This is a genomic window from Pseudohaliea sp. (assembly GCF_054552115.1).
Genome location: NZ_JBTOLW010000022.1, coordinates 1 through 55870 on the forward strand (window position 1 = coordinate 1; position 55870 = coordinate 55870).

Annotated in this window: 53 protein-coding genes and 1 pseudogene (1 of these 54 cut by a window edge); 27 read left to right on the forward strand and 27 right to left on the reverse strand. The window is 69.6% G+C overall.

From position 1 onward, the window contains the following. Positions 1-226: 226 nt before the first annotated feature. Together ACX93N_RS11185 and ACX93N_RS11190 are read right to left on the reverse strand one after the other, a co-directional pair. A complete protein-coding gene (locus ACX93N_RS11185) occupies positions 227-2677 on the reverse strand; it encodes an Ig-like domain-containing protein (protein WP_459428503.1) in 2451 nt (816 codons plus the stop codon). 196 nt (positions 2678-2873) lie between these two features. Then, positions 2874-4136 carry an Nramp family divalent metal transporter gene (locus ACX93N_RS11190; RefSeq protein ID WP_459428504.1) on the reverse strand — a complete coding sequence of 421 codons (1263 nt, stop codon included), beginning with the start codon at positions 4134-4136 and terminating at the stop codon, positions 2874-2876. 98 nt (positions 4137-4234) lie between these two features. On the opposite strand from ACX93N_RS11190, the gene ACX93N_RS11195 reads away from it, so the two are divergent. Genes ACX93N_RS11195 through ACX93N_RS11210 form a run of 4 tightly spaced genes read left to right on the forward strand, consistent with a single transcriptional unit; the run spans position 4235 to position 6733 of the window. Further along, positions 4235-5077: a glycosyltransferase gene (locus ACX93N_RS11195; RefSeq protein WP_459428505.1), complete on the forward strand. Its 843-nt coding sequence runs from the start codon at positions 4235-4237 to the stop codon at positions 5075-5077. 43 nt (positions 5078-5120) lie between these two features. Continuing rightward, positions 5121-5867, forward strand: a complete 747-nt coding sequence (locus ACX93N_RS11200; protein WP_459428506.1) for a hypothetical protein — start codon at positions 5121-5123, stop codon at positions 5865-5867. Beyond that, entirely contained in the window at positions 5864-6328 is a 465-nt protein-coding gene (locus tag ACX93N_RS11205) for a GNAT family N-acetyltransferase (protein WP_459428507.1), read from the forward strand. The genes ACX93N_RS11200 and ACX93N_RS11205 overlap by 4 nt, the downstream gene beginning before the upstream one ends. Before the next feature lie 3 nt (positions 6329-6331). Continuing rightward, a complete protein-coding gene (locus tag ACX93N_RS11210) occupies positions 6332-6733 on the forward strand; it encodes a hypothetical protein (protein ID WP_459428508.1) in 402 nt (133 codons plus the stop codon). Here the strand turns inward: ACX93N_RS11210 and ACX93N_RS11215 are convergent. From ACX93N_RS11215 to metG, 7 genes are all read right to left on the reverse strand, one after another. After that, positions 6726-7439, reverse strand: a complete 714-nt coding sequence (locus ACX93N_RS11215; protein ID WP_459428509.1) for an electron transport complex subunit E — start codon at positions 7437-7439, stop codon at positions 6726-6728. The two genes, ACX93N_RS11210 and ACX93N_RS11215, sit on opposite strands and share 8 nt — an antisense overlap. After that, the gene (gene rsxG / locus ACX93N_RS11220) at positions 7436-8104 is read right to left on the reverse strand and encodes an electron transport complex subunit RsxG (protein WP_459428563.1); all 669 of its coding nucleotides are present in this window, start codon (positions 8102-8104) and stop codon (positions 7436-7438) included. Before rsxG ends, ACX93N_RS11215 begins: the two co-directional genes overlap by 4 nt. 2 nt (positions 8105-8106) lie before the next feature. Then, on the reverse strand, positions 8107-9135 hold the full coding sequence (rsxD, locus tag ACX93N_RS11225) for an electron transport complex subunit RsxD (protein ID WP_459428510.1): 1029 nt from the start codon (positions 9133-9135) through the stop codon (positions 8107-8109). After that, on the reverse strand, positions 9136-10935 hold the full coding sequence (gene rsxC, locus ACX93N_RS11230) for an electron transport complex subunit RsxC (protein WP_459428511.1): 1800 nt from the start codon (positions 10933-10935) through the stop codon (positions 9136-9138). After that, positions 10932-11549, reverse strand: coding sequence for an electron transport complex subunit RsxB (gene rsxB, locus ACX93N_RS11235; RefSeq protein WP_459428512.1), 618 nt, complete (start codon positions 11547-11549; stop codon positions 10932-10934). Before rsxB ends, rsxC begins: the two co-directional genes overlap by 4 nt. Further along, positions 11549-12127: an electron transport complex subunit RsxA gene (rsxA, locus tag ACX93N_RS11240; protein ID WP_459428513.1), complete on the reverse strand. Its 579-nt coding sequence runs from the start codon at positions 12125-12127 to the stop codon at positions 11549-11551. Before rsxA ends, rsxB begins: the two co-directional genes overlap by 1 nt. A gap of 225 nt (positions 12128-12352) precedes the next feature. Then, on the reverse strand, positions 12353-14446 hold the full coding sequence (gene metG / locus ACX93N_RS11245; RefSeq protein ID WP_459428514.1) for a methionine--tRNA ligase: 2094 nt from the start codon (positions 14444-14446) through the stop codon (positions 12353-12355). 186 nt (positions 14447-14632) lie between these two features. Here metG and apbC point away from each other — a divergent pair. Then, positions 14633-15430 (forward strand): annotated as a pseudogene (apbC, locus tag ACX93N_RS11250) (iron-sulfur cluster carrier protein ApbC); the annotation flags it as partial. A 44-nt stretch (positions 15431-15474) separates the two neighbouring features. Continuing rightward, the gene (dcd, locus tag ACX93N_RS11255) at positions 15475-16041 is read left to right on the forward strand and encodes a dCTP deaminase (protein ID WP_459428515.1); all 567 of its coding nucleotides are present in this window, start codon (positions 15475-15477) and stop codon (positions 16039-16041) included. 1 nt (position 16042) lies between these two features. Here dcd and purN read toward each other — a convergent pair whose 3' ends face one another. Then, positions 16043-16696, reverse strand: coding sequence for a phosphoribosylglycinamide formyltransferase (gene purN, locus ACX93N_RS11260; protein WP_459428516.1), 654 nt, complete (start codon positions 16694-16696; stop codon positions 16043-16045). Beyond that, positions 16693-17730 (reverse strand): phosphoribosylformylglycinamidine cyclo-ligase, encoded by a 1038-nt coding sequence (purM, locus tag ACX93N_RS11265; protein ID WP_459428517.1) that lies wholly within the window; start codon positions 17728-17730, stop codon positions 16693-16695. The genes purN and purM overlap by 4 nt, the downstream gene beginning before the upstream one ends. Before the next feature lie 153 nt (positions 17731-17883). Here purM and ACX93N_RS11270 point away from each other — a divergent pair, with 153 nt between their 5' ends. Both ACX93N_RS11270 and hda read left to right on the forward strand, forming a co-directional pair. Then, a complete protein-coding gene (locus ACX93N_RS11270) occupies positions 17884-18933 on the forward strand; it encodes a DUF2066 domain-containing protein (protein ID WP_459428518.1) in 1050 nt (349 codons plus the stop codon). Further along, complete coding sequence (gene hda, locus ACX93N_RS11275; RefSeq protein WP_459428519.1) at positions 18921-19610, forward strand: DnaA regulatory inactivator Hda; 690 nt, start codon at positions 18921-18923, stop codon at positions 19608-19610. The genes ACX93N_RS11270 and hda overlap by 13 nt, the downstream gene beginning before the upstream one ends. A 1-nt stretch (position 19611) precedes the next feature. Here hda and ACX93N_RS11280 read toward each other — a convergent pair whose 3' ends face one another. After that, positions 19612-20094: an Lrp/AsnC family transcriptional regulator gene (locus ACX93N_RS11280; RefSeq protein ID WP_459428520.1), complete on the reverse strand. Its 483-nt coding sequence runs from the start codon at positions 20092-20094 to the stop codon at positions 19612-19614. 130 nt (positions 20095-20224) lie between these two features. Between ACX93N_RS11280 and ACX93N_RS11285 the strand changes: the two genes are divergently transcribed. The 5 genes from ACX93N_RS11285 (at position 20225) to ACX93N_RS11305 (ending at position 27940) form a co-directional block, all read left to right on the forward strand. After that, a complete protein-coding gene (locus ACX93N_RS11285) occupies positions 20225-23734 on the forward strand; it encodes an indolepyruvate ferredoxin oxidoreductase family protein (RefSeq protein ID WP_459428521.1) in 3510 nt (1169 codons plus the stop codon). Between the two features lie 66 nt (positions 23735-23800). Beyond that, positions 23801-24862, forward strand: coding sequence for a Glu/Leu/Phe/Val family dehydrogenase (locus ACX93N_RS11290; RefSeq protein WP_459428522.1), 1062 nt, complete (start codon positions 23801-23803; stop codon positions 24860-24862). A 108-nt stretch (positions 24863-24970) separates the two neighbouring features. Next, entirely contained in the window at positions 24971-25408 is a 438-nt protein-coding gene (locus ACX93N_RS11295; RefSeq protein ID WP_459428523.1) for a MarR family winged helix-turn-helix transcriptional regulator, read from the forward strand. After that, entirely contained in the window at positions 25401-26459 is a 1059-nt protein-coding gene (locus ACX93N_RS11300) for an efflux RND transporter periplasmic adaptor subunit (RefSeq protein WP_459428524.1), read from the forward strand. Before ACX93N_RS11295 ends, ACX93N_RS11300 begins: the two co-directional genes overlap by 8 nt. After that, a complete protein-coding gene (locus ACX93N_RS11305) occupies positions 26456-27940 on the forward strand; it encodes a DHA2 family efflux MFS transporter permease subunit (RefSeq protein WP_459428525.1) in 1485 nt (494 codons plus the stop codon). Before ACX93N_RS11300 ends, ACX93N_RS11305 begins: the two co-directional genes overlap by 4 nt. Before the next feature lie 62 nt (positions 27941-28002). On the opposite strand, the gene ACX93N_RS11310 is transcribed toward ACX93N_RS11305, so the two are convergent. The 5 genes from ACX93N_RS11310 to ACX93N_RS11330 all read right to left on the reverse strand — a co-directional run bounded on the left by ACX93N_RS11310 (position 28003) and on the right by ACX93N_RS11330 (position 32443). Further along, the gene (locus ACX93N_RS11310; RefSeq protein ID WP_459428526.1) at positions 28003-28422 is read right to left on the reverse strand and encodes an Hpt domain-containing protein; all 420 of its coding nucleotides are present in this window, start codon (positions 28420-28422) and stop codon (positions 28003-28005) included. 16 nt (positions 28423-28438) lie between these two features. Beyond that, on the reverse strand, positions 28439-29800 hold the full coding sequence (locus ACX93N_RS11315; protein WP_459428527.1) for a sigma-54-dependent transcriptional regulator: 1362 nt from the start codon (positions 29798-29800) through the stop codon (positions 28439-28441). A 184-nt stretch (positions 29801-29984) separates the two neighbouring features. Continuing rightward, entirely contained in the window at positions 29985-30893 is a 909-nt protein-coding gene (locus ACX93N_RS11320) for a hydrogen peroxide-inducible genes activator (RefSeq protein WP_459428528.1), read from the reverse strand. A gap of 59 nt (positions 30894-30952) precedes the next feature. Beyond that, entirely contained in the window at positions 30953-31738 is a 786-nt protein-coding gene (locus tag ACX93N_RS11325) for a queuosine precursor transporter (RefSeq protein ID WP_459428529.1), read from the reverse strand. Between the two features lie 3 nt (positions 31739-31741). Then, complete coding sequence (locus tag ACX93N_RS11330; protein ID WP_459428530.1) at positions 31742-32443, reverse strand: SDR family NAD(P)-dependent oxidoreductase; 702 nt, start codon at positions 32441-32443, stop codon at positions 31742-31744. Positions 32444-32605: 162 nt separating this feature from the next. Between ACX93N_RS11330 and ACX93N_RS11335 the strand changes: the two genes are divergently transcribed. Next, on the forward strand, positions 32606-33097 hold the full coding sequence (locus ACX93N_RS11335; protein ID WP_459428531.1) for a 6-pyruvoyl trahydropterin synthase family protein: 492 nt from the start codon (positions 32606-32608) through the stop codon (positions 33095-33097). Positions 33098-33100: 3 nt separating this feature from the next. Here the strand turns inward: ACX93N_RS11335 and ACX93N_RS11340 are convergent, their stop codons facing one another. Next, positions 33101-35134: a M3 family metallopeptidase gene (locus ACX93N_RS11340; protein ID WP_459428532.1), complete on the reverse strand. Its 2034-nt coding sequence runs from the start codon at positions 35132-35134 to the stop codon at positions 33101-33103. Positions 35135-35223: 89 nt separating this feature from the next. Here ACX93N_RS11340 and ACX93N_RS11345 point away from each other — a divergent pair, with 89 nt between their 5' ends. Together ACX93N_RS11345 and ACX93N_RS11350 are read left to right on the forward strand one after the other, a co-directional pair. Continuing rightward, positions 35224-37281, forward strand: a complete 2058-nt coding sequence (locus tag ACX93N_RS11345; RefSeq protein WP_459428533.1) for a S9 family peptidase — start codon at positions 35224-35226, stop codon at positions 37279-37281. Positions 37282-37284: 3 nt separating this feature from the next. Further along, complete coding sequence (locus tag ACX93N_RS11350; RefSeq protein WP_459428534.1) at positions 37285-38271, forward strand: quinone oxidoreductase family protein; 987 nt, start codon at positions 37285-37287, stop codon at positions 38269-38271. Between the two features lie 350 nt (positions 38272-38621). Here ACX93N_RS11350 and ACX93N_RS11355 read toward each other — a convergent pair whose 3' ends face one another. Continuing rightward, on the reverse strand, positions 38622-39065 hold the full coding sequence (locus tag ACX93N_RS11355; protein ID WP_459428535.1) for a TlpA family protein disulfide reductase: 444 nt from the start codon (positions 39063-39065) through the stop codon (positions 38622-38624). Beyond that, complete coding sequence (locus ACX93N_RS11360; RefSeq protein ID WP_459428536.1) at positions 39062-40285, reverse strand: YihY family inner membrane protein; 1224 nt, start codon at positions 40283-40285, stop codon at positions 39062-39064. Before ACX93N_RS11360 ends, ACX93N_RS11355 begins: the two co-directional genes overlap by 4 nt. A gap of 131 nt (positions 40286-40416) precedes the next feature. Here ACX93N_RS11360 and arsC point away from each other — a divergent pair, with 131 nt between their 5' ends. The 4 genes from arsC to sppA are packed head-to-tail and all read left to right on the forward strand — an operon-like array spanning position 40417 to position 43598. After that, positions 40417-40767, forward strand: coding sequence for an arsenate reductase (glutaredoxin) (arsC, locus tag ACX93N_RS11365; RefSeq protein ID WP_459428537.1), 351 nt, complete (start codon positions 40417-40419; stop codon positions 40765-40767). Beyond that, complete coding sequence (wrbA, locus tag ACX93N_RS11370; protein WP_459428538.1) at positions 40764-41381, forward strand: NAD(P)H:quinone oxidoreductase; 618 nt, start codon at positions 40764-40766, stop codon at positions 41379-41381. Before arsC ends, wrbA begins: the two co-directional genes overlap by 4 nt. Then, the gene (locus ACX93N_RS11375) at positions 41378-41767 is read left to right on the forward strand and encodes a DUF2069 domain-containing protein (RefSeq protein WP_459428539.1); all 390 of its coding nucleotides are present in this window, start codon (positions 41378-41380) and stop codon (positions 41765-41767) included. Before wrbA ends, ACX93N_RS11375 begins: the two co-directional genes overlap by 4 nt. Continuing rightward, positions 41760-43598: a signal peptide peptidase SppA gene (sppA, locus tag ACX93N_RS11380; RefSeq protein ID WP_459428540.1), complete on the forward strand. Its 1839-nt coding sequence runs from the start codon at positions 41760-41762 to the stop codon at positions 43596-43598. The genes ACX93N_RS11375 and sppA overlap by 8 nt, the downstream gene beginning before the upstream one ends. Before the next feature lie 27 nt (positions 43599-43625). On the opposite strand, the gene ACX93N_RS11385 is transcribed toward sppA, so the two are convergent. Further along, positions 43626-44483 (reverse strand): mechanosensitive ion channel family protein, encoded by an 858-nt coding sequence (locus ACX93N_RS11385; RefSeq protein WP_459428541.1) that lies wholly within the window; start codon positions 44481-44483, stop codon positions 43626-43628. An 85-nt stretch (positions 44484-44568) separates the two neighbouring features. Between ACX93N_RS11385 and ACX93N_RS11390 the strand changes: the two genes are divergently transcribed. Continuing rightward, entirely contained in the window at positions 44569-45426 is an 858-nt protein-coding gene (locus tag ACX93N_RS11390) for an HpcH/HpaI aldolase/citrate lyase family protein (protein ID WP_459428542.1), read from the forward strand. 15 nt (positions 45427-45441) lie between these two features. Here the strand turns inward: ACX93N_RS11390 and ACX93N_RS11395 are convergent, their stop codons facing one another. From ACX93N_RS11395 to ACX93N_RS11415, 5 genes are all read right to left on the reverse strand, one after another. Next, on the reverse strand, positions 45442-46026 hold the full coding sequence (locus tag ACX93N_RS11395; RefSeq protein WP_459428543.1) for a PqiC family protein: 585 nt from the start codon (positions 46024-46026) through the stop codon (positions 45442-45444). Positions 46027-46028: 2 nt separating this feature from the next. Further along, positions 46029-46997: an MlaD family protein gene (locus ACX93N_RS11400; RefSeq protein WP_459428544.1), complete on the reverse strand. Its 969-nt coding sequence runs from the start codon at positions 46995-46997 to the stop codon at positions 46029-46031. Beyond that, a complete protein-coding gene (locus ACX93N_RS11405; protein ID WP_459428545.1) occupies positions 46990-47766 on the reverse strand; it encodes an ABC transporter ATP-binding protein in 777 nt (258 codons plus the stop codon). The genes ACX93N_RS11400 and ACX93N_RS11405 overlap by 8 nt, the downstream gene beginning before the upstream one ends. A gap of 1 nt (position 47767) precedes the next feature. Continuing rightward, positions 47768-48892 (reverse strand): MlaE family ABC transporter permease, encoded by a 1125-nt coding sequence (locus tag ACX93N_RS11410; RefSeq protein WP_459428546.1) that lies wholly within the window; start codon positions 48890-48892, stop codon positions 47768-47770. A gap of 141 nt (positions 48893-49033) precedes the next feature. After that, complete coding sequence (locus ACX93N_RS11415) at positions 49034-49612, reverse strand: DUF3806 domain-containing protein (protein ID WP_459428547.1); 579 nt, start codon at positions 49610-49612, stop codon at positions 49034-49036. A 328-nt stretch (positions 49613-49940) separates the two neighbouring features. Here ACX93N_RS11415 and dapA point away from each other — a divergent pair, with 328 nt between their 5' ends. From dapA to ACX93N_RS11430, 3 genes are read left to right on the forward strand one after another with little or no spacing between them, the layout of a single operon-like run. After that, positions 49941-50813: a 4-hydroxy-tetrahydrodipicolinate synthase gene (gene dapA / locus ACX93N_RS11420; RefSeq protein ID WP_459428548.1), complete on the forward strand. Its 873-nt coding sequence runs from the start codon at positions 49941-49943 to the stop codon at positions 50811-50813. Next, the gene (gene bamC / locus ACX93N_RS11425; RefSeq protein ID WP_459428549.1) at positions 50810-51856 is read left to right on the forward strand and encodes an outer membrane protein assembly factor BamC; all 1047 of its coding nucleotides are present in this window, start codon (positions 50810-50812) and stop codon (positions 51854-51856) included. Before dapA ends, bamC begins: the two co-directional genes overlap by 4 nt. A gap of 10 nt (positions 51857-51866) precedes the next feature. Then, the gene (locus tag ACX93N_RS11430; protein WP_459428550.1) at positions 51867-52631 is read left to right on the forward strand and encodes an MBL fold metallo-hydrolase; all 765 of its coding nucleotides are present in this window, start codon (positions 51867-51869) and stop codon (positions 52629-52631) included. 144 nt (positions 52632-52775) lie between these two features. On the opposite strand, the gene ACX93N_RS11435 is transcribed toward ACX93N_RS11430, so the two are convergent. After that, a complete protein-coding gene (locus ACX93N_RS11435; protein ID WP_459428551.1) occupies positions 52776-53261 on the reverse strand; it encodes a leucine-rich repeat domain-containing protein in 486 nt (161 codons plus the stop codon). 87 nt (positions 53262-53348) lie between these two features. On the opposite strand from ACX93N_RS11435, the gene ACX93N_RS11440 reads away from it, so the two are divergent. The 3 genes in view from ACX93N_RS11440 to ACX93N_RS11450 are tightly spaced (at most 6 nt apart) and all read left to right on the forward strand, a layout consistent with a single transcriptional unit that may run on beyond the window. Continuing rightward, entirely contained in the window at positions 53349-54428 is a 1080-nt protein-coding gene (locus ACX93N_RS11440) for a hypothetical protein (RefSeq protein ID WP_459428552.1), read from the forward strand. Continuing rightward, positions 54425-55219, forward strand: a complete 795-nt coding sequence (locus ACX93N_RS11445; protein ID WP_459428553.1) for a class I SAM-dependent methyltransferase — start codon at positions 54425-54427, stop codon at positions 55217-55219. The genes ACX93N_RS11440 and ACX93N_RS11445 overlap by 4 nt, the downstream gene beginning before the upstream one ends. Before the next feature lie 6 nt (positions 55220-55225). Further along, positions 55226-55870, forward strand: the 5' portion of a protein-coding gene (locus ACX93N_RS11450) for an SDR family NAD(P)-dependent oxidoreductase (protein ID WP_459428554.1). 156 nt of this gene lie beyond the right edge of the window; only the first 645 of its 801 coding nucleotides appear in the window; its start codon is at positions 55226-55228; its stop codon lies off the right edge, out of view.

Consider the following 55870-nt stretch of genomic DNA (forward strand, 5'->3'; position numbering starts at 1 on the left):
GGGGGGGGCCACCCTCAGGAAGCCGCCCCTACCGCCTCTGCCTTGAAGGCACGTGAGGCGTCAGGGGCGAGTGGGGGAGTCTTCTCTCACAAAGCGTGTATCGGGGAGCGACTGGGGGCACTCTCCAGCAGCCGTCCCGGTGATAGGCAAAGAAAGAAAAAGCCCCCGCGGGACCACCCGGCGGGGGCTTTTTCCTTTCCTTGCCGGCCAGCCGGCCGGCGACCCGCTAGAGCTCTTCTGCGCAGCCCGCGGTGGGGTCGTTCGGATCCTGCAGCTCCGAGCAGGTCGTCTGGCAGGCAAAGGTCGTGATCGGTGCCGGGTTGCTGGCATCCGGGTCCGTGGCGCTCATCGTGATGCGGCCCCCGCCTGCGGCGCCGGTGCCGTTGACCCGCAGCCGCGTCGTGAAGGCGCCGCGCGCGGTGTTCAGGTCGGGCACGGTTATGTCCAGTTCGTCGGTATCCTCGGGGAACACGATCCTGCAGTCGCCGTCTGCGCGGAAATTCAGCGTCGTGCCCGCGCCGGGGGCGTTGTTGTAGCGGTCGGCGATGTAGATCTCGTAGGTTGAACCCTCCTGCAGGGTATCGGTGGCACGGCGCGGGTCGTCCGGCGTTCGCGCGGCCAGCGCCTGCAGGTTCTGGGCGGCCGCCGTCAGCACGAGCACGGTGGACGTGCGCACATTCACGAGGTCGCGGCTGCAGAAGATGCCATCGCCCTCCGGCGGGCAGAGGCTGCCGTTGTAGACGCCCTCTCCGGTGTTCGGGTCCACATTCAGGCTGTAGACGCCGTCCTGGTTGAAGTCCACGAACTCTTCCTCGGCGCCGGCCAGCTCGCAGTTCTCTACCGTACTGGGCGGGCCGCACTGCGGGCCTTCAACCGGTGTGTAGACGCCGTCCTCGTTCTTGTCGATGAAGGCTTCGGGCAGGTTCTCGAAATCCTCGCCCTCGTCGTAGAGGCCGTTGCCGTTCGCATCGACGAAACTCTCTTCGCCAACGGCAGTGACGAGGATGGCGGACCGCAGGCCACGGATGGCGCCGAGGTCGTCCGGGCAGGGCCCGAAGGAACCGGTGTGCGACGAGCAGAGGTAGGTGCCATCGTCGTCCGTCGTCTGTACGCGATCCCGGTTGAAGATAGGGAAGCGCGGCGCCTGGCTGGTCCAGAGCACGCTGCAGGTGCCGCGCAGCGGCGCTTCCGCACCGATGACTGACTGGTAGCGGGCGCCGTTGCTGACCCCGGTCAGGCAGGAGGAGTCGATGGTGCCGTACTCGGTGGTGAACACCGCGCTGGTGCCGTCGGCGACCGGGTTGTTGAACTTGTCTGCCATGCGGATCGTCAGCGTGACGTTGACGCCGTCGATGTCGCGCGCCCGCGGGGCATGGAAGAACTCGGAGGAGAGACTGATGGAGTTCTGGTCGGGCAGGCCCGTGCTGATGACAATCTGGTTAGACGTGGCCTCCTGTGGACGCGTGTTGCCGTCGGCGCCCGTGGACTCGAAGCTGGCGATGACCAGGGTCGAGGTCGCCACGTTGCCCGCGCGCACCTCGACGTCCACGAGGCCATTGGCATCGGTCACGCCGGTGCTGTTGAGCAGGGTGGTACCGCCGAGCGCGTTGGTCAGCGAAAACTCGACGTTGATGCCGGCAAGCGGCACCCGGTCCGGGTTGTCGAGGTAGCCGGCCTCGCCGGGCCCCGGTTCGCCCTCAGCGAGAATAACCGGCGCCTCCAGGACCTCGAACGTCAGCGTGGCGACTTCGGGACGCCCCGGTCCACCGGTGCCGCGCAGGGCGATGATCGTGCGGCCGGCGCCTTCTTCGCCTTCGGTGGGATCGGCGCTGTAGAAGCCGATGAAGTTGGCGGAGCGGCCGGCGATGGTCAGGCTGCCCGTGGCCGTCGCGTCGCTGCCGACCAGTTCCGCGGTCAGTTCGTCGCCACCTTCACAGCTGCCGGCGAGGTATTCCGCGTTGGCGAGGCCATCCACGGTCTCGACGACGAGCGTGGCCGTGCCCTCGCCGGTGTCGCCGAGGGGGCGGAAGAAGGCCTGGCCACTCAGGGAGCAGGCGCTGGTGAGGCGGATCTGCTCGGTGGCAGCCGCGGTCTGCCCGGCCTCGTCGACCACGGCGAGGCGCAGGGCGGCGGAACCGCCGAAGGCGAGGTCGTTGGCGCTCAGGCCGATCTGCCCGTTGACGAAGGTGTTGCCGTCAAAAAAGCCGAGGTTGAGGCCGGCGAAGTCCGTCTGCACGCCGACGCTGCGGGTGACGGTGCCACCGGGGCTTTCGACGGTGACGGTCACCGTGTCGGCGCCGACCGCCGTGCCCGCCTCGAGCTGGAAGGTCGCGACGCCGTCGGCGTTGGTCAGGGCCTGGCCGTTTTCCGGCGTAATCACCGTGAACTCGGCCGAGGCTGCGACAACGGCACCGCTCACCGGGTCGCCCCCGGGCGTGTCCTCGAGCACGGTGGCACGGAGTGTTGCGGGCCGCGTGGTCGTGATCGAGGACGTGGGGTTGCCATTGGCGTCAACCACTTCCAGCTGCAGCGTGTAGCCGGTGGTATCGCCGTCGGGGTCACTGGGGAGAAACCCGCCGCCGCCGCCACCACCACCGCCGCAGGCGGTCAGCAGGACCAGCATGGAGCCCAATGCCGCGAGGCGGCGACCGAGAATGGCGACCCAGTGACTCATCATCTTCCCCTATCCCTGTACCGGTGGCCCGCGCGCGGTCTTATCACTGTGCGTAACTTTATCCCGCGCCGCTGAGTTGTGCTACTTCGCATCCCACCATAGCACGCTTTCGGTGATGAAAGTTCATAAATAACAGAATGATAGGAAAATTTTGTAACTTTTTACACAAAGTCGTGCGGCGGCGTTTCGGCGCCCCGGTTCAGAGCAGGCCGGCGACGCTGGCGAGCTTGACGAGGCCCAGCCCCGTTGCCACTGCCACGACGATCACGCCGAGGAGATTGCCGAGCGGCCCGTTACGGTACGGGCCGAGCAGGTCCTTCCGGTTCATGAGGTAAAGCAGCGCCACGGCCACAAAGGGCAGGAGCAGTCCGTTGGCCGCCTGGGCAAAGAGGATCGCGACGAGCGGACGCGTGCCGAGGGCAGCGAAGAGGGTGCCGCTGGCCAGTATCGCAAGGCACACGGCCCGGAAGGGCGTATCGCGCAGTCCGCCGCGCCAGCCGAGGGCACCGCAGACAGCGTAAGCCGCTGCCAGCGGCGCGGTGAGCGCGCTGGTGAGGCCGCCCGCGAAGAGGCCGGCGGCGAACACCGGGCCCGCGGCGGCCCCGAGCACGGGTTCCAGCTGCGCCGCCATGGCGAAGGCGTCGAAGGCCTCCCCGCTACCGAAAAAGGCGACCGCCGCGGTGCTCAGGATCGCTAGGGTGATGAGGCCGCCGAGGCCGATGGAGAGGATGCTGTCGCGCCGCGCGGCGGGCAGCGCCTCGTCGAGGGGAATGGCGGCCGGCCACTTTTCGCGCGCGGCGTTGGCGTGCAGGAAGAGGTTGTAAGGCACCACGGTGGTGCCGATGAGTGCGATCACCGTCAGCGCCGAGCCCTCGGGAAGCCCGGGATTGGTCAGCGCTTCGATGATGGTTTCCGGCCCCGGCGCTGCGACCACGGCGCAGGCGAGGAATACAGCGCTCATGAGCAGGACGAGCCCGATGAGGACCCGCTCCAGCAGTCGATAGTGACCGCTGCCCAGCAGCAGCGCCGCAGCGAGACCGATGGCGATGGCCCAGGGGCCGGTGCCGCTCCCGGTGACGCCGGCGACGGCGACCGCCGCGCCGGTGATGTTGCCGGCCTCGTAGGCGGCATTGCCCAGGCCGATGGCGGCGACCACCAGAATGACCGCGAGGCGGCCGAGGACTGGGCTGGAAAAGGCGGACCGCATGGTCTCGGCAAGGCCCCTGCGGGTGGCCAGGGCCTGCCGGGCCGCCATCTCCTGCAGGATGACGGTGGCGAAAACGGAAAACAGGAGGGCCCACACCAGGGCGTAGCCGAAGCTGGCGCCGGCGTTGCTCGCTGTCGTGATGGTGCCGGGGCCGATGAAGGCCGCCGTGACCAGGAGACCCGGCCCGAAACCGCCGGCGCGTTTCTCTCTCTGGGGCATGCTCTGGGTCATGCTCTGAGCCATGCTCCGGACCATGGGGAGCCTCCCTCCTGCCGCGCGCCGGCGGCGCGAAAGCCGCGATGGTAGCACTGTGTTGCTGCGCTCGCTCTCGGCGGGCTGCTACCATAGCCGCGATGAACGAGCAGCCGCCCGCGCCCTCCCTGACCGTTTCCGTCGTGTTGTACCACAGCCCGCTGCCGCGGCTCGCCGCGACGCTGCGCAGCCTCCTCGCGGCGATCGGGGAGGCGCGCCGCCTCGGCACGCTCGGGGAGGTGACGCTGTGGGTCGTGGACAATTCCGTGGACGCTGCCTATGAAACGGCCGCGCGAGAGGCGGCCGACGCGCTCGTCGATGAGACGCGGGACCTCGACTATCGCTTCCTCGCGCTGGAAGAGAACCGGGGGTTCGGGGCCGGCCACAACCGGGTGCTTCTCGATACCGACAGTGATTATCACCTGGTATTGAACCCCGATGTGGAACTGGCGCGGGATGCGCTGGCCCGGGGGTTGTCGCTGCTGGCGCGGGAGCCGGGCATCGCGGCGTTGAACCCTTACGCCGAAGGCGCTGACGGACGGCGCGAGTATCTCTGCAAGCGGCACCCGTCACCCGGCGTCCTGCTGCTGCGCGGCTTTGCTCCGCCCTGGCTTCGCCGCCGGGCGGCGAGGCGCCTGGCCCACTACGAGGCCCGGGATCTCTGCGACAGCCTCGCGGTGGCAGAGGTGCCGCTTCTCTCCGGTTGCTTCCTGCTGCTGCGGGGCCGGCCGGCGCGCCTTTCCCGCGGTTTCGATACCGGTTACTTCATGTACTTCGAGGACTTCGACCTCTCCAGGCGCCTGCGGCCGCAGGGCCGGCTGGTCTATGCCCCACAGGTGCGGATCGTGCACCACGGTGGCTACGCCGCCAACAAGGGCTGGCGCCATGTGCGCTGGTTCCTGCGCTCGGCGCTGCGCTTCTTCCGCCAGCATGGTCTGCGCTGAGCAGCCGCGCCGGAACCCCGCCCGATCCTGCTACTATCCGTCCATGACCACTGTCGACCGCAGCAGCGACCTCGAGCGCCTCGCCCGCCTGCAGGCCATGGGCCTTGTCCTTTACAGCTCGCGGCGGGACCTTCCCGGCGCCGCCCCGTCACGCCGCGTGCTCTCGCCGGCCGCGTTTGCCGCCGCACCGTCGCCGGCGGTCACCCCGGACGCCCCGGGTGCCCCCGCCGGGGCGGTGCCCGGGGCGACGCCCGCGAGGGCACCGTCGCCTGCGGACTCGCCGGGCGTCCTGGCCCGCTCGCTGGCTGCACCGACGGCCCGGCCGGCGCCGCGGGCTGGCGCTTCCGCGCCGACGGCAGCGGCCAAGACCGATGCCCTTCGCTTCCGCCTCTCCGCTGTGCTTGCGGGTGGCGCGCTCTGGCTCGAGGAACTGGACGATGCCCCCCTTGCCCGGGAGCAGGTGGCCCTGGTCCATGCCATGGCCCGGGCCTGCGGCTGGGCCGTGGAGGCGCCCCGGGTACGGGAGTTCGCCTGGCCCATGCACCGCAACCCGCAGCTGGACCAGGGCGCAGCGGCCGCCGCCGTGGCGCTGCAGGCCTTCCTGGCCCGGCTTGCCGGTGAAGCGGGCCTCGATCGCATCCTGCTGCTTGGCGCCGGCGCCCGGCAGCGGGCTGGCGAGCTGGCTCTGCCGGTACCCGCCGTGCCGCTCCCGTCCACGCGGGAGATGCTCGCCGGCGCCGCCGCCAAGCGCGAGGCCTGGGCTGTGCTGCGGGGGCTCGCGCGGCGGTGACCGCGGCACTGCGGCCGGCGGTGGCCGGGGACCTGCCGGCCATCGTCGCCATCGACCAGGGCGAAGACGGTGTCGGCCTCCGGCCCATGCTCTATGCCGAGTTGCTGTCGCGCGCCACCGCGGGCACCGCCCTGTTGCTGGTGGCCGAGGAGCTGGAAGGCATTGCCGGCTTCAGCGCCTGTTCACAGGTCCTCGACGAGGCCACGCTGCTCGCGCTGGTGGTCGCTTCGTCCCGGCGCGGTCGCGGCGTGGGGGCCGCGCTCCTTGCCGCTACCCTGAAGGCCCTGGCGGGCAGGGGCGCCAGGCGCTGCCTGCTGGAGGTGCGTGCGTCCAACGCAGGGGCTCTCGCGCTTTACGAAGAGGCCGGCTTCCGCGAGGATGGCCGTCGGAGTGGCTACTACCCCGGGACCGGCGACCTGGACCGGGAGGATGCCGTGCTCATGTCCCGCGAGCTGGAGTGAACGGTGCACGTACTCGAAACGGATGGCTGGAGCCTGCTGCTGCCCCCGGAGTGGTGGGCGGAGCGGGAGGATGAGACAGTACTGATCGGCGACCGCGACGGCGTCGGCTGCATCGAGATCAGCGAACTGCGCCCGGAGGCCGGGCCGGTGGACGACGCCTCCCTGGCGGCGCTGGCTGCCGCCATCGGCGGTGACGGACGCTGGAAGCCGGTCATGGTCGCCGATATCCCGGGGCTCTATGCCGAGGGGCTCGACGAGGGGTCTGCGCTGCGCGAATGGTGTATCGGCCGGGGGCGTATCGTGCTCTACGTCACCTACAGCTGCGAGCTCGCCAACCGGGGTATGGACGACGCGGCGGTGGATGAGATCCTCGCCACGCTCGCCCTGGATCCCGAGCTCAGCTGATCGTACCGGTCACCCGTACGCGCTTGCTGCCCTGCACCGGCGCGGCGCGCCCGGCCGCGGCACGGCGCTCGATGCCGCTGTCGATGCGATTCTTCAGGGCGATGAGCAGCCCGGTGAAGATGAATGCCCCCGGCGGCAGGATCGCGAGCAGGAAGGGCTGGTAGCCTTCCACGAGCACCACTTTCCAGTTTGCGGCAGCGGGCCCGAAGAGCAGGTCCATGTCCGCAAACAGCGCCCCGGTACCGAAGATTTCACGCAGGGCACCGAGCAGCACCAGCACCACCCCGAAGCCCAGGCCCATCATGGCTCCATCGAAGATCGACCGCCCGAGGGGATTTTTACTGGCGTAGCCGTCGGCGCGCCCGAGGATCACACAGTTCGTGGTGATCAGCGGCAGGAAGATGCCGAGGATCTGGTAGAGCTCATAGGCGTAGGCCTGCATGAGCAGCTCCGTACAGGTCACCGCCGACGCGATGATCATGACAAAGGCTGGCAGGCGCACGGCATCGGACACGACGTTGCGGATCAGCGACACCGCCGTGTTCGAACAGACCAGGACGAATAGCGTCGCGGCCGCGAGGCCGAGGGCGTTGACCACGCTGCCCGTGACCGCCAGCAGTGGGCAGAGGCCGAGCAGCTGAACCAGCGCGGGGTTGTTCTTCCAGAGGCCGTTCAGGGACAGGTCCCGATAGACGTGCTCGCTCATGGGCCTTTCTCCGTGCCTTGCATGGGTTCCGCGGCGGCCGACGTTACGCCTGCGGCAAACAGTTCCGCCTCATGGGCCTCGACATATTCCAGGGCGCGGCGCGTTGCTGCAACCACCGCTCGCGGCGTGATCGTGGCGCCGGTGAACTGGTCAAAAACGCCCTTGTCCTTGCGCACCTTCCAGAGCGCCGGGGCGGGGTCGTCGAGGGAGCGGCCGGCGAAGCCGTCGATCCAGTCGGACTTGCGCCGGTCGACCTTGTCGCCGAGGCCGGGGGTTTCGCGGTGCTCGAGTACGCGCACACCGGCAACGGTGCCGCCCCGGTTCACGCCCACCACCAGGTCGATGGCGCCGCTGTAGCCATCCGGGGCCCGTGCCGGAACGAGCACGGTTTCCACCCGGCCGTCGCGGCGCGCGCGATAGATGGGCCGCGGCTCGGCGAGCTTGAGCTTGTCGTCGCCCACCGGTGCCGGCAGCGTATCGTCCAGGAGAGCATTGTCGTGCGCGTCCCGGGGGACGATTTCCAGCAGGGCGCGCTCCTCGGCGGCGCGCTGCTGGTCCGCGATGCGCTCCCGGGTCTTGAGGTGGGTCCCGGCGAGAAGCACGGCCGTAGCGACAGCAAAGGCAGCGAGCACCAGGCTGTTGCGCGTGATCGATTGGCCGAGCATCTTCACGGGCGGCCCCCGCGGGCGTGGCCGTAGCTGCGCGGCTGTGTGTAGTAGTCGATGAAGGGGGCAGCAAAATTCATGATGAGTACGGCGAAGGCCACCGCATCCGGGTAATTGCCGCGGCTGCGGATGAGGTAGATGAGCACGCCGATGAGGGCCCCGTACACGAGCCGCCCCCGTGTCGAGACCGCCGATGATACCGGGTCGGTGACAATGAAGAAGGCGCCGAACATCGTGGCGCCGGAGAGCAGGTGGAAGAGGGGGGAGCCGCCGCTTTGCGGGCCGCCGCCGTCGTAGAACAGGGCGGCCATGGCGGCCAGGGCAACGAGCATGGCCACCGGCGCGTGCCAGGTGAAGATGCCGCGGTAGAGCATCCACAGGCCACCGGCGAGGAAGCCGAGGCTCACCCATTGCCAGCCCACGCCGCCCCAGGCGCCCAGCTGGGGTGTGGCCGCGTACAACGTCGCCAGGGGTTGCTCGCTGTTCTGGCGCAGCAGGTCCAGGGGCGTTGCCATGGTTGCGCCATCGAAGCTCGCCGGGCTGAAACAGGCCTCCAGGGCGTCGAGGAGGCCGGGCAGCTCCGGTGCCAGTCCCCGCGGTGCCGCCCAGCTGGTCATCTGCACCGGGAAGGAGATCAGCAGGACTACGTAACCGACCATGGCCGGGTTGAAGGGGTTGTAGCCGAGGCCTCCGTAGAGCTGTTTGGCCAGGAGGATGGAGGCCGCGGCGCCCACGGCGAGCAGCCACCAGGGCGAGTAGGGCGGCAGGGCGATGGCGAGCAGGGTGGCCGTGACCACCGCGCTGTGGTCGTCGAGGGTGCGCAGCACCGGGCGGCCGCGCAGCCTGAGGGCCGCGGCTTCGAAGGCGATGGCGAACAGGCTGGTGACCGCGATGTTGATGAGCACACCGGGGCCGAAAAACCACACCAGCGCCGCGACCCCGGGCAGCGTCGCGAGGAGAACCGTCTGCATGACCCGGGTGGTCGACAGCGGCCCGTGGGCGTGCGGGGAGGTGATGCGAAGCAGGCTCATTCAGGCTTCCTCGGAGGCCCCTTCGCGGGCCTCCCGGAGTGCCGCCTCGGCCTTCGCCAGCTTGTCCTCGGTCTTCTCGACGGCGCGTTGCAAGGCCTCCGCCACCGACGCGTCGCCGCCGTTGCAGGCCTCGAGCTTTTCCCGCGCCGCCGCGAGGCGTTTCGCGATTGCATCGACGTTTGCGCTGAGTTTGTCGATGCGCTCGGCGGGGTCGTCCTCCCTGCGGGCGGCCAGAGCCGCCTTGCGCGCCCTGGCCCGTTCGATCGCCGCCTGGATCGGGTCCTCGCTGGCGGCAGCCCGCGCGCCTTCCGCAGCGCCTGTGCCCGCGTCTTCAGCCGCTGCGGCCTCTGCTTTCGCCCTGGCCCTGGCTTCGGCGGCCCTCTTGCGCTCGGCGCGTTTTGCCTCGCGCTCCGCGGCCAGGCGCTCCATGCGCGCCTGCCGTGCCTCGAAGCGCTCGCGCGCATGCTCCGCCTTCTCGGCCTCGCGGCGCCGGTCGATGATCTCGGCCTTCGACGCCCGGTAGTACTGCACCAGCGGGATGTGGCTGGGGCAGACATAGGAGCAGGCGCCGCATTCGATGCAGTCGAAGAGGTTGTGGCCCTCCAGCTTGTCGTACTCCTTGCCCCGGGCGAACCAGTACAGCTGCTGTGGCAGCAGCGTCGCCGGGCAGGCCTCCGCGCAGAGGCCGCAGCGGATGCAGGCCTGTGCCGGTGGTGGTGTGGGCAGCTCGGCTTCGGTGGGCACCAGCAGGCAGTTAGTCGTCTTGATCACCGGGCAGGCGGGATCCGGAATGCTGAAGCCCATCATCGGGCCGCCCATGACGAGACGCCGCGCGCGCTCCGTGTCCACACCGGCACGCTCCAGCAGCCAGCCCATGGGCGTGCCGAGGAGTACCTCGTAGTTGCCCGGATGCGCCACGGCCTCACCGGTCACTGTCGTCACCCGGGAGACGAGCGGGCGTCCGAGGGCGACAGCCTCGTGCACGGCTACAGCGGTGCCCACGTTCTGACAGACGACGCCGATGTCGGCGGGGATGCCGCCGCTGGGCACCTGCCTGCCAAGCAGGATTTCGATGAGCTGCTTCTCGCCGCCGGAGGGGTACTTGGTGGGGAAGACCACCACTTCCATGGCGGGATCGGCGGCGGCCCGAACGGCGGCGATCGCCTCCGGCTTGTTGTCCTCGATACCGATGAGGATTTCCCGCGGTCCCAGCAGCTCGGCGAGGATGCGCGTGCCGGCAACGATGTCGCTCGCGCGCTCGCGCATGAGCATGTCATCGGCCGTGATGTAGGGTTCGCACTCGGTGCCGTTGATGATGAGCGTCTCGATGGCCTTGCCGGGTCCCGGCGAGAGTTTCACGGCGGTGGGGAAGCCGGCGCCGCCCATGCCGGCGATGCCTGCGGCCTGGATGCGCTCGCGCAGCTTTGTCGGGTCACCGCGCTCGGCGTCGGGAAGCGGCGCGAGGGTTACCCAGCTGTCGGCGCCATCGCTATCGATGACGATGCACGGGGCACTCAGCCCGGAGGGGTGGGGGACCGGCCGGTCCTCGATCGCGCTTACGGTGCCGGAGGTCGGTGCGTGCACCGGGACGCTGACGAAGCCATCGGCTTCCGCGAGCAGTTCACCGCCGCGTACGGCCTGGCCGACGCGGACCACCGGCTGTGCCGGAGCGCCGATGTGCTGCCCGAGCGGCAACACGAGTTGCGGCGGGATCCCCGCCGGCTGAATGCGCGCCGTGAGTGACAACGCCTTGTTCTCCGGCGGGTGGATGCCGCCGTGGAAATCGTGCACCCGCCTCACGCCGCCCGGTCCTGGAGCCGGTCCGTGGCGATCACTTCGACCCGGCCGGCGGCCGGGTCCGGCAGCGGCCAGTGCCAGGTCCTGAGCGTCTCGGCCTGCGGGATCATGTCGATGCAGTCCACGGGGCAGGGCTCCACGCAGAGATCACAGCCCGTGCACTCACTGGTGATGACCGTATGCATCTGCTTGGCCGCCCCGAGAATCGCGTCCACCGGGCAGGCCTGGATGCACTTGGTGCAGCCGATGCACTCGTCCTCGCGGATATGGGCAACGGATTTCACCGGCGCTTCCTCGCCGTGCTCCGCGTCCAGCGGCTTGGGTTCCACGTCGAGAAGGTCTGCGAGCGCCTGGATGCCGGCCTCGCCCCCGGGCGGGCAGCGGTTGATTTCCGCCTCGCCGGCGGCGATGGCCTCGGCGTAGGGGCGGCAACCCGGGTAGCCACACTGCCCGCACTGGGTCTGCGGGAGAATGGCGTTGATCTCGTCGACGATGGGGTTGCCCTCGGTGCGGAAGCGCTCGGCCGCATAGCCGAGCACGGCCCCGAAGACGGCGCCGAGAGCCACGAGCGCGAGGATCGCCGCGGCGAGGGGATAGTCGGCGAGCCAGGCGGCCATTACACCAGCCCCGCGAAGCCCATGAAGGCGAGGGACATGAGCCCGGCGGTGATCATGCCGATGGCGGGGCCGGCAAAAGGTTGCGGCACGTCGGCCACGGCGAGGCGCTCACGCATGGCGGCGAACAGCACCAGCACCAGGGAGAAGCCCACGGCGGCGCCGAAGCCGTAGAGCAGCGACTGCAGGAAGTCGTGCTCCTTGTTGATGTTGAGCAGCGCCACGCCCAGCACCGCACAGTTGGTGGTAATGAGGGGAAGGTAGACGCCGAGGACCCGGTGCAGCAGGGGGCTGGACTTGCGCACGACCATCTCGGTGAACTGCACCACCACGGCAATCACCAGGATGAACGAGATGGTACGCAGGTAAGCGAGGCCCAGCGGCGCGAGGATGAAGTTGTACACGAGGTAGCTGCTGGCGGCGGCGAGCGTGAGGACGAAGGTGGTCGCGAGGGACATGCCCATGGCAGTCTCGAGCTTGTTGGAGACGCCCATGAAGGGGCACAGGCCCAGGAACTGGACCAGTACGAAGTTGTTGACCAGGATGGCCCCGATCAGGAGCACCGAGTATTCCGCGAGCATGCTGTCCCCGTCCGGTTCCGCCGCGCCGCGTGCGTCGAGGCCGGGGCGACTTCCTGTGCGGACCCCGTCCGCAACGGCTTTTGCGCACGGTACCGCGGGCAATGGTAAGGAAGCCTCCCCGGCGACACAACGACCATTCCGCGCTAAGTATATAACGCTGCGTTGCGGCGAAAACTGATCTGGCGCAAGGTCGCGGCGCTTAAAAACCGCGCCGGAAGCAGGGACTTAGGTGACCCGCTGTCCGGGCGTTGCGCCACTGTCGACGGAGAGCAGGAAGATCTCCCCGCCGCCGGGCCCGGCCGCGAGCACCATGCCCTCGGAAACGCCGAAGCGCATTTTCCGCGGCGCCAGGTTGGCCACCAGGACGGCCAGGCGTCCCTCGAGGGTGGCCGGGTCGTAGGCCGCGCGGATCCCGGAGAGGACCTCTCGCTCGCCGAGATCGCCGACGTCCAGGGTCAGGCGCAACAGCTTGTCGGCACCCTCCACCGGTTCGGCGCGGCGTATGCGCGCCACACGCAGGTCGACGCGCATAAAGTCGTCGAAGGCGATGGTGTCGGCGTCCTCGTCTGCCTTTCCTTTCTTTCCTTCCTTAGCCGGTTTCTCTCCCGCTTTTGCTTTCCCGCCGCTGCCGGCGGCTGCCGGCTCGCCCTGCTTGGCGCTGCCTGCCGCCGGTTCTGCTTCGCGGCCACTCTCGAGGAGCGCGTCGACGGCCGCGGGGTCCACCCGGGTCATCAGCGGCGTGAAGGCGCGCAGCTGGTGCCCGAGCAGCGGCTGGTCGAGTGAAGGCCAGTCCAGGGAGGCATTGAGGAAGTTCTCGGCGCGGGCGGCCATGGCCGGGAGCACCGGCTTCAGGTACACCATGATCACCCGGAACAGGTTGATGCCCACGGAGCAGATGGCCTGTACCTCGGCAGCGTTCGACGGGTCCCGGGCCAGCACCCAGGGCTTGTGGTGGTCGATGTACTGGTTGGCCCGGTCGGCGAGGGCCACGACTTCGCGCATCGCCTTGCCGAACTCGCGCTCTTCATAGCGGCCCGCGATGCCCTCGCCGGCGGCAATGAAGTCGTCGAGGAGAGCGGGCTCCGCACAATCGGTGGCCAGCCAGTTGTCGTGGCCCTTCCTCAGGAAGCCGGCGCAGCGGCTGGCGATGTTCACGACCTTGCCGACCAGGTCGGCGTTCACGCGTTGTACGAAGTCCTCGAAGTTGAGATCGATGTCGTCAACACCGCCGCCGAGCTTCGCCGCGAAGTAGTAGCGCAGGTACTCGGCGTCGAGGTGGTCCAGGTAGCGGCGGGCGTTGATGAAGGTGCCGCGGCTCTTGGACATCTTGGTGCCGTTCACCGTGAGGAAGCCGTGGGCGAACACGCCGGTGGGGGTGCGCAGGCCGGAGGCGTGGAGCATCGCCGGCCAGAACAGGCCGTGGAAATTGATGATGTCCTTGCCGATAAAGTGGTATAGCTCCGTGTCGTGGCCGGGCCGCCAGAAGCGGTCGAAGTCCAGGTCTTCCCGGTTGCAGTAGTCCTGGAAGCTGCCCATGTAGCCGATGGGGGCATCGAGCCAGACATAGAAGTACTTGTCGCTCTCCCCGGGAATGCGGAAGCCGAAGTAGGGCGCGTCGCGGCTGATATCCCAGGCCTGCAGGCCCGCGTCGGTCCATTCGCGCAGCTTGTTGGCGATGGCCGGCTGCAGGGTGCCGGAGCCGATCCACTCCCGGAGCATGTCGGCGAGCTTGTCCAGGGACAGGAAGAAATGCTGCGACTGCCTTTCGACGGGCGTCGCCCCGGAGAGGGCGGAGACCGGGTCGATAAGTTCCGCCGGGGTGTAGGTGGCACCGCAGGCCTCGCAGTTGTCGCCGTACTGGTCCGGGGCGTGGCAGCGCGGGCAGGTACCCTTGATGAAGCGGTCCGCGAGAAAAAGGCCCTTCTCCGGATCGAAGGCCTGGGTGATCTCGCGCTCGACGATGTGGCCGCCGTCCCGCAGCCTGCCATAGATATACTCGCACCAGTGGCGGTTCTCGTCCGAGTGCGTCGTGTAGTAGTTGTCGAAGCTGATCAGGAAGTCTTCGGCGTCGCGGCTGTGCTCCTCGTGGATACGGGCGATCTGTTCTTCCGGCGTGATGCCCTGCCGTTCGGCGCTGAGCATGATGGCCGTACCGTGGGCATCGTCGGCGCAGACGTAGTGGCACTCGTGGCCCCGGGAGCGCTGGAAGCGCACCCAGATGTCCGTCTGCACCTGTTCCAGGAGGTGGCCGAGGTGCAGCGGCCCGTTGGCGTAGGGCAGGGCGCTGGTCACCAGGATACTGCGCTTCTGGGCACTCATGGACGGGGTCCAGCTGGAAAAAAGGGGCGTTACTATAGCGGTTTTATGGGGGCTTTTCACGCCGTCGGAGCTGGCGCTTCCCATGCCGGCGCTGCATTGTGCGTGCATCGGCGAGTCCCTATACTGCGCCTTCCGCAACCCCACTCCAAGCACGCGAGTCCTGCCATGCAGTCCATTCGCCACCTCATCGCCGTTGCCTCGGGCAAGGGCGGCGTCGGCAAATCCACCGTGACCGTGAATCTCGCCCTGGCCCTGGCCGCGGACGGGGCCAGGGTGGGCCTGCTCGACGCCGACATCTACGGTCCGAGCCAGCCGACCATGCTCGGCCTTCCCGCGGGTACCCGCCCGGACACGGAAGACGGCCAGTGGCTTCTGCCGGTTCCGGCGCAGGGCCTTGCGACGATGTCCATGGGCTACCTGGCGAACGAGCGCACCCCCATGGTCTGGCGCGGTCCCATGGCCGGCGGGGCCCTGGCGCAGATGCTCGAGCAGACACGCTGGGGTGAACTCGATTACCTCCTTATCGACATGCCCCCGGGCACCGGCGACATCCAGCTCACGCTGGCACAGAAGGCGAAGCTGGCCGGCGCGGTGATCGTCACCACGCCGCAGGACATCGCTCTCCTCGATGCGCGCAAGGGTATCGAGATGTTTCGCAAGGTCGACGTGCCGGTGCTCGGCATCATCGAGAATATGGCCCTGCACCGCTGCAGCCAGTGCGGCCACGTGGAGCATGTCTTCGGCGAGGGTGGGGGCAAGCGGGTCGCGGCCGAGTACGGCGTGCGCCTGCTGGGCAGCCTGCCGCTGGCTGCCTCCGTGCGCGAGGAGACCGATGCCGGCCGCCCGACGGTTGCATCGGACCCCGGCTCCGTCGCCGGCGACGCCTTCATCGCCGCCGCCCGCGCGCTGCGCGCCGTGGTGGAGGCGGACGCTGGCGGCGATGACGGGGCGGCCGCCCCCAGCATCAGCATCACGGACGATTGACCCGCCGCCCCGGGGCGGGGGCCGCGCAGCAGGGAGACGCAGGCATGAGCATCAAGGCGGACAGGTGGATTCGGCGCATGGCCGAGGAACACGGCATGATCGAACCTTTCGAGGCCGGGCAGGTGCGCGAGCGGGAGGGCCGCAAGCTCATTTCCTTCGGCACCTCGAGCTATGGCTATGACGTGCGCTGCTCCGACGAGTTCAAGGTGTTCACCAACATCAACTCGGCCACCGTGGATCCCAAGCACTTCGACGAGAGCAGCTTCGTCAGCGTACGCGGCGACGAGTGCGTGATCCCGCCGAACTCCTTCGCCCTGGCGAGCACGGTGGAGTACTTCCGTATCCCCCGCAACGTGCTCACGATCTGCCTTGGCAAGTCGACCTACGCGCGCTGCGGCATCATCATCAACGTCACCCCCCTCGAACCGGAGTGGGAAGGGCACGTTACCCTGGAGTTCTCCAACACCACCACGCTGCCCGCGAAGATCTATGCCAACGAGGGTGTGGCGCAGATGCTGTTCTTCGAGTCCGACGAGGTCTGCGAGGTCAGCTACAGGGACCGCGGCGGCAAGTACCAGGGTCAGCGCGGAGTCACCCTGCCCCGGGCCTGAGTCAGCCCAGCAGCATTGCCTCCTCGGCCCCCGACGGCGGCAGCAGCGCACCGTCGAGTTCCGCCCGGTCACCGGCCAGGCGCACCCGCCCGCTGAGGCAGGCCTGCACCGCCAGCGGATAGATGCGATGCTCTTCCACCAGCACCCGCGCCGCGAGCGTGGCGGGGCTGTCGCCGGCCTCGATGGGCACGGTTGCCTGCAGGATCGCCGGCCCCGCGTCCAGCGCCTCGATCACGAAATGCACCGTCGCCCCCGCCTCCCGGTCGCCGGCGGCGAGCGCGCGTGCGTGCGTGTCCAGCCCCGGGTAAAGCGGCAGCAGGGACGGGTGGATGTTTACCAGGCGCCCGCGCCAGGGCGTGATGAAAGTCGGTGTGAGAATGCGCATGAAGCCGGCGAGGACGACGAGATCCGGTTCGAAAGGGAGCAGGGCTTCGTGCAGGGCGGCATCGAAGGTGGCGCGGTCCGGGTAGGCACGGTGGTCCACGGCCAGCGTGGCCAGCCCGCGCGCTGCGGCCCGGGTCAGTACCCCGGCGTCCCGCCGATTGCTGGCGACGACGCAAAGGCTGCCGTCGATGCGGCCGTCCTCACAGGCCCGGGCCAGGGCCTCGGCATTGCTGCCGACGCCGGAGGCGAGGACCGCGACCCGTCCGCTCAAGGCGCCAGGGTGATGCCGTGGTCACCGGCCTCGACGGTGCCGAGGGTCCAGGCGGGGAGCGCGTGCTCCGTGAGGCAGGCCAGGGCCTCGTCCGCCGCCCCGGCGGGTACGCAGGCGACCATGCCGACGCCGCAGTTGAAGGTGCGGAACATTTCGTCGCGATCGATGTTGCCGGCTTCGGCCAGCCAGTGGAACACGGCGGGCCACTCCCAGCTACCGGTGTCGATAAGCGCATGGCAGCCTTCCGGCAGGACCCGCGGCAGGTTTTCCGTGAGGCCGCCGCCGGTGATGTGCGCGAGAGCATGGACCGGGGCGCGCCGGCACAGGTCGAGCATGGCGGCTACGTAGATGGTGGTGGGCGCGAGGAGCGCCTCGCCGAGGGAGGTGCCGCCGAGGTCGAGGTCGGTGCTCGCGCCGCTGACGTCGAGCACCTTGCGGATCAGCGAGTAGCCGTTCGAATGCGGGCCGCTGCTGCCGACGGCAATGAGGACGTCCCCCGGGCTGACGGCGCTGCCGTCAATGATCGACGCTTTCTCGACGACGCCGACGCAGAAGCCGGCGAGGTCGTAATCGGCGCCCGCGTACATGCCTGGCATTTCCGCGGTTTCACCCCCGACGAGGGCGCAGCCGGCTAGCTCGCAGCCGCGGCCGATGCCGCGTACGACGGCCTCGGCGATGTCCACGTCGAGCCGGCCGGTCGCGTAGTAGTCGAGAAAGAACAGGGGCTCGGCGCCGGCGACCACGAGATCGTTGACGCACATGGCGACGAGATCGATGCCGATGGTGTCGTGGCGCCCGAGATCCATGGCCAGGCGCAGCTTGGTGCCGACGCCGTCGGTGCCCGAGACGAGCACCGGCTGCCAGTAGCCGGCGGGCAGCTCACAGAGCGCGCCGAAGCCCCCGAGGTTGCCCAGCACCTCGGGCCGGCGCGTGCGCGCGGCGACGTCCCGGATACGCCCGACGAGACGGTTGCCGGCGTCGATGTCGACCCCCGCGTCACGGTAGCTGAGCTTCGGTTTGTCGCTGTCACCCATGGGCAGGCCCCCTTGCAGGCGCGCTAGTGTAGGGCAGGGCCTGCGCGGGCGCCAGCCAGTCGGTCATGGAATCGGGCCGCTTTCTTTAGCATGCCGGCTTCGCTTCCTGCTTCCGGTGCTACGGGCGTTGCTCCTTGCTGGTAAACTGCGCCGATGCGCTCACTGCTGGCCATCATCGTTCTCTGCGTCGCCGCCGCCCTCGCGCCGGGGCTGCGCGCGGCTGTCATCGATGATCTCTACCGGGCGGAGGTGGCGGTGGACGACCGCGGCCGGCGGGCGCTCGCAGCCGCGGCGCGGGACGGCCTCGCGCAGGTCGTGGTCAAGGTGAGCGGGAGCGAGGAAGCGCTGGCGCTGGCGCCGGTGCAGGCCGCCCTGGCCGACGCCCGGCGCTACCTGCAGCAGTACAGCTACCGGGAGGCGGACGACGGCACCCTCACCGCCGATCTGCAGTACGACCAGGCGGTGCTCCGCGGCGTGCTCCTGGAGGCGGGAGCGCCCCTGTGGACGGCCAACCGGCCGCCGGTGCTCGTCTGGCTCGTGGCCGAGGGGAGCGCCGGCCGCGACTTCGTGGGACCGGCACACCAGCCGCAGCTGGCCGGGGCGCTGGCCGGTGCTTTTGACCGTCGCGGCGTCCCCCTGCGTCAGCCGCTCCTGGACCTGCGCGATACTGCGGCGCTCGGCCCGGGGCCTGCCTGGCGCCTGGATGCGGCGACGATCGCGGCGGCCTCGGCGCGCTACGGCGTGGAAGATGTGCTCGCCGGGCGGGTGCTGCCGCTCTCCAGCGGCGAATGGCTGGGCGACTGGGTCTACCTGCACGACGGCGAGCGCCTGGAGCGCGCGGTGACCGCTGCGGACCCGGCAGCTTTTGCGGAGGCCGGCGCGGCGCTCGCGGCGTCTGCCATCGCGCGGCGTTACGCGGTCGCGTCGGCGGGCGAGATGGTTGCGGCGGGCGCCCGTGTGCTGGTGCTGGGCATCGAGAGCTTTGCCGACTACGCCGCGGTCATGGCCTGGCTCGAGGGCCTGGAACTCGTCGATCGGGTCAACCCGGAGTCCGTCGACGGCGACCAGGTCGTGCTCCGCCTCGAGGCGCGGGCGGACCTTGCCCGGCTGGCGCCGGTCATCGAACTCAACGAGCGGCTCAAGCCGGTGCCGGCGGTACCCGCCGCGGTGACGGCGGAGCGGGCCTACCAGTGGCAGCGCTAGCGCCCCGGCAGCTGTTCCTCAATCTCCGGCCGCGGGACGACGCGACGCTGGATAACTTTCTCCTGCTGCCCGGCAACAGCGCGGCGCTGGCCGCGTTGCGCGCGCCCGGCGAGGACCTCATTTTCCTGCACGGCCCCGCAGACGGCGGCAAGTCGCACCTGTTGCAGGGTGTCTGCCATGCCGCCGATGGCCCTGCGCTCTATCTGCCCGGGTCCGCCGTCGCTGGCTACCCGGCGGAGGAGATGCTCGCGGGTATCGAGGAACTGGCCGTCGTCTGCATCGATGAACTCGATGCGCTCGCGGGTCGGGAGGACTGGGAGCAGGCGCTTTTCCATCTGTACAACCGGGTCCGGGAGCGCCGCTGCCGCCTTTGCGTGGCCGCCGCCCGGCCGCCGGGGGCGCTGCCGCTCGGTTTGCCGGACCTGCGCTCCCGCCTGGCGGCCGGTCTCGTTTTTGCGCTGCCGGCGCCGGACGATGCCGCGCGCCGCGCCATCCTGTCGTTCCGGGCAGAGCGGCGCGCCCTGCGCCTGTCGCCGGAGCTTGCCGCTTATATCCTCGCCCGCTCGCCGCGGGGGCTCGGTGACCTCCTCGCCGTGCTCGAGCGCCTCGACGAGGCTTCCCTGGCGGCGCGCCGGCCCCTGACGCAGCCGTTCGTGCGCCAGGTGATGGGCTGGTAGCTCAGCCGGCCGCCTGGGTTTCCAGCGGCAGGGCGGTGGTGTTCTTGATTTCCGTGACGGCCATGTGTGAGTGCATTTCGCGCACCGACGGACTCGCTGCGAGCGTATCGCGGACGAAGCGCTCATAGTGGCGGATGTCCCGGGTCACGATCTTCAGCATGTAATCCCAGATCCCCGTCATGGTGTAGCACTCGACGACCTCCGGGTGGCGCACGATGTCCTGCTCGAAGGCGATCAGGTTCTGGCGCCCCGTGGAGGTCAGGTTGATGGTGGCGAACACCACGACATCCATGCCGAGGGCCGTGCGGTCCAGGATGGCCACCCGCCCGCGGATGACGCCTTCCTGCTCGAGCTTGTTGATGCGCCGCCAGCACGGGGACTGGGACAGGTTCACGCGTTCCGCGACCTCGCCGGTGCTGAGGGTGGCGTCGGCCTGGAGCAGGGACAGGATCTGGAGATCCGTCCTGGCCAGTGGCTGGGTCATATCATCTCTCTCTTTGGCGTTTATGGAATAGATTATGCACTTAACGCCGTAAAAAGGGGATAGGAAAGATAATAATTCCTGGTCAAAGCGCTAGACTAGGGTCACCGGATAACCATAGTGAGGCCGAACGGTGGGCACCGACCAATCAGGCGCGTTTGCGCAGGTTTCCCTCGACGACAAGTATGCCCTGGATGCCACCCGGGCCTACATGACCGGCATCGAGGCGCTCGTGCGCCTGCCGATGCTGCAGCACCAGCGTGACCAGCAGCGTGGCCTCAACACGGCCGGCTTCATTTCCGGCTACCGCGGCTCGCCCCTCGGCGGCGTCGACCAGGCCATCTGGAAAGCCCGGCGCTGGCTGGACCAGCACAGCATCGTCTTCAAGCCCGGCGTCAACGAGGAGCTTGCCGCCACCGCGGTCTGGGGCAGTCAGCAGACCAGTCTCTTCGAGGGGGCGCGCTATGACGGCGTGTTTTCCCTGTGGTACGGGAAAGGCCCGGGCGTCGACCGCAGCATGGACGTGATCAAGCATGCCAACGCCTTCGGTACCTCCCGCTACGGCGGCGTGCTTGCCGTGGCCGGTGATGACCACGCCTGCAAGTCCTCGACGCTGCCGCACCAGTCCGAGCACAACTTCATCGCCGCCTCCGTGCCGGTGCTGAGCCCGGCCAACGTGCAGGAGGTACTGGACCTCGGTGTGTATGGCTGGGAGCTGTCCCGCTACACCGGCTGCTGGGTGGCGCTGAAGGCGATCACCGAGAACATGGACTCGGCCATCTCGGCGGACATCGACCCGGCGCGGGTGAACATCGTCATCCCGGAGGATTTCGAGCTGCCGCCGGACGGTGTGCACGCGCGCTGGCCGGACAAGCCGCTGGAGCAGGAGCGCCGCCTCAACAAGTACAAGATCTACGCCGCCCGCGAGTTTGCCCGCGTGAACGGCCTCAACCGGGTCGTCGTCGACAGCCCGCGGCCGCGCTTCGGCATCATCACGTCGGGCAAGGCCTACCTCGACGTGATGCAGGCGCTCGAGGACATGGGTATCGATGAGGCCGTCGCGGCGGAGATCGGCCTGCGCGTCTACAAGGTCGGCATGCCCTGGCCGCTGGAGCCGCGCGCCACCCACGACTTCGCCGAGGGGCTCGAGGAAATCCTCGTGGTCGAGGAAAAGCGCTCGATCATCGAGGACCAGCTCACCGGCCAGCTCTACAACTACCCGGTGGGCTCGCGGCCGAAGGTCGTCGGTGAATTCGACGAGGACGGCCGCGACCTGCTGCCAAACCTCGGCGAGCTGACCCCGGCGACGGTGGCCCTGGCCATCCACAGCCGCATCCGCCGCTTCTACCGGTCCGAGACCATGGAGCGGCGCATCCGCTGGATCGACGAGAAGGAGGCCTCCCTGGCGCGGCTGGAGACGAAAGTCGAGCGTGTGCCGCACTTCTGCTCCGGCTGCCCGCACAACACCTCTACCCGTGTGCCCGAGGGCAGCCACGCCCTTGGCGGCATCGGCTGCCACTACATGGCCACCTGGATGCCGGACCGGCAGACGGAAACGTTCACGCAGATGGGCGGCGAGGGCGCGACCTGGATCGGCCAGGCGCCCTTCACGGACACGCCGCACGTGTTCCAGAACCTCGGCGACGGCACCTACTTCCACTCCGGCTCCCTGGCTATCCGCGCGGCCGTCGCCGCGGGCGTCAACATCACCTACAAGATCCTCTACAACGACGCCGTGGCCATGACCGGCGGCCAGCCCATCGACGGCTCCCTCTCGGTGCCGGAGATCCTGCGCCAGGTAGCCGGTGAGGGCGTGAAACGCATCGCGCTGGTGAGCGACAACCCGGGCGCCTGGCGCGGCCGCCTGCCGCGCCTCGATGGCCTCACGGTGACTCACCGCGACGACTACGATGCGCTGCAGCGCGAGCTGCGCGAGTTCCCCGGTGTCTCGGTGATCCTCTACGTGCAGACCTGCGCCGCCGAGAAGCGTCGCCGGCGCAAGAAAGGCAGGCTCGCCGACCCGCCGAAGCGCCTGTACATCAACGACGCGGTCTGCGAGGGCTGCGGTGACTGCAGCATCCAGTCCAACTGCCTGTCCGTGGTGCCCAAGGAAACGCCCCTCGGGCGCAAGCGGCAGATCGACCAGAGCAGCTGCAACAAGGACTACAGCTGCGCGAAAGGCTTCTGCCCGAGCTTCGTCACGGTGCTCGATGGCGACCTGCGCAAGCCGAAGGCCGCGGCGGAGAGCCAGCAGGTCTTCGACCCGCTGCCGGAGCCTCCGGTGCGCGAGCTCGACCAGCCCTGGAACATCGTGGTCGCCGGTGTCGGCGGCACCGGCGTGCTCACGATCACGGCGCTCGTCGCCATGGCCGCGCACATCGAGGGCAAGGGCTGTGCGACCATGAACCAGACGGGCCTGGCGCAGAAGTTCGGCGCCGTGGTCAGCCACGTGCGCGTGGCGCCGACCCAGGAGACGATCAAGGCCGTGCGCATCCCCGCCGGCGAGGCGGACCTCCTCGTGGGCTGTGACCTCGTGGTGGCCACCACCTACGAGGCCATGGGCAAGGCGGCCGTGGGACGCAGCCACGCGGTCATCAACGATGCGGAGGTGCCGACGGCCGCCTTCATCCTCGACCCGGATGCGCCGTTCCCCACGGACGCCCTCAAGGCGAAAATCCGTCGCGAGGTGGGAGGCGACGCCTGCAACTTCCTCGACAGCACGGAGGTTGCGACGCGGCTTCTCGGCGACGCCATCGCCAGTAACCTGTTTCTCCTCGGCTACGCCTGGCAGCAGGGCCTGGTGCCGGTATCGGCGGGGGCGCTCGAGCGCGCCATCGAGCTCAACGGTGTCGCCGTCGACTTCAACCGGCAGGCCTTCCTCTGGGGGCGCCGCTACGCGCACCAGCCTGCGAAGGTGCTGGCCGCCGCCGGCCTGGCGGGCGAGCCCGGCGGCGGGGACGACGACGTCGACGACAGCGTCGATGCGCTCATCGCCGACCGCAGGGAGCGCCTGACCGCCTACCAGGACGCGCGCTACGCGCAGCGCTATGCCGATCGCCTCGCCACCGTGCGCGCCGCGGACCCGCGGCCCGAGGCCGCCGATTCCGTGACCCGCGCGGTCGCCCGGTCCCTGTACAAGCTCATGGCCTACAAGGACGAGTACGAGGTTGCCCGGCTCTACGCGGACCCGGCCTTCATCGCCGGGCTGCACGAGCAGTTCGAGGGCAGGCCCCGGCTCCGCTTCAACCTCGCGCCGCCGCTGCTCGCGCGCCGGGATCCGGTCACCGGGCACCTGCGCAAGCGCGAGTTCGGCCCCTGGGTGCTGCCCGCCTTCCGGCTACTCGCCAGGCTGCGCGGGCTGCGCGGTACGCCTTTCGACGTTTTTGGCTACACCGCCGAACGGCGCCAGGAGCGGGCGGACATCGCCGACTACCTGGCTTTGCTCGATGAGGTACTGCCGAAGCTGGCCGAGGACAATTACCCGCTGGTCGCGGAACTGGCGGCGCTGCCGCTCCAGCTGCGCGGCTTCGGACACGTGAAAGACAGGCACCGGGCCCAGCTGGCCCCGCGGCGCGAGCGGCTCCTGGCCCAGCTTCGCGGCGGCGGCGCGACCGACCCGGTCACCATCGTCGAGGCCGCCTGAGCCCGGCACCGGAAAGCAGCGTCACCCGGCAAACCCACCACAAGGCAAATAAGCAAGAGGATCACCATGAACGTCTTTTCCGCCCCTGCCTTCGATGACCACGAGCAGGTCTGCTTCGCCCGCGATCCGGACTCCGGTCTCAAGGCCATCATCGCGATCCACGACACCACCCTCGGCCCGGCCGTCGGTGGTTGCCGCATGTTTCCCTACGCGAGTGAAGATGCGGCGCTGGAGGACGTGCTGCGCCTGTCCCGCGGCATGACCTACAAGTCCGCCCTGGCGGGGCTGCCCCTCGGCGGCGGCAAGTCGGTGATCATTGGCGACCCTCGACGGGACAAGACCCGCGAGCTCTTCCTTGCCATGGGCCGCTTTGTCGACTCCCTCGGCGGGCGCTACGTGGCGGCGGAAGACTCCGGGATCGCGGTCGCCGACGTGCGCACGATGGGTGAGAGCACGGTGCACGTGAGCGGTATTGGCGAAACCGAGCACGGTGGCGATCCGTCGCCAAGCACGGCCCTGGGGGTGTTCCTGGCGCTGCGCGCCGCGGTGCGCCACCGCCTCGGCGCAGAGGACCTGGCCGGGCTGCGCGTGGCCGTGCAGGGGCTCGGTCATGTCGGCTTCCACCTCGCCCGGCGGCTGGTCGATGCCGGTGCGCAGGTCTTCGGCGCCGACGTCAACGGTGCCAACGTCGCCCGTGCCGTGCGCGAACTCGGCCTTACCGAGGTTCCGGCGGAGGAGATTCTCGCCCTCGAGGTCGACGTGGTCAGCCCCTGCGCCCTCGGCGCGGTACTCAACAGCGACAGCATCCCGCGCCTGCGGGCGGGTATCGTCGCCGGTGCTGCGAACAACCAGCTGGCCTCCCATGACGACGGCGCCCGGCTCATGGATCGCGGCATCCTCTACTGCCCCGATTTCCTCATCAACGCCGGGGGCATCATCGATGTCTACCACCAGCGGCTCGGCTCGGACGCCGCCACCACGCGCGACCACGTCGCCCGTATCGAGGCCACCCTGGGCGAGGTGCTTGCCCGCGCCGACGCCTGCCACCGGCAAACGCAGGACATCGCCGAGGACCTGGCCCGGGAACTGTTGGGCCGGGGGGTCCACGCCCGCGCACGCGCCGCGTGATCCCCGGGGGGCGGTTCGCGCCGCCCTCCACCGGCGCAGGCGTGAGTCGCTTGGTCTTTTTTGTAAGCATGCTTATAATACGCTTCCCTACGAAAGACCGGTGTGCGGGTGACCAGGATCTCCGACAGCGCAGCTGCCCTCAGCTTCGAGCTCCACAACGCCGCCCGGCTGTTGCGGCGCACCTTCGACCGCCGGGCCCGTGCCCACGGCCTCAGCCGCGCGCGCTGGCAGGTGCTGTGGACGCTCGCCCGGGAAGAGGGGTTGAAGCAGTCCGAGCTCGCCGATCGCCTGGACATCGCGCCGATCAGCCTGACGCGTCAGCTGGACAAGCTCGAGCAGGAAGGGCTGGTCGAGCGCCGACCTGACCCGGCGGATCGGCGCTGCTTCCGCGTCTTTCTCACCACCGCGGCCGGCCCGGCCCTCGACCTGCTCGGGGGGCTCGCTGTCGAGACCCGGGCACAGGCCTTCGCCGGCCTGGATGCCGCCGAGGTCCGCCAGCTCCAGGGGCTGCTCGGGCGCATCCGGGAGAACCTCGGCAATGACTGACGCAGCTACGCCCCGTCCCCTGCTCCGCGCCGCCGGTTTCCTCGTCGGCATCGCCGCCGTCGGTGCCCTGGTGCTGTACATGCTCTATGGCGACCAGGGCCGGGTGAGTACCGACAACGCCTACGTCAAGCTCGACAAGCTGAACCTGGCCGCCGAGGTCAGCGGTGTGATCGCCGAGGTGGCGGTGCGCGCCAACCAGCCGGTGCGCCGCGGTGATCTGCTCGTGCGCCTCGACGATGCGCCCTATCGCATCGCCGTGGAGGAGGCGGAGGCTGAACTGGCCCGGGCCCGCAACGACCTCGAGGCGCGCCGCGCCGAGTTCGCCGAGGCCGAGGCGGCGCTCGCCCGCGCGGAGCGCGACGCGGCCTTTTTCGCCCGCGATCTCGCGCGCAGCGAGCAGCTCTCGAGCATCGCCGTGTCCGAGTCGCAGCTCGATGAGCGGCGCCAGGCCCTCGAGCGGGCCCGCGCCGATATCCGTATCAACCAGCAGCGCCTGTCCAGCCTGCGCGCCGAGCTCGGCGGTGACCCGGCCCTGCCCCTGGACCAGCAGGCGGATATCCGCGCCGCCCGGGCCCGGCTGGAACGGGCCCGATACCAGCTCGCGCGCACGCGTCTCGTCGCCCCCGTGGACGGCGTGGTGGCCAACGAAGTGCCGCAGGCGGGTGAGATGGCTCCGGCGGGCCTTACCCTGGTGAGCATGCTCGGCACCGGTCATGTGTGGCTGGAAGCCAACCTGAAGGAAACGCAGCTTGGCGCCGTGCGCGAGGGGCAGCCGGCGAAGGTCCGCGTGGACGCCTACCCGGAGCATGTCTTCGAGGCCGAGGTGGAGAGCCTGAGCCCCGCGAGCGGCAGCGAGTTCGCCCTGATCCCGGCGCAGAACGCCAGTGGCAACTGGGTCAAGGTCGTGCAGCGGGTACCCGTTCGCCTCCGCCTCCTCCCCGGGGCGGCTTCGCCGGTGCTGAGGGCGGGCATGAGCGCTGAAGTCACCATCGACACCCGCGGCGGGCGCGCCGCACCGGCCGCGGGAGCACTCGCCGCCACGCGGCCGTGAGCACCGCCCGCATCCGCGGCCTCGTCGCCGTCAGCGTGATGCTCAGCACCATCATGCAGGTGCTGGACACCACCATCGCCAACGTCGCCCTGCCGCACATGCAGGGGGCCCTGTCCGCCAGCACCGAGCAGGTCACCTGGGTGCTCACCTCCTACATCGTTGCCACCGCCATCATGACCCTGCCCGTGGGCTACATCTCCCGGCGCTTCGGCCGCCGGCGGGTGTTTCTCTGCTCCGTGGCCGGCTTCACGCTGGCCTCCATGCTGTGCGGGCAGGCCGGATCCCTCGGTGAGATGGTGCTCTGGCGGGTGGTCCAGGGTATCTGCGGTGCGGCGCTCGTGCCCCTGTCGCAGTCCGTGCTCCTGGATACCTTCCCGGTGGAGAAACACGCGAGTGCCATGAGCATCTGGGGCACGGGGGTCATGCTCGGACCGATCCTGGGGCCTACTCTCGGCGGCTGGCTGACGGAGTACTACAGCTGGCGCTGGGTGTTCTATATCAACCTGCCGATCGGTATCGCCTCCTTTGCCGGCATTTTCTTCTTCGTGCGCGATACAGAGCCGGTAAAGCAGCGCTTCGACCTCGCCGGTTTCCTGCTGCTGGCCGTGGCCGTGGCCTCCCTGCAGCTGCTCCTCGATCGCGGCGAACACCTGAAGTGGCTCGGCTCCCGTGAAATCCAGGCCTATCTGCTGGTCTGCCTGGCGTCGCTGTACTTCTTCTTCGTGCACAACCTCACGGGCAGCCAGCGTTTCTTTTCGCCGGGGCTGTTCCGCGACCGCAACTTCGTCTCCGGTGTGACCTTCATCTTCTTCCTGGGGGTGATCCTCCTGGCCACGATGGTGCTGCTGCCGCCCTTCCTGCAGGTATGGAAAGGCTACCCGGTGGTCACCACCGGCCTGGTGCTGGTGCCCCGCGGCGTCGGTACCATGGTCACCATGATCCTCGCAGCCCGGCTCATGCGCCGCTTCGACCCGCGCGCCGTGATTACCACCGGCATGGTGTTCGTCGGCTTATCCCTGCAGCAGATGGCCGGCTTCACGCTGCAGGTAGGCGCCTGGCCGGTGGTGGCCAGCGGGTTCCTGCAGGGGCTCGGCCTCGGCCTGGTCTTCGTCCCCGTAAGCGCCCTGGCCTATGCGACGCTCCCGGCCGCGCTACGGGATGAGGGCACGGCGCTGTTCAATCTTGCGCGGAACCTCGGTACCAGCGTCGGTGTTTCCATCGTCATGGCGTTTCTCGCGCGCAACCTCTGGATCAACGAGCAGCAGCTGGCTGCGCGCCTTGCGCCGGAAGTGCTCGCCGGCCAGCCGCTGCCGCCCGTCGGCGACCTCCTCGCATTGCCGGCCGGCCTTGTGGCGACCGTGGCCGGGCAGGCGGCCGAGATCGCCTTTGCCAACGATTTCCAGCTCCTTTTCTGGGTCAATCTCCTGGCCATGCCGCTGGTTTTCCTGCTGCGGGTGCCGGAGCGGCAGCGCGCGCCCTGAACCGTGTGGCCCGCCCGGGCGACTTTTTGCCCTGCTGCGACGTCTCGTCTCCGGCCTGCGGACTAGGGTTGTTGACGGCTTTCGCTGTCGCCGCCGTGGCTGCGCTTCCGCTCGGGTAGACCGCGCTCGCCTGCGGCTGCGAGCCTCCGCGCGGCCTCGTGCGCGCCGGCCAGGGCGCTGGCCAGCTCTTCGAGGGATGCGGCTTCGGGCTGTTCCCCTGCTGCGAGGCGGCGCTCCAGCGCCGCAAAGGCGTCCCCCAGCGAGGGCAGGCCGATGCTGCGCTGCAGCCCCCCCAGGGTGTGGGCCTCGCGGGCTGCTGCGTCGGCATCACCGCGGGCGAGGGCCGCACGCAGGACACGCAGGCGCTCGCCCGACTCGATGCTGCACTGGCGGAGTACCGCGTCGAGGGTCCCGCTGCCCAGGTCGGCAAGGAGGCGTTCCAGCTGTCTGCGGTCGGCGGCGGGGGCGTGATGCCGTGGCATGTTCCTGTCCGGGACCCTAGCCCCGGTCGCCGGACTGCTTCCAGGCCTGCAGCTTGCGGTAGACCGTGGAAGGGGCGACTTCCAGCAGCCCGGCGGCGCGGTTGACGTTGCCGTCACACGCGGCAATTGCCTCCTCGATGGCGCGCCTTTCCAGCAGCCAGAGAGGTTCTACCACGTCGCGGGCCGCCGCCGGCACCTCGGACCGCGCGGCGGAGGGCGGCGCGGGCGGCTCCACGGGGATATGACCGCTCTGCAGGAAGTCCGGGAGCATGGCTTCGGTGACCTGGCCGGCGTCATGAAGCACCACGATTTCCCGCAGGACGTTCTGCAGCTGGCGCACGTTGCCCGGCCAGGGGTAGCGTTGCAGCGCTTCCATCGCGTTCTCGCTGAAGCCGCGGAAACGCTTGCCCGACTCGCTGGCAAAGCGGGCGAGATAGTGCGCGGCGAGCAGGGCGATGTCGCCGCCGCGCTCGCGCAGCGGCGGCATGCGCAGGGGCACGACGTGCAGGCGGTAGTAGAGATCCTCGCGCAGCGTGCCATCCTGCACGGCGCGGAGCGGGTCGCGGTTTGTGGCGCAGATAATGCGCGCGTCGACCTGCTCCTCACCCGGTCCGCTGCCGAGGAAGGTGCCGAACTGGACGAAACGCAACAGCTTTGCCTGCAGCTCCGGCTCCAGCTCGCAGACCTCGTCGAGGAACAGCGTGCCGCCGTCCGCCCTGCGAGCGGCGCCCTCGCTGCCAAAGAGCGCGAGATCGAGGCGGTCGCTGGGCATGGCGCCGCAGTTGAGGATCACGAACCCGGCAGCGACGCGCTCACTGTTGTCGTGGATGGCGCGTGCGGCGAGTTCCTTGCCGGTGCCGCTCTCGCCCACCACGAACACCGCCGCGTCGCTGGCGGCGAGTGCCTCGATCGTCTGGTAGACCGAGTGCATGGCCGGGGAGTCACCGACGAACTGGTCGAAGGCGATGCTCCGGCGCCGGGACAGGCGGGCACAATCGCGGCGCAGCTGTTGCTGCGCCAGGGTGTTGTCGAGGGTGACGAGGAGGCGGGTCGCATCGAAGGGCTTGGTGATGAAGTCCACGGCTCCACGCCGCACTGCCTGCACGGCCATGTCGGCGGTGGCGTAAGCGGTCATCACCACGATGTCCGGCGCGTCCTCCCGGGCCAGCAGCTCGTCCACGAAGTCGAGGCCGTTGCCATCGGGCAGCTTCACGTCCAGGAGGACAATAGCCACCGGCTGTTTCTCCAGGGCCTGCCGCGCCTCGCCGATGCTGGCGGCAGTCTCGACCTGGTAGGCAGAGCTGGCAAGGTAGCCGCGGTAGATGGATGCCATCGACTCGCTGTCCTCGACCAGCAGAACCCTTGAAGCTGTCGTCATGCGGTTGTGCCTCCGCCGTGCCTCCGTGAACGGCCCTAGTCAAAGGCCCTAGTGAAAGGCGTTCCACGAGCTCTCGCGAGCCATGCATTTTGCAACAAAGCGCCCATGCCGCCTAGCGGCAGCCCGGCGAGAGCGGGCTATGCTGCAAAGTCCTGTGAGCGGGTTCTCGTTTTTGCCGTGTTCCTCAGCGGCCGCCGGTGAGCAGGGCGGCAATGTCACTCTCCAGGAAGCTGCGCAGGGGGTGGCTGGGGCGGGTGACCAGGGCGATGCCACGGTGCGGGGGGGCCTGCAGCGGTACTTCGCGGAGAGAGGTCCCCTCGAGGACGCCGCTCGCGACCGCCATGGCCGGAAGCAGGGCGAGGCCGCAGCCGGCCTCTGCCAGCTGCACGAGCGTGTCGATGTTCGTCGCCTCGAAGCGGCGGCTGGCCTGGGCGCCCACACCGCAGGCGGCCAGCGTGTGCTCGCGCAGGCAGTGGCCCGGCTCCAGCAGGATCACCTGGCTGGTATCGATCGCCGACAGGCGCAGCGGTGCCTTGCGCCGGGCCACCGGGTGGCCCGGGGCTGCGAGCAGCCGCAACGGGTCGTCAAAGAGCTGCGTGACCGCCAGGGTGCCGGTATCCATCGGCAGGGCCAGCACCGCGGCATCGAGTTCCCCCCCGGATACCTGCTCCAGCAGGCTCTCGGTCTGGCGCTCGTGCAGGAACAGCTCCAGCTTGGGAAAGTGTTCCGCTGCCCCGGCGAGGAAGTCGTGCAGCAGGTACGGTGCGATCGTAGGGATGATGCCCAGCCGCAGGCTCCCGGTCCCGGGCTCGGCCTGGGCACGGGCGTAGGCAAGAAGGTCTTCGCTGGCACTCAGGATCTGTTCCGCGCGGGCGCACACGGCCTCGCCGACGGCGGTCATGGCCACGTGCTGCCGGCTCCGCTCCACGAGCTTGAGCCCGAGGCTGCGCTCGAGCTCGGCGAGGCCGCCGGAGAGGGAGGACTGGGTGACGAAGCACTGCTCGGCAGCGCGGGTGAAGTTGAGGGTATCGCGCACGGCGAGCAGGTAGGCAAGTTGCTTGAGAGACAGGGCGGCGCTGCGTCGATCGGTCACTGCGGTGGGCGGTCCGTTGCCATGGAGAACGGCATTCTAGCGCAGTTGCCGCTGTGGCCTCAGTCCGACGCTGGCGACAGCGAGGCACCGCCGGGCACGGCGGTCTGCCCCGGCTCCAGGCACAGGTACCGGCGCAGCAGGTGGACGGCGAGGTAGAAGGGGCCGGTGTCGAGCAGGGCGACGGTCGCCTTGAAGGCATAGTTGCTGCCGATGAGCACGAGCAGGGCCGACAGGGCGATTTCGCCGCGCAGGAAGGCGGCGCCGAAGGTCACCGTCACCACCATGAGTGAGTCCACCATCTGGCTCATGAGCGTACTGAAGTTGTTGCGTACCCACAGGTAGCGGCCGCGGGTCACCCGCTTCCAGAAGTGGAACAGCTGCACATCGCAATACTGGGCGGCGATGTAGGCCAGCATGGATGCGAAAACCGCTCCGGAGGTGGTTGCATAGATCAGCTGGTACAGGCCGATGCTCGATTCCACCACCTCGCCATTCGGCAGCGCCAGCGGTGCGGCCAGCTGGAGGATCTGCCATGGCGGCATGGCCTCGTGCGGCACCGAGGGCATGCTGTTGCCGAGGAAAAGCACGAACAGTATCAGGAAGTTGAGGCCGAGGCCGACGCTCACCAGGAAGTTGGCCCGCGCCTTGCCATAGAGCTCGCAGACCAGGTCTGTGCACAGGAAGGTCAGGGGGTAGGGCAGCACGCCCACGGCCAGCGCGAGCGGGCCGAGCTGGATGAAGCGGGTGATGCCGATGACGTTGAGCAGCGTCATGGCGCAGAGAAAGGTCCCCGCCAGGACGAGAAAGACCCGCTCCCTGCGCTCCTGGAGCGTGTGCCCGGTCACGCCTCAGCTCTCCCGCTGGCCCAGGTTGCCGTGCAGTACAGCGCCGTTGATCACCGGGTTGTGGTGCACCCAGTCAATGAGGCCGGCGATCTCCGCCGGATCAACCAGCCGGTTGTAGCTGTTCATGGCGCCGATGGCCTCGATGACCGTGTCGTCGTTGCCGAGGTGCGTGCGCAGCATTTCCGTATCGGTAAAGCCGGGGCAGACCAGGGCGGTGTGCACACCGCGACCCATGAGGTCCTGGCAGGTCGCTCGCATGAGGCCGAGCTGGGCGTGCTTGGAGACCACATAGCTGAAGGCGCCGGCCACGGCTTTCTCGGACAGCGTCGAGCCGACGTAGACAACGCTCGACCCGGCGGGGAGCACTGGCAGGAACCCCTGGTTGAGCGCGTTGACCGCCAGGACGTTGGTCTCCAGGACAGCGCGCAGCTCCGCGTCCGGGCAGTCGAGGGCAGAGTCCTTGCGCATCTGGCTGGCGTTGTGGACCAGGGCGACAGCGTCGGCCGCGGCCGCCACAGGCACCAGGGTTTCCAGCGCCTCCGCGATGCTGGCTCGGTCAGCGAGGTCGCAGGTGAGATTGTGGACCGCGTCCAGCGGGCAGGCGCGCCGGGACAGGTTGTAGACCGTGAAGCCTCGCTCCAGGAAGCGGGCCGCGCTGGCACGACCGATGCCGACGCTGGCGCCGGTGATGATGGCGATGGGCATGGATTCCCCCGGGCTGTTGCTGTGAGCCGCGGCGCATCGACCGCTGCTTGTCCAGCATTATACCGGCTCTGGGCGCCTCTGGATCGGCCCGCGCATTGCCCGCGTCCACGGGCCGTGCCATCCTCCCGCTCCGATGCCGTGCCTGCCGAGCGAGGACCGCCGATGAGCGAAAGCGAGCGCCTGACAACGCTGTATATCGACAAGGAGAGCCACAAGTTTTCCGCCGCGCACTACACGATCTTTGCCGCCGGCGAGCGGGAGCGGCTCCATGGCCACAACTACAAGGTCTCCGCGAAGATCGTCGCGCCCATGGGCAACAATGGCTTCGCGGCGGACTACAACGTCTATAAGGACCGCATCAAGGCGCTCTGCGATGAGCTCGACGAGTACCTTGTCCTGCCGGCCGACTCCCCCTACCAGCGCATCGAGGAAAGCGGCGACGAGTACCGGGTGATCTTCGGCGACGAGCAAATGCGTTTTCTGCGCAGTGATACGCTGGTGCTGCCGATCGTCAACGCGACCGTCGAGGAATTGTCGCGCTACCTGCTTGAGCGCCTGCTGCACGCCTCCCGCGGTGACGATCTGCGCGAGCTCCGCGTCTGCGTCGCCTCCGGCCCGGGGCAGAAGGGCTGCGCCAGCTGGCGCGCCGGCTGAAGCTCAGGCCGCGATGCCGCTCTGCCTCAGGAGCGGCTCGATGTCCGGTTCCCTGCCCCGGAACGCCCGGAAGGTCGCCATCGCATCCCGCGAACCCCCCGCCTCCAGCACCTCGCGCAGGAAGGCCCGGCCGGTCCCGGCGTTGAAAATACCCTCTTCCTCGAAGCGCGCAAAGGCATCTGCCGACAGCACCTCGGCCCACTTGTAGCTGTAGTAGCCGGCCGCGTAGCCGCCGGCGAAGATGTGCGCGAAGCTGTGCTGAAAGCGGTTCCAGGCCGGCGGTTGCAGCACGGCGACCTCGTTGCGGACCGCGTCGAGCACGGCCTGCACCGGCGTTTCCGAAGCGCTTGTCCAGCCGAGGTGGAGGCGGAAGTCGAAGAGGGCGAACTCGAGCTGGCGCACGGTCTGCATCGCCGCCTGGAAGCGCCGGGCCGCCAGCAGGCGCTCGACCAGTGCCGGGGGAATGGCCTCGCCGCTATCGACGTGGCGGCCGAGGCGAGCGAGGAACTCGGCCTCCCAGCACCAGTTTTCCAGGAACTGGCTGGGCAGTTCCACCGCATCCCACTCGACGCCGTTGATGCCGGAGACGGCGGCGACGGTCTGCCGGGTCAGCAGGTGGTGCAGGCCGTGACCGAATTCGTGGAACAGCGTGGTCACCTCGTCGTGCGTCAACAGGCTGGGGCGCCCGTCCGCCGGCGGCGAGAAATTGCACACGAGCCAGGCCACGGGGCGCTGCAGGCCGTGGACACCCTCCCGGCGTACCCGGCAGTCCCCCATCCAGGCCCCGCCGCGCTTGCCGCTGCGAGCGTAGAGGTCCAGATAGCAGTGCGCCAGCAGCTCGCCGTCGCGATGGATGGCATAGAGGGAGAGGTCCGGGTGGTAGCTGTCGAAGTTTTCGCAGGGGCTGAACTCAATGCCGAAGAGCTCCCCGCAGAGCCCGAAGAGGGTATCGAGGACCCGTGGCAGCGGCAGGTACGGGCGGAGGTCTTCCTGCGAGATGGCGTAGCGGGCCTTTCGCAGCTGCTCGCTGTAGTAGGGCGCGTCCCAGGCCTCCAGCTGCGCGCGGCCATCGTGCTCCCGGGCGAAGGCGCAGAGCGCCTCCCACTCGGCCTCGGCCACGGGACGGGCGTGTGCGGCGAGGTCCTCGAGAAAGGTGACGACGCTCGCCGTGTCCGGAGCCATCTTCGTCGCCAGCGACAGCTCCGCGTAGTTGTCGAAGCGTAGCAGGCTCGCCAGCTCGCGCCGACAGTCGAGGATCTCGTGCATGACCTCGCTGTTGTCCCAGGTGCCAGCGTGCGGCCCCTGGTCCGACGCCCGGGTCTGCCAGGCCGTGTAGATCGCCTCGCGCAGTTCCCGGTCCTGGCCATGGGCCATCACCGCGAGGTAGGTCGGCCCATCGAGGGTGAGGCGGTAGCCGTCCTCGCCCGCCGCTTCGGCGTTCCGCCGCGCCGCTGCGCGGGTGCTCTCGGGCAGCCCCGCCACGCGCCCTTCGTCCACGGTGAGCGACCAGGCGTCGGTGGCATCGAGGAGGTTGTCGCTGAAGCGCGCACTGAGCGACGCCAGGCGCTGGCTGAGCTCGCCGAAGCGCTCCCGCTGCGCCGGCTCCAGGGCCACGCCGGCGAGGGTGAAGTCGCGCAGCGCGTTGTCGAGGGCGCGCCGGCGGCCGGGTACGCGATCGACGGACGGGTCGTCCCGGGCCACCGCCTGGAAGGCCTCGTAGAGCGCGCTGTGCTGGCCCAGCCAGGTGCGCCAGGCGGAGAGCTTCGGCAGGCACGCGTTGTAGGCCTCGCGCAGCGGCTCGGCGTTGCTCACGCTGTTCAGGTGACTGACCGGTGCCCAGAAACGCTCCAGCTCGTCCTCCAGCTCCTCGAGGGGCGCGCAGAGGCGCTCCCAGGTCGCCGGACCCGGCTCGGCGAGGAGCACCTCGATGGCGGCGCGGTTGGCCGCCAGGAGCTGATCGAGATCCGCCTCGATGCGCGCGGGGTCGATGGCGCTGTAGCGGGGCAGTTCGGCGTCCGCCGGCAGGGGATGATTCATCGGGGTTATACTCCATGCCTTGGCCGGACCGGGCCCTTGCCCGCCGGCGACAGTCTTTAGCGTCAGTTTTCTGGACTATGGGGACCATTATGCCTGTTGCAACCCGTGTGTTCCGCACCGCCCTCGCCTTCTGCTTCGCCGCCCTGGCCTTTCCCGCCGGCGCCGCGGATGCCGGCAAGCCCTTCGCCCCCGGAGATGTTTTCGGCCTCGCCTACGCCAGCGACCCGATCGTCGGCCCGGCCGGGGAGCGTATCTATTACCTGCGCCACACCATGGACGCCCTGAAGGACCGGCGCCGCGCCAACCTGTGGACCGTTGGCGCGGATGGCAGCGGCCACCGGCCGCTCACCACGGGCCCGCGCAGCCTGTCGAGCCCCGCGCTGGCACCGGGCGGTCGCCGCATTGCCTACGTGGACAAGGATGACGTGGGCCAGCAGGTCTTCGTACAGTGGGTCGATGGCGGCGAGCGCGCGCAGCTGACCCGCGTGGCGCACACGCCGCGGCGCCTGACCTGGTCGCCGGACGGCCGCTGGCTGGCCTTTACCATGCTCGTTCCCTACGAGCCGACGGTGCTCGGGGAGCTGCCGCCGAAGCCTGAGGGCGCGGACTGGGCGCCGCCCCCCGTGGTGGTGGAGCGCTCCGTATTCCGCAACGATGGCCGGGGCCCGCGGCCCTATGGCTTCCAGCATGTCTTCGTGGTTCCAGCGGAGGGTGGCAGCCCGCGCCAGCTGACCAGCGGAAACTACGATCACGACGGCGGCCTGGCCTGGACCGCAGACGGCGAAGCCCTGATCGTTTCCGCCAATCGCGGCGAGGACTGGGAAACGAACCCGGTCAACACGGACCTGTTCCGCGTGCCCCTGGACGGCGGTCCGATGACGCGCCTCACGGACCGACAGGGGCCGGACAGCGGCCCCGTGGTGTCGCCGGACGGCAACACCATCGCCTGGACGGGCTGGGACGATCGGGGACTGGGCTACCACCGCAAGCGGCTTTACGTCATGAACAGCGATGGCAGCGGCAGGCGCGAGCTGCTGGCCGACCTCGACCGTGACATCGAGGATCCGCAGTGGTCCGTGGATGGCGAGCGCCTTTTCTTCCGCTACGACGACCGCGGCAACACGGTGCTTGCAGCAACGGACCTGGCTGGCAGGCTTGAACAGCTCGCCTCCGGGCTGGCCGGGACCACCCTTGGCCGGCCCTACGCGGGCTCGGACTTCGCCGTGGGTGGCAAGGACCGCTTCGCCTACACCGCGGGCGATACCTCCCGCCCTGCGGACATCGCCGTCGGCCGCCGCGGCGGTGCGGGTGCCAGCAAGGTCACGGCCCTCAATGAAAACCTGCTGGCCCATCGCCAGCTGGCCCGGGTGGAGGAGCGCTGGGTGACCTCCAGCGCTGACGGGCGGGATATCCAGGCCTGGGTTGCCCTGCCGCCCGGTTTCGACCCCTCGAAGCAGTACCCCATGATCCTCGAGATCCACGGCGGGCCCTTCACCAACTACGGTTTCCGCTTCAGTGCCGAGGTGCAGCTCTATGCGGCGCAGGGGTACGTGGTGCTCTACGTGAATCCGCGCGGCAGCACGAGCTACGGCGAGCAGTTCGGCAACCTGATCCACCACGCGTATCCGGGACAGGATTACGACGACCTCATGTCGGCCGTGGACGCCGTGATCGACGAGGGCTTCGTGGACCCGGAGCAGCTCTACGTCACCGGGGGCAGCGGCGGCGGGGTGCTCACCGCCTGGATCGTGGGCAAGACCGACCGCTTCCGCGCGGCGGTGGTGGCCAAGCCCGTGATCAACTGGGCGAGCTTCGTTCTCACCGCCGACATGGCACCCTACTTCGCCCGCTACTGGTTCCCGGCGATGCCCTGGGAGGACCCGGAGGGCTACTGGGCACGGTCCCCGCTGTCCCTCGTGGGCAACGTGACCACGCCGACCATGCTGCTCACCGGGGAGGCCGACCTGCGCACGCCTATCTCGGAGAGCGAGCAGTACTATCAGGCCCTGAAACTGCGCGGGGTGGACACGGCGCTGGTGCGTATGCCCGGTGCCTACCACAGCATTGCCAAGCGGCCCAGCCAGCTCGCGGCCAAGGCCGCCGCCGTGCTCGCCTGGTTCGAGCGCTACGGCGCCGCCGGGTCCTGAGCCATGGCAGTGGCAAGGAACGTGCGCGCGGTCCGCGTGGCCGAGCCGGGTGGTCCGGAGGCCATGGCGCTGGAGACGATCGAGCTGCCGGCACCGGGGCCGGGCATGGCGCGGGTGGTGAACCATGCCATCGGTCTCAACTACATCGACACCTATCACCGCAGCGGCCTGTACCCGCTGCCGCTGCCGACGGGGATCGGCCTCGAGGGGGCAGGTGTGGTCGAGGCGGTGGGCGAGGGTGTCGACCTGGCGGTGGGGACCCGGGTCGGCTACTGCGCCGCCGGCATCGGTGCCTACGCCGAGGCCATCAACCTGCCGGCGTCGCGGCTGGTACCGCTGCCGGACGCGGTGGATTTCGAGACCGCCGCCGCGGCGCTGCTCAAGGGCTGCACGGTGGAATACCTGCTGCAGCGTACCTGGCCCCTCGCGGCCGATGAGACCTGCCTGTTCCACGCGGCGGCCGGCGGCGTCGGCCAGCTTTTCGGGCAGTGGGCCGCAGGCCTTGGCGCGACGGTGATCGGCACCGTCGGGTCGGCGGAAAAAGCCGCGCTGGCCCGCGCCTGCGGTTATGAACACGTGATCAACTACCGCGAGGAAGACGTGGTCGGGCGGGTCCGGGAAATCACCGGCGGTGCCGGCCTGCCGGTGGTTTATGACGGGGTCGGCCGGGATACCTTCTTCGCCTCCCTCGACTGCCTCCGCCCCCGGGGACTGATGGTGAGCTTCGGCAATGCCTCGGGCCCGCCGCCGCCCCTGGACCTGCAGGAGCTGGCCCAGCGCGGGTCCCTGTTCATCACGCGGCCCACGCTGCTCAGCTATGTCGCCGACGATGCCGAGCTGCAGGCTTCCGCCGCCGCCGTCCTCGACCGCGTCGCCGACGGGCGCCTGGCGGTGAAGGTGGAGCGGCGCTACGCGCTGGGGGAGGTGCGCCAGGCCCACGAGGATCTCGAGGGTCGGCGCACGTCGGGCTCGAGCCTGCTGCTGCCGTGAAAATTTCTCGCCGGCGGGGAACCTTTCCTGCGGGAGGGGGTCTGAATTTCCGGAAGGGCGCTGCGCTATGCGCCCGACCTTCTTGGACGGACGACGTTCAGGTCATGTAAACCCCTCTGGAGCGAGACTCCTCTCTGGCCGGCCGCAAGGCCGGCTTTTTTTTGGTTCTTCGAAGGTTTCCCGGTACGTCGGCTGGAGGGTGCCCCCGCCCCTGCCGCCCTGGAAGACCGGCGCGCTGGCCGGACGCGAGGCGCCAGGGGCGAGTGCGGGATACGTCTCTCACCAAGCGTGTATCGGGGAGCGACTGAGAGACGTATCCCGCACTCGCCCCGGAACGATGCGAAAAGCCTTTACGAGTCCCCGCTCTCTGCCATGGCTTCCCGCAGGCTCTCGGCGGTCTGCGGGCCGACGAGGGTCGCGACCCGGCGGCCGTCCGGATCGATGACGACCGTGGTGGGCAGCACCTGCGGGCGGTCGATGCCGAGCTCGGCCGCGGGGTCCGCCGGGAGCTGGGTGAAGGCGATGCCCAGGGCCTCGATCTGGGCGGCGAGGGCGTCGCCGGTGGCGCCGTCGTAGTTCACGCCGAGGACCGTGATGCCTTCCTCGCTGTCGAGGCTGTTCAGCTCCGGCACCTCGCGGATGCACGGCTTGCACCACTCGGCCCAGTAGTTGACCAGTACCCAGTTGCCCAGGTGGTCCGCGATGGGGTCAAGGGGCCCCCGGCGTTCGCCGCAGGCGGCAAGCGCGAGGCCGAGAGACAGGGACAGGCAGACGAAAAAGGTGCGCAGGGTCATTGTTCGAAGAGCTCCGCAAGGTTGATGGAAAGGGCATCCCGGTTGGCGCTTTCCTGGGTCGTCAGCAGGTCCAGGGCACGCTGTTCCCAGCCACCCGGGGTGTGGCGGGGGGCGTACTCGCTCGCCAGCACGTCGCCGCGGGTCCAGTGCAGTACCTGCCAGAGGGTGATGTCGTGGAGGTCCCGCGCCAGCAGGTAGTGGCCGCGCTCGTTCTGGGAGATCACGCGCCGGGCCAGGAAGATATCCCGCAGCGCACCCCAGCTCTCGCTGTCGATGCCGCAGGTCCGGTCCGTGAGGACATCGATCTCGCGCAGGGTCTCGCCGCGGCGCTGCCGCTGCCAAAGCAGGTAGAGGGCCTCGAGGGCCTTCAATGCCAGGGGCCGCGCCGCCTGCTCGGAGGTCTGGTAGGCGGAGAGGCTGTGTACGACGATGGCGGCAATCAGCACGATGTTCCAGGAGATGAAGATCCAGAGCAGGAACAGGGGAACAGCGGCGAAGGCGCCATAGATGAACGTGATACTGGAGCCGGCCACCAGGGTCGTGAACAGGGAGCGGGCGATGTTGAAGGCGACGGCGGCCAGCGCCCCGCCGATCAATGCATGCTTTACCGGCACCCGGCAGTTGGGCACGGCGGCGTAGACGAGGGTGAAACCGAGCACGCTGAGCAGGAAGGGTGCGATGCGCAGGATCGCGGCGCCGGCGCCGATGACATCGAGGTGGCCGAGACGGCTGGCGAAGGAGGCCAGGTAGGTGCTCGCGGCGAGGCCCAGGCCGATGGTCAGCGGCGTCAGGCTGAGCACGGCCCAGTAGAGCAGGAAGCTGGAGACGGGGCTGCGGTTTTCCGGGGTGCGCCAGATCCGGTTGAAGCTGCGCTCGATGTTGCGCAGCATGAGGATCGCCGTCGCGACGAGGAAGGCGATACCAAAGCCCGTGAGGTTCTTGGCCTGGCGCGAGAAATCCTCGAGGTACTGTTCCATTTCCGAGGACGTTTCGGGCATCAGGTGCTCGAAGAGCAGGTCCTGGATGTTGGCCTCGACGCCCTGGAAGGCCGGCACGGCGGACGCCATGGTATACAGCACCGTGAGCAGCGGCACCATGGCGAAGAGGCTCATGTAGGTGAGAGCTGCGGCGGTGTCCCGGCAGCGGTCGCTGTTGAAGCGCTCGTACAGGTACTTCAGCCGGCGCAGCCAGGGATCGAATTGGGCGGGGATTTCCGGCATGCAGGGCAGTATCGCATGAAACTGCGGGGTGGCGGCACGGGCCGCGCTGCGCTCGGGGTGGCGTAGTCGCCCCGGGGCCATGGGGCGCCCTTTGCTATACTGCGGCGCCCCGCATCACACGGAGTCCCCGCATGGCCAGCGTCACCCTCTACCACAATCCCCGCTGCTCCAAGTCCCGCGCCGCTCTCGCGCTCCTCGAGGAGCGCGGGGTAGAGGTCGAGGTCGTCCGCTACCTCGACACGCCCATGGACGAAGCGGGGCTGCGCGATCTGCTGCGGCGCCTCGGGCGGCCGGCGGCGGAACTGGTGCGCCGCGGGGAGGCCGAGTACAAGGCCGCGGGGCTCGGTCCGGCCAGTGACGAGGAGCAGCTGGTGGCGGCGCTGGCGGCCCACCCGAAGCTCATGGAGCGGCCGGTGGCCGTCCTCGGCGAGCGGGCAGTGATCGGCCGGCCGCCGGAGAACGTGCTCGAGCTCCTGTCGTGACCGAGGCGCCCTACATCCTCGTGCTCTACTACTCGGCCGGTGGCGCCACCGCGGCGATGGCCGCCCAGGTCGCCCGCGGCGTGGCAACCGTCCCGGGGCTCGAGGCGCGGCTGCGCACCGTCCCCCGGGTTTCCGCCGAGAGCGAGCAGGTAGCCGACGAGGTGCCCGCGGAGGGGCCCTTGTACTGCAGCCAGGGAGACCTGCGCGGCTGCGCCGGCCTGGTGCTCGGCAGCCCCACCCGTTTCGGCAACATGGCCGCGCCCCTCAAGTATTTCCTCGACCAGACCGGGGACAGCTGGCTCAGCGGCGCCCTGGTGGACAAGCCCGCGGGCGTTTTCACTTCGACTTCGAGTCTGCACGGTGGCCAGGAGAGCACGCTGCTGTCCATGATGCTGCCGCTATTGCACCACGGCATGGTGCTGGTGGGCCTCGACTACGGTGAGCCCGGGCTCATGCGCACGCAGGGCGGGGGCACGCCCTACGGGGCGAGCCACTTCGGTGGCGTCGACAACCAGCGCGCCCTCGACGACGACGAAGCCGGCCTCTGCCGCAGCCTCGGTGCGCGGGTTGCGCGGCTGGCAGTTGCGCTCACCGACGGCGGGGTGGCGCCGTGACGGCGGTGCCGTGCACGGGCGCAGCCGCCCGGTTCCGGGCCGCGAGCTGGGGCTTCTGGCTGGTCCTGTTCGCGCAGCAGGCGCTGGACGCCTTCGTCCGCCAGGCCCCCTGGATCATCTGGGTGGCCTACCTGCTGCCGCTGCTGATCTTCCTGCCCGGTATGCTGCGGGACCGGCTGCGGAGCTACGTCTGGCTGTGCTTCGTGGTCCTGCTCTACTTCGTTCGCCTGGTGGAGCGGCTGTTCGCCGAACCTGGCGCGCTGCCGCCCATCGTCGGCACGATAGCCGCGGTCGGGCTCTTCACCTGTGCCATGCTCTATGTGCGAAAGCGCGGCCCGCAACTGCGTCGCGCCGCCGCACCCGCCCCGGGAGACACCGATGGCTAGTCCCTCGTTCCTGCGACGTTTCTTCGGCGGCCTGTGGCGCGCCATCACCCTGTTTCGCCTGGCCCTTGCCAACCTGCTGTTCCTTGCGGCGCTGGTCCTGCTCTTCCTCGTGCTCACCGGCGGGCCCTCGCGGGAACTGCCGGAGCGGGCGGCGCTGCTGCTGGCCCCGGTAGGCCGGGTGGTGGACGAGCGCAGCCGGGTCGAGCCCCTGGCGCTGCTCGGCGACCCGACGCCGGCGACGGCGGAGGTGCGGCTCCGCGACCTGGTCGACGCCGTGGAGCGGGCCGCCGACGACCCGGCCATCTCCGCCCTCGTTATCGATACCGACGAACTGCTCTACCTCGGCCTCAGCCGGATGCAGGAGCTGGCACCGGCCCTCGAGCGCTTCCGCGCCACGGGCAAGCCCGTGGTTGCCCGCGGCGACTATTTCACCCAGGATCAGTACCTCCTCGCCGTGCAGGCGGACACGGTGATTCTTCATCCCCACGGTGCCCTCGCCCTCGAAGGTTTTGCGAGCTACCTGAACTACTTCCGTGATGCGCTCGACAAGCTCTCGGTGACCATGCACGTGTTCCGTGCCGGGGAGCACAAGTCGATCGCCGAGCCGTTCACGCGCATGGACATGTCCGAGGACGAGAAGGCGATCACCCGGGCCTGGCTGGATGACCTCTGGGGCCAGTACACGACGCTGGTCGAGGCGCGGCGGGCGCTGCCCGCCGGCGCCATCGACGCCCACATCAACGGCTACCCGCAGCGTCTCGCGGCCGAGGACGGAGACCCGGCGAAACTCGCCCTCGCGGATGGCCTGGTGGACCGGCTGCTGTCCCGGGAGGCGGCCAACGACTATCTCGTGGAGCTGGTGGGCGCCGCGGATGACGACGGTCGCTTCGAGGCCGTACCCTTTGACCGCTACCTGGCCCGCCGCGGCCGGCCCGCGGACCCGAAGGTGGCCAGCCGGGTCGCGGTGGTGACCGCCGCAGGACCGCTGTTTGGCGGTGAGCGCGACCCCGGCTCCATCGGCGCCGAGACGCTGTTGCGCCAGCTGCGCCAGGTCGCCGATGACCCGGACGTCGCGGCGATCGTGCTGCGCATTGACAGCCCCGGCGGCAGTGCCTTCGCCGCCGAGGTCGTGCGCGCGGGCCTTGCCGACATCGCACGGCGCCGGGAACTGCCGGTGGTCGTATCCATGGGCCGGGTCGCGGCGTCAGCCGGCTACTATATCGCGGCCCCGGCGGACGAGATCTGGGCCACGCCAGCGACGATCACCGGTAGCATCGGCGTGTTCCTGGCCTTCCCGACGGTCGAGGAACTGTTCGAGCGCGCCGGTATCGGGACCGACGGGGTCGGTACCACGGAGCGGGCCGGTGCCCTGCGCCTGGACCGGCCCCTGCAGCCGGCAGTAGCCGAAACGCTGCAGCTGTCGGTCAACGACCGCTACCGGAAATTCATCGACATCGTGGCTGCCGGCCGCGGTATGGCTCCGGCGCAGGTGGAGGCCGTGGCCGAGGGGCGGGTCTGGAGCGCGCCCGCGGCGAAAGCCGTCGGGCTCGTGGACGAGCTGGGGAGCCTGGCGGAGGCGGCACGGTCGGCGGCTGCCCTGGCCGGCCTTGAAGAGGGCGCCTACCGGGTGGACTACGTCCAGCCGCCCCAGTCGCCGCGACAGCTCCTGCTGCAAACGCTCGCGGACCGGCTGGGCATAGCCGCGAAGCTGGAAGGGGCCCTGCCGGTCCCGCCGCGGTTCCTGGCGCCGCTCAGCGCGGCCCGGCAGGCGCTCGAAGTCCTCGAGGACCCCGCGCACCTGTACATGCTCTGCCTGGCCTGCGCGCCCTGAGGGCGCCCGTCGCCGGCTGGCGGTCACTCAGTCGGCAGCGGGCGCCTGGTCGTTGGCGGTCGGCGCCGGCTGCCGGAGGTGTACCTCGCGCTGCGGGAAGGGGATGGTAATCCCCGCCTCGTCAAAGCGCAGCTTGACTGTCTCCGTGGTATCCCAGAGCACTGCCCAGTAATCGGCTGCGTTCACCCAGGGGCGCACGAGGAAGTTGACGCTCGAGTCGGCGAGTTGGCCCACGGTGATCACGGGTGCCGGGTCCGCCAGGACGCGGTCGTCTGCGGCGATGATCTCCTCGAGAATCTGCCGCGCCTTGCGCAGGTCATCGTCGTAGGCGATGCCGAACACCATGTCGACCCGCCGTGTCGGCCGCGCCGAGAAGTTGGTGATCACGCCGCCGATGATGCTGCCGTTGGGTACGATCACTTCCTTGTTGTCCGGGGTGGTCAGGATCGTCGTGAAGATGCTGATCTTGTCGACGGTACCCATGGCGCCACCGGCGTCGATGAAGTCGCCGCGGGTGAACGGCCGGAAGATGATGATCAGCACGCCCGCGGCGAAGTTTGCCAGCGAGCCCTGCAGGGCGAGCCCGACGGCGAGGCCCGCCGCACCGAGCAGCGCGATAAGCGAGGTCGTATCGATCCCGAGCTGGGAGAGCGCGGCGATGACGACGAACAGGAGCAGCAGCCAGCGCAGGATCGAGGTCATGAAGCCGACGAGGGCCTCGTCGACCTTCTGTCGCTCGAGGACCTTCTCCACGCCGCGGACGACCAGGGCGACCACACCCCGCCCGAGGTAGAAGATGACGAGGGCGAAAACGATGCGGATGCCCCACGGGATGGCGTAATCGTTGACCAGCGCGTTCAGGTCCAGGCTGCTGAAATCCATCATTCGAATGCTCCGGTTGCGCTACGGAATGCAGGATAATAGTCTGCGACGCCCGACCTGTATATGACACCGCGAGCCCTGACCCGCCATGCACGAAACACCGCTTCGCTCCGTCCTGTTCATGCCCGCGAGCAACCAGCGCGCCATGGACAAGGCCCGCGGGCTGGCCGCCGACGCGCTTATCTTCGACCTCGAGGACGCGGTGGCCCCGGCGGCAAAGGCCGAGGCCCGGGCACAGGCCTGCGCCCAGCTCGCCGCGGGCGGTTATGGCGAGCGCCCCGTCGCGGTCCGCTGCAACAGCCTGGAGACGCCCTGGGGTGCGGACGACCTCGATGCCCTGGCCCGGGCGCCCCTTGCGCAGCTCTGCCTGCCCAAGGTGGAGACGGTGGACGCGGTGGACGCGGTCCTGGCCCGGCTGGCCGCGGCCGGTCGCGAGGAGCTTCCGCTCTGGGCGATGCTGGAAACGCCCCTGGGCGTCGCCAATGCCGCGAGCATCGCTGCGCACCCGGCCGTTGCGGTGCTCGTCCTCGGTACCACGGATCTTGCCACCGCGCTGCGCCTGCCCGCCGGCCGGGCCCGGGAAGGGCTCGCGTACGCGCTGTCGCAGGCGGTGCTCGCGGCGCGCTGCGCCGGCATCCCGGTGCTTGACGGTGTCAGCCTCGTTCTCGATGACGAGGCGCTGCTCGCTGCCGAGTGCGAGCACGGCCGGGCCCTCGGCTTCGACGGAAAGTCCTTGATCCACCCGGCCCAGGTCCCGGTGGCCAACCGGGTGTTCGGGCCCGACCCGGCGGCGCTCGGGCACGCCCGCCGCCTGCTGGCAGCGTGGGAGGAAGCAGAGGTGGCGGGCAAGGGGCTCGCGGTACTGGATGGCAAGCTGATCGAGACCATGCACGTCGACGAGGCGCGGCGCCTGCTGCGCCTCGGTGAGCGCCTCGGCAGCGACTGACCGGGAGCCGGGCCGCTAGCTGCCCCCGGCGCCGGTGACCGCCGCTGCGAGCTCGGCAGCCAGGGCGGAAAGCAGCGCGCTGAGCGCGGCAGCCTGCGTGGCGGCGCGGTCGTCGGCCAGCGGTTCCCGCGCCTCGAAAGTGCCGTGAGCGAGGTCGTTTTCGCCGCTGCCGCCGTGCAGGGTCCAGTCCACGATGGCGACCGCCATCGCCGTCTCGGTCTCAAAGCGATGCACCACCAGGCTGACGCGGCGGTCCGCGGCCGGGGCCGGCCCCGGGAATTGCCTTACTGCCGCCGAATCGAGGCGTGCCGCCAGGTTCGCGACCAGTACCCGCTGGATTCCATGGTCCAGGGCCTCGGCCCAGCGGCGGTCCCGACGGTAGCTGATGCGATGGGGGCCGAGGCGCTCGGCCAGGTCACCGCGCAGGAGATAGTCGGGCAGGGTCACGGGCCCCACCGCGAGCGCCGGTCCGTCGCCGCGGGCGGCGGGCTCGGCGGCCGGCGCCAGGGTAACGTAGCGCAGTTCCAGCGGGCTGGCGCAGCCGGTGGCGAGTAACAGGGCCAGGAGCGGGGCGAGCAGGCGGCGGGGGCTGGGCTTCACGGTCACTTCTCCCGGCGCCCGCGAAGGAGCGCATCCGGTTGATCTTCCAGGGTCTGCAGGACGCCCTGCAGGGAGCGGCTGGCGCGGGATAGCTCGCGCAGCGTTGCCCCCAGTTGCTGCAGCGTGGGCGAGTCGTCAGCGACCTGCCGGCCGAGGCCGCCCATGGCATCGCGGGTCGCCCGCAGAGCCTCCTCGAGGCCGGCCAGCGCGGCCGCCAGGTCGTTGGTCAGCGTTGGCAGGGCATCGCTAACCCCCGTCGCCGCATCACCCACGCTGCCCAGGGTCCGGCTGAGCTCGGGCGACAGCGCGGCGAGGCTGTCGTCGAGGCGTCTGCCGGCGGCCTCCAGGGAGGCCAGGGTGCTGCGCAGCTCACCGGGCAGGGCAAGAAAGTCCTCGTCCTCGACGAAGGCACGCAGACCGTTGACGATGCTCTGCGCCGCTTCGGCCATGGCCGCGTAATCAATGGACAGCAGGGTCCTGCGCAGGATCTCGAGCTCCGTCGGGATCGTGGGGATCTGCGCGTAGGGGGAGTCGAGATCGGCCACGATCACCTCGCTGTCCGGGTGGAAGTCCATCTGCACGTAGAGGAGACCGGTGAGCACGCTCTGCATGTTGAGCTGGGCACGCAGGCCATTGTCGACGAGATAGTCGAGCATGTCGCGACGCCCAAGCTCCTGCCCGCGGACCAGGACGTTGTCGGCGGCCAGCTCGGCCTCGACGATCATGGTGATCTCGGGGCGGTCGGTGGACAGTACCAGCTGGATGTCCGTGACCTGGCCGATGGTCACGCCGCGCAGGGCGACGGGTGCGCCGACATTGAGCCCCTTGACCGACCCGTCGAAGACCATGACGACCCTGTCGCGCTGACCTCCGAAGCCGGCGCCGCCGAAGAACAGGGCCGCGCCGAGGGCAACCAGCAGGGCACCGACGACGAAAGCGCCGATGAGCACACTGTGCCTGCGTTCATCCATGGGGTATGTCCTCCAGTTCCGCGGACCGGTTGAGGAATTGCCGCACCAGCGGCTGGCTGCTGTGATCGCGCAGCCAGCGCGGGTCGCCGCCGTCGATCATGGTCCCGGACCCCGCGTCGAGAAACACCGAGTCGGTCGCGATGCCGAAGATGCTCGGCAGTTCGTGGGTCACCAGGACGACCGTGGCGCCCGTGGACTCTTTCAGCTCCAGGATAAGGTCGTCGAGGCGCCGCGAGCTGATCGGGTCAAGGCCCGCGGAGGGCTCGTCGAAAAACAGGATCTCCGGGTCCAGGGCGATGGCCCGGGCCAGCGCGGCGCGCTTGCGCATGCCGCCGGAAATCGACGACGGCTGGTAGTCCTCGTAGCCCGCGAGCCCGACCAGCGCGAGCTTGTAGCGCACGATCGCGTCGATGGTGTCGGCGCTGTAATCCGTGTACTGCGTCAGCGGCAGGGCGACGTTCTCGGCGAGCGTCATGGCGCTGAGCAGGGCCCCCGCCTGGTAGGTGATGCCCCAGCTGCGGCGCAGGCGTCGGCGCGCGCGGGCGTCGGCGCTGACCAGGCTCTCGTCGCCGTAGCGGATGTCGCCGGCGGCGGGGCGCAGGAGCCCCAGGAGGTGCTTGAGCAGGGTGCTCTTGCCACAGCCCGAGCCGCCCATGATGACGAAGATGTCGCCGCGCTGGATGTCGAAGGTGAGGTCCCGCTGCAGCACTCTGCTGCCGAAGGCCATGGTCAGTCCCTCGACGGAAATGGCGGGCTGAGCGCTCTCCACGTCAGATCCCCAGCTGCTGGCAGAGGATGTTCATGCCCGCGTCCGCCACGATGAGATAGACGATGGCGGTGACGACCGCCTCGGTGGTCGCGCGGCCCACGGCCGCCGCATTGCGCCCGGCGTTCATGCCGGCGCGGCAGCCCGCGAGGGCGATGAGGAAGGCGAAGACCACCCCCTTGGTGAGGCCCACCAGGGCATGGGTAAGAGAAAAGGCGTTCTCCAGCTGGCTCAGGTACTGCAGGGCGCTGATGCCCATGCCCCCGGCCACGATGCCGCCGCCGACGATGCCGAGCAGATCGGCATAGATGATCAGCAGCGGCATGGTCGCGACGAGGGCGAGCATGCGCGGCGCCACCAGGAATTCCAGCGGCGAGAGGCCGAGGGTGGTGATGGCGTCCACCTCCTCGTTGACCTGCATGGTGCCGAGCTGTGCCGCGTAGGCGGCGCCGGTCCGTCCGGCCATGACCACCGCGGTCATCAAGGCACCCATTTCCCGCAGCATGCCGATGGCCACCAGGTCGGCGACGTAGACCTCCGCGCCGAACTGCTGCAACTGCACGGCGCCGAGGTAGGCGAGGATCATGCCGACCAGCACGCTGGTCAGGGTGATGATGGGGAGGGCATCCGGGCCGGCCTGGTAGAGGCAGTCCCGAAGGTCCACCCAGCGGGTGGCCGAGCCGGGAAGGAAGGCGCGCAGGCTGGCGCGCAGGGCATCACCGAGGAAGGCGAGGGAATCGAGGACCTCCTCGCCGATCTCGTGCAAATGCTGCCGCAGGGCGGCGCGGGAAAGCAGCCCGTGGCGCGGCACGGAGGAGGGTTCGGCGGGAGCTGTGGCCGTGGCCAGTTGCAGCAGCGCGGCGAGGCCCTCGGGCAGGTCCCGCCAGGCAATGCTGCCCCCTGATGACCGGCAGACCTCATGGGCCAGGAGCAGGAACGCAGGAAGCCGGGAGTCCCAGTCGACGACGGCATCGGCCTCCACGTCGAGCCGCGCCGGCGGCCCGTTCCGGAGCCGGGCCAGGACCGCGTCGGTGTCCGGCAGCGCGGCGCTGCGCCAGGAACCGGCGAGGCGAAGGCGTGTCGCCTCGGCCTCGACGATCAGGTCACAGCTGGGTTCAGGGGCAGCCACCGCGGCGCGTTACCTGTCTGTTCCTACCGGTGAGGGGCCAGTCTACGGCCGCTTCCGGCGAAGTGCCATCGTGGCGCGGGGTGGTGCCCGCCGGTCTTCGGCTCGCGGATTGTGTTGCGCCGGCTTCCTGCCGGTACCTGCTTACTGGAATGGCAGCGGGTCCTGCAGGGGCCGGATGATGCCCACGGCCTTGTCGTAGATTTCCTGCACCGGGGTAAGATCACCGGCTTCCCGGCGCCGGGAGACCATGGTGGCCGGGAACAGGTAGTTGTCGCTCTGCCGGTAGCGCAGCGCCCGGCTGCGACCGACTTGGTCCTCGTAGATGACCCAGTGCATGTCGAGCGCCTGTGCTAGGAGGTCGCCGAGCACCACGCCCATGGCCTGCAGCCGCCGCCGGTCATCGGCGGTGACAAGGCCCTCGTCGAGGAGGCGCTGCATCAGGGCGATGTCGTTGGCCGGATCCCCCGTAAAAAAGGCGCCCAGCTCGCTGCGCGCGAGATCCTCGAGGTCCTCGCGCTGCTGTGCCAGGTAGCGGCGGTCGAGGTCCGTCAGCTCGCCGATGCGCGCTTCCATGCCGGCGCCCTGCCCTGCGCCCTGGGCGACCGCAGGCGCTGCGCCCAGGGGGCAGAGCAGGGCGCAGAGCGCAAGTACAGGCGACAGACCGCCCAGCGTCGGGCGGGCCCGGACGAGGCGGGCAAGGAAACGGTTTAAGAGAAGCATCGTGGCCATGCTGGCGGTACCGGGCAACATCCTGCGGAGAGAGTAGCGCGGGCGGCGGCGACGCTCAATCCGGCCGCTTCGCCGGTTTCCGGGGCGGTTTCTTTTAATCCTGCCGGCAGTACGCCACGCGCGAGGGGTGAGCGCGGGGAACTCTTCTCACAGAGCGTGCATCGGGGCGGGGCCGGGGAAAGGTTCCCGCACTTCCACCTGGAATCGTGCGAAGAAGCGCAATCCGGTTGTGTTCGGGGCCGCGGCGTGGATAATTGCGCCTTTGGCGCGGTGCGGCCGCGGAGCGCCGCACGCCTGTCCCGTCCCCCGGAGTCCTCGCATGATCACTGGCAGTATCGTCGCCCTCGTCACACCGATGCACGCTGACGGCAGTCTCGACTGGGCGGCGCTCGAGCGGCTCCTGGATCTCCACATAGCTTCGGGTACCGCCGCGATCGGCGTCACCGGCACGACGGGGGAAAGCTCGACCCTTTCCGTGCCCGAGCACATGGCCATCATCCGCCACTGCGTCGAGTACGTCGCCGGGCGGATTCCGGTCATCGCCGGGACCGGTGCCAACGCGACCAGCGAGGCCATCGAACTGACCCGCGCCGCCGCCGAGGCCGGGGCAGACGCCTGCCTGCTGGTCACGCCCTATTACAACCGGCCCACCCAGGCCGGCATGTACGAGCACTTCCGGGCTGTTGCCGAGGCGGTGTCCATCCCCCAGCTTCTCTACAACGTCCCGGCACGCTGCGGCGTCGACCTCGGCAATGACACGACCCTTGCACTGTCGCGGCACGAGAACATCATCGGTATCAAGGACGCCACCGGCAACATCGAGCGGGCCCGCGACCTGCTCGCCCGCGCGCCCGAGGGCTTCGCGGTCTATTCCGGCGACGACCCGACGGCCCGCGAGCTGATGCTTGCCGGGGGACACGGTAACGTCTCCGTTACCGCCAACGTTGTCCCCGAACTCATGGCCGCGCTCTGTCGGGCGGCGATCGCCGGCGATGCGAAGGAGGCGGCCGCCATCGACGAGCGCCTTGCAGCGCTGACCTCCGCGCTGTTCCTCGAGCCGAACCCGATCCCCGTGAAATGGGCGCTGGCCCATTTGGGGATCATTGGCTCCGGCATCCGTCTGCCGCTGACGCCGCTGGACCACAAGCTCGAGGCGGTGGTGCGCGATGCGCTGGCGGGAGTCATGGCATGAGGCGTGCTGCGCCCGTCCTCGCGATCGGACTGCTTGCCGCGGCCCTCGGCGGCTGCGGTTACCTCTTCGGTGATGACGGTTTCTTCCGCGACCGGTCCCAGGCCTATCGCGACGCGATGGAACTCGCCGTGATCGATGTGCCGCCGGGCATGGACAGCTCGGCCCTCGAGGAGCTCTACGCCATCCCGCCGGTGCGCAACGACCTGCTGCTGGCGGGCGAGTTCGAGGTGCCGAGGCCCGCACCGCTCGCCGCCGGTGCCGCGGAGCAGCTGGTGCGCATCCAGAAGCTCGGCGAGGACAGCTGGGCGCTCATCGGTGTCGCACCGGGGCAGCTCTGGCCGCAGGTGCGCAGCTTCCTCTCCGCCGCCGGCGTGCAGGTGGCCCGGGCAGATGCCCGCCAGGGCATCATCGAGTCCGACTGGCTGCAGCTGCAGGATGCCAGCGGCGAGTCCCGTTTCCGCTTCCGCATCGAGCGGGGCGTCCAGCGCGGCACCAGTGAGCTGCACGTGCTGCAGAAGTCGCGCCTCGGCGAAGACAACGAATGGCCACCGGTGTCCGACGATCTCGCCCAGGAAGCGGACATGCTCCGCAGTGTCGCGCAGTACATCGCCAACAGCGCCGAGACCGCCCCGGTCTCGATGATGGCAGACCAGGCGATCAGCGCCGGCGGCCGCATTTCCCTCGAGGAGGACGACGACGGCGAGACCTACATCGCCCTCGGTCTGCCCTTCAACCGCGCCTGGGCATCCCTTGCCCTGGCCCTGGAGGATGCCTCTTTCGAGATCACGGACCGTGACCGCAGTGCGGGCCGCTACTACCTGCGCTTCCTCGGCCCGAGCAAGGAGGACGAGGGCGGCTGGCTCGACTGGCTGACCGGCGGCGACGAGGATCACCCGCTCGCGGACCGGAAATTCCTCCTCACCGTCGACGCCGTGGGCGGCGATGCGGTTGAAATCCGCCTGGCCCGGGACGATGACCGGGAGCCGCTCGAGAAGCGTCAGCACCAGTCGCTCCTTGCGAGGATCCAGGGCAACATCAACTAGGGCGGCAGCCGTGCGCGTCGCCTCTCTCGGCAGCGGCAGCAAGGGCAACGGGACGGTCGTCGCCAGTGGTGCCACCTGCCTGCTTATCGACTGCGGTTTCTCCCTCCGCGAAACGACCCGGCGCCTGGCCCGCCTCGGGCTGGCCCCGGACGATCTCGACGCCATCCTGGTCACCCACGAGCACAGCGACCACGCCGCCGGCGTCGGCACCCTGTCCCGTGGCCACGCTATCCCCGTCTATGCGAGCCATGGCACCCTCGCCAGCGGCCGTCTCGGCGAGTGCGCCGCGCTCGAGCGTTTCAACGCGGGGGAGGTGTTCACCGTGGGCAGCATGACCGTGCGCTCGGTGGCCGTGCCCCACGATGCCCGCGAGCCCTGTCAGTACCGCCTCGCCGCCGGCGGATGCGAGCTCGGCGTGCTGACCGACCTCGGCAGCGTCACGCCCCACGTGGTGGATGCCTACCGCGGCTGCCAGGGGCTGGTGCTCGAGTTCAATCACGACACTGCCATGCTCGCCGCGGGCGAATACCCGCCAGCGCTCAAGCGCCGCGTCGGCGGCGACTGGGGCCACCTCAACAACCGCCAGGCCAGCCGGCTCCTCGCGGCCCTCGACGGCCCGGCGCTTCAGCACCTGGTCATCGCCCACATGAGCGAGCAGAACAACAGCCGGGCCGCCGTTCGCGAGGTGCTCGCCGCGGAGCACCCGGCCTGGCTCGAGCGTGCACACTGGGCGTGCCAGGGCGACGGCTTCGGCTGGCTTTCGCTCGATGGGTGAGCCCGGAAGCCTTGCGGGCATCCGGGCAGTGCCGGAGCGGTAGGAGCGGGTGCGGGAGGATGCCCCCACAAAGCGTGTATCGGGGAGCGACTGGGGGCATCCTCCCGCAGCTGCTCCGGGAATTCACGATCTACCGGCGTGGTCTCAGCAGTGGTCGGGCAGGGTGAGTTCGCCGATGGCGGGCAGGGGTGAAGGGCAGGTCAGCCGGTCGTTGCCCGACAGGTCGAGGCGCTCGAGGCGTTCCAGCGCTAAAAGGGCCGATGGGTCGCGGATACGGTTGTCAGCGAGCAGCAGAATCTCGAGGCCGGTCGCTGCGGCAAGCGGTGTCACGTCCTTGATCGCGTTGCCGGAAAGGCGCACCCGCGTGAGGCCCGTGAACAGCTCCAGACCGGTGAGGTCACGGATGCCGGCCTGGCTGCAGTCCAGCAGTGTGAGGCCCTCGGCGCTGGTGATCTCCCCGTCGATGATGTGCTGGATGACGCACTCGCGCAGGGCCTCGTCAGGTAGCGAGAAATCGCGGAACAGGGCTGGCGGGGTATAGAGCGTTCGCTCGTTGAAGGTCACGGCGTAATCGGCGCAACCCGTGACGAGGAGGGCGGCAAGCAGCGGGGCGGGGGAGTACGATCGCATGGGCGGTTCCATCCGGGCTGCCGCGGGTCGTGGTAGCATAGCACGCGGCGCCGGCCGCAGCGGCGTTGTGCCAGGAGTACCGTCCCCGTGGAAGCCATCAGTCTCGTACAGCGAGGAAACCTGCAGAGCCTCGAGCGCACGCTGCGCCGCCAGTGGCGCCTCGGTCAGAACATCGTGCTCTGCTGGTCCCGTGACCAGAACGGGCTCCTGGTGATTTTCGTCCCGCATTACTTCCTGGGCAACTTCTGCGCGCCGGGCCGGGAGGGCAAGGCCGCCGCGGCGGACAACGAGCGCTACGTGCGCAGCCTGATCTCCGGGCGGCGGCGCAAGACCAGGGAGGAACTCTTTGCCATTGCCGAGCGTCTCGGCGCCGCGCCGACGTTCATCAAGCTTGAGCTGCCGCTCGAGGACACGCCGCCGGTGATCGACGGGGTGGAGCAACTCATCCGCCGCTACGGTCTCAACTTCGTCGAGGGCCGGGGGGTGCTGCTCTTCGACATCTGCGATTTCTCGCTGCACACGCCCTTCGAGCAGGCCAGCCAGCTGAACAGCCTGTCCTACTCCATGAACTCGGTCTACAACAAGCTCTCCGCGCTCGGCCTCGAGATCCACTTCGCGCGCACGACCACCGGCGACGGTTACTACGTGTGGAACCGCGATACGGGGCCCGAGGCGGACCGGCTTCTCTTCGACTTTCTCGTGCTCACGGTGCTGGACAACGCCCTGGCCCGGGCCGCCTCCCGCGGCAAGACCGTGCCGGTGATCCGCGCCGGTTTCCACTGCGGCAGCCACTATGAGCTCTACCAGGCCGAGGGTGTGAACCCGAGCGTGTTCAGCTACATCGTCGGCACGGTCACCATCGAGCTGGCACGTATGCTGGAGGCGGCGGAGCCCGGACAACTGCTCGTGGGTGACTTCGAAGGTGGTGCGCCGGCTTTCGTGGCGGAGCGCAGCGAAGGTCTCGCCCGCGTGTGCGGCCTCAAGATGATGGGCCAGTCGATCGATACGCTCCAATGCTGGCTGACGGAGGGCGCCGAGGGCGGCGAGCCGCGGGCGCTGGCCTTTCGCGACAAGCACGGCCTCTCCCACCGGGCGTACAATCTCGAGCTCGCCGTCGACCTGGAGGGTGACCCCCTGCACCTGGGCCTGCGCCCCGGGGAACTGTGACCGGTCAGCCACGACTCGCCGTCGCCCTCGGCGACGGTGGCGACCCCGCGCTGGCCCGCCGGCTCGCTGCCTCGCTGTCGCTGCCCCTGCTGTCGCAACCGGGAGACGACCTGGAGCTGCTGCTGCTCGTTGATGCCGCCGGCCCGGCGCTCCGGCCCCTGGGGCCCGGCGCCTCCGGGCCGGTGCGCTGTCGCTTCGATGACGCGGCCCTGCGGCACCGGCGCCGCGGCGGGCACAACGAGGCCATCGGCCGGGCCCTCGCCGTGGGGCGCACGCCGGGCGCACGCATCATCGACGGTACGGGCGGCTTCGCCCGCGACGCCTTCGTGTTGGCGGACCTCGGCGCCGAGGTCACGGTCTGCGAGCGCCAGCCGGTGCTCGCGGCGCTCCTCGCCGAGGCCCTGGCCGCCGCCGCGGGTGCAGACGATCCCTGGCTGCGGGAGGTTGCCGGGCGCCTGCAGCTCGTCGCCGCCGACGTGCGCACCCTGCCGGCGGAGACGCTCGCGGCGGCCGACGCGCTCTACCTCGATCCCATGTTTCCACTCGGCGGCAAACGCGCGGCCTCCGGCAAGGCGATGACCGTGCTGCAATACCTGCTCGACGACGACGAGACGTCGGCGGGCGGGCTGGTTGAATGGGCCCTGGCGCAGCCGGTTCGGCGCGTGGTGGTCAAGCGGCCGCGGCGTGCGCCTCCCCTCGGCGGCCGCCGTCCGTCCCACAGCCTGCCCGGGCGCGCCGTGCGCTTCGACGTCTATCCGAACCCCGACCACGACAAGACACAACGGGAGTGACCCTCCATGACCGGTGAAACGACCCATGACAAGCTCGATGACAAGCCCGATGACAAGCCTATTGCCCTGGTGACCGGCGCCTCTTCCGGCCTCGGCGAGGCGTTCCTGCGCCAGCTCGCGCCACGTTGCCGTCACCTTCTCGCGGTGGCCCGCCGCGGCGACCGGCTGGCGGCGCTGGCGGCGGAACTGGCGGATACGGTCACCGTTGAGCCGCTGGTCGCGGACCTGGCCACGGTGGAGGGCCAGGTCCGCGTCGTGGAGGCCGTGCGCCAACGCGGCCCGGTGCAGCTGCTGGTGAACAACGCGGGCTTCGGCACTTTCGGACCCTTTGCCGGGAGCGACATCGACCAGGAGCTGGCCATGGTGCGCCTGCACCAGGACGCCACGCTGCGCCTCACGCGGGCAGCGCTCCCCTTCATGCGGGAGGCCGGCGGAGGGCAGGTCATCAACGTCGCCTCTATCGGTGCCTTCCTGCCCATGCCCAGCACTGCAGTCTATGGTGCGACGAAGGCCTTTCTCAGTGCTTTCTCCCTGTCACTGCAGGCGGAGGAGGGGCGCCACGGCATCCGCGTCCAGGCCCTGTGCCCGGGCCTCACGCGCACGGAGATCCACAGCCGGGAGACCTTCGAGGGCTTCGACCCGTCGCGCATG

Excerpts from the sequence above, each read along its gene's own strand:
- ACX93N_RS11185 (WP_459428503.1), bottom strand. The coding sequence starts at position 2,677 with ATGATGAGTCACTGGGTCGCCATTCTCGGTCGCCGCCTCGCGGCATTG.
- ACX93N_RS11190 (WP_459428504.1), bottom strand. The coding sequence starts at position 4,136 with ATGGTCCGGAGCATGGCTCAGAGCATGACCCAGAGCATGCCCCAGAGA.
- ACX93N_RS11195 (WP_459428505.1), top strand. The coding sequence starts at position 4,235 with ATGAACGAGCAGCCGCCCGCGCCCTCCCTGACCGTTTCCGTCGTGTTG.
- ACX93N_RS11200 (WP_459428506.1), top strand. The coding sequence starts at position 5,121 with ATGACCACTGTCGACCGCAGCAGCGACCTCGAGCGCCTCGCCCGCCTG.
- ACX93N_RS11215 (WP_459428509.1), bottom strand. The coding sequence starts at position 7,439 with ATGAGCGAGCACGTCTATCGGGACCTGTCCCTGAACGGCCTCTGGAAG.
- rsxG (WP_459428563.1), bottom strand. The coding sequence starts at position 8,104 with ATGCTCGGCCAATCGATCACGCGCAACAGCCTGGTGCTCGCTGCCTTT.
- rsxD (WP_459428510.1), bottom strand. The coding sequence starts at position 9,135 with ATGAGCCTGCTTCGCATCACCTCCCCGCACGCCCACGGGCCGCTGTCG.
- rsxB (WP_459428512.1), bottom strand. The coding sequence starts at position 11,549 with ATGGCCGCCTGGCTCGCCGACTATCCCCTCGCCGCGGCGATCCTCGCG.
- rsxA (WP_459428513.1), bottom strand. The coding sequence starts at position 12,127 with ATGCTCGCGGAATACTCGGTGCTCCTGATCGGGGCCATCCTGGTCAAC.
- metG (WP_459428514.1), bottom strand. The coding sequence starts at position 14,446 with ATGAGTGCCCAGAAGCGCAGTATCCTGGTGACCAGCGCCCTGCCCTAC.
- dcd (WP_459428515.1), top strand. The coding sequence starts at position 15,475 with ATGAGCATCAAGGCGGACAGGTGGATTCGGCGCATGGCCGAGGAACAC.
- purM (WP_459428517.1), bottom strand. The coding sequence starts at position 17,730 with ATGGGTGACAGCGACAAACCGAAGCTCAGCTACCGTGACGCGGGGGTC.
- ACX93N_RS11270 (WP_459428518.1), top strand. The coding sequence starts at position 17,884 with ATGCGCTCACTGCTGGCCATCATCGTTCTCTGCGTCGCCGCCGCCCTC.
- ACX93N_RS11280 (WP_459428520.1), bottom strand. The coding sequence starts at position 20,094 with ATGACCCAGCCACTGGCCAGGACGGATCTCCAGATCCTGTCCCTGCTC.
- ACX93N_RS11290 (WP_459428522.1), top strand. The coding sequence starts at position 23,801 with ATGAACGTCTTTTCCGCCCCTGCCTTCGATGACCACGAGCAGGTCTGC.
- ACX93N_RS11300 (WP_459428524.1), top strand. The coding sequence starts at position 25,401 with ATGACTGACGCAGCTACGCCCCGTCCCCTGCTCCGCGCCGCCGGTTTC.
- ACX93N_RS11310 (WP_459428526.1), bottom strand. The coding sequence starts at position 28,422 with ATGCCACGGCATCACGCCCCCGCCGCCGACCGCAGACAGCTGGAACGC.
- ACX93N_RS11315 (WP_459428527.1), bottom strand. The coding sequence starts at position 29,800 with ATGACGACAGCTTCAAGGGTTCTGCTGGTCGAGGACAGCGAGTCGATG.
- ACX93N_RS11330 (WP_459428530.1), bottom strand. The coding sequence starts at position 32,443 with ATGCCCATCGCCATCATCACCGGCGCCAGCGTCGGCATCGGTCGTGCC.
- ACX93N_RS11335 (WP_459428531.1), top strand. The coding sequence starts at position 32,606 with ATGAGCGAAAGCGAGCGCCTGACAACGCTGTATATCGACAAGGAGAGC.
- ACX93N_RS11340 (WP_459428532.1), bottom strand. The coding sequence starts at position 35,134 with ATGAATCATCCCCTGCCGGCGGACGCCGAACTGCCCCGCTACAGCGCC.
- ACX93N_RS11345 (WP_459428533.1), top strand. The coding sequence starts at position 35,224 with ATGCCTGTTGCAACCCGTGTGTTCCGCACCGCCCTCGCCTTCTGCTTC.
- ACX93N_RS11350 (WP_459428534.1), top strand. The coding sequence starts at position 37,285 with ATGGCAGTGGCAAGGAACGTGCGCGCGGTCCGCGTGGCCGAGCCGGGT.
- ACX93N_RS11355 (WP_459428535.1), bottom strand. The coding sequence starts at position 39,065 with ATGACCCTGCGCACCTTTTTCGTCTGCCTGTCCCTGTCTCTCGGCCTC.
- ACX93N_RS11360 (WP_459428536.1), bottom strand. The coding sequence starts at position 40,285 with ATGCCGGAAATCCCCGCCCAATTCGATCCCTGGCTGCGCCGGCTGAAG.
- arsC (WP_459428537.1), top strand. The coding sequence starts at position 40,417 with ATGGCCAGCGTCACCCTCTACCACAATCCCCGCTGCTCCAAGTCCCGC.
- sppA (WP_459428540.1), top strand. The coding sequence starts at position 41,760 with ATGGCTAGTCCCTCGTTCCTGCGACGTTTCTTCGGCGGCCTGTGGCGC.
- ACX93N_RS11385 (WP_459428541.1), bottom strand. The coding sequence starts at position 44,483 with ATGATGGATTTCAGCAGCCTGGACCTGAACGCGCTGGTCAACGATTAC.
- ACX93N_RS11390 (WP_459428542.1), top strand. The coding sequence starts at position 44,569 with ATGCACGAAACACCGCTTCGCTCCGTCCTGTTCATGCCCGCGAGCAAC.
- ACX93N_RS11400 (WP_459428544.1), bottom strand. The coding sequence starts at position 46,997 with ATGGATGAACGCAGGCACAGTGTGCTCATCGGCGCTTTCGTCGTCGGT.
- ACX93N_RS11415 (WP_459428547.1), bottom strand. The coding sequence starts at position 49,612 with ATGCTTCTCTTAAACCGTTTCCTTGCCCGCCTCGTCCGGGCCCGCCCG.
- dapA (WP_459428548.1), top strand. The coding sequence starts at position 49,941 with ATGATCACTGGCAGTATCGTCGCCCTCGTCACACCGATGCACGCTGAC.
- bamC (WP_459428549.1), top strand. The coding sequence starts at position 50,810 with ATGAGGCGTGCTGCGCCCGTCCTCGCGATCGGACTGCTTGCCGCGGCC.
- ACX93N_RS11435 (WP_459428551.1), bottom strand. The coding sequence starts at position 53,261 with ATGCGATCGTACTCCCCCGCCCCGCTGCTTGCCGCCCTCCTCGTCACG.